57 protein-coding genes (2 of these 57 only partly in view) are annotated in these 55,679 nt (G+C 65.0%); 38 read left to right on the top strand and 19 right to left on the bottom strand.

Features of this window, described 5'->3' with window-relative positions; all coding sequences use genetic code 11:
* Positions 1-331, bottom strand: partial view of a PAS domain S-box protein gene (locus tag ACE103_RS41390; protein ID WP_375777637.1) — the start only. Its footprint begins 1,436 nt before the window's first position; 331 of the gene's 1,767 nt are visible here — the first part of the coding sequence; the start codon lies at positions 329-331; its stop codon lies beyond the left edge, outside the window.
* Positions 332-702: 371 nt separating this feature from the next.
* On the opposite strand from ACE103_RS41390, the gene ACE103_RS41385 reads away from it, so the two are divergent.
* The gene (locus ACE103_RS41385; RefSeq protein ID WP_375777636.1) at positions 703-969 is read left to right on the top strand and encodes a hypothetical protein; all 267 of its coding nucleotides are present in this window, start codon (positions 703-705) and stop codon (positions 967-969) included.
* 311 nt (positions 970-1,280) lie between these two features.
* Here the strand turns inward: ACE103_RS41385 and ACE103_RS41380 are convergent, their stop codons facing one another.
* Positions 1,281-4,073: a [protein-PII] uridylyltransferase gene (locus ACE103_RS41380; RefSeq protein ID WP_375777635.1), complete on the bottom strand. Its 2,793-nt coding sequence runs from the start codon at positions 4,071-4,073 to the stop codon at positions 1,281-1,283.
* 198 nt (positions 4,074-4,271) lie between these two features.
* Between ACE103_RS41380 and ACE103_RS41375 the strand changes: the two genes are divergently transcribed.
* The 5 genes from ACE103_RS41375 (at position 4,272) to ACE103_RS41355 (ending at position 8,583) form a co-directional block, all read left to right on the top strand.
* On the top strand, positions 4,272-5,246 hold the full coding sequence (locus ACE103_RS41375; RefSeq protein ID WP_375777634.1) for an aliphatic sulfonate ABC transporter substrate-binding protein: 975 nt from the start codon (positions 4,272-4,274) through the stop codon (positions 5,244-5,246).
* A gap of 219 nt (positions 5,247-5,465) precedes the next feature.
* The gene (locus ACE103_RS41370) at positions 5,466-6,302 is read left to right on the top strand and encodes an ABC transporter permease (RefSeq protein WP_375781291.1); all 837 of its coding nucleotides are present in this window, start codon (positions 5,466-5,468) and stop codon (positions 6,300-6,302) included.
* A complete protein-coding gene (locus ACE103_RS41365; protein WP_375777633.1) occupies positions 6,302-7,087 on the top strand; it encodes an ABC transporter ATP-binding protein in 786 nt (261 codons plus the stop codon). Before ACE103_RS41370 ends, ACE103_RS41365 begins: the two co-directional genes overlap by 1 nt.
* Before the next feature lie 56 nt (positions 7,088-7,143).
* Complete coding sequence (locus tag ACE103_RS41360) at positions 7,144-7,653, top strand: OsmC family protein (RefSeq protein ID WP_100951020.1); 510 nt, start codon at positions 7,144-7,146, stop codon at positions 7,651-7,653.
* Between the two features lie 129 nt (positions 7,654-7,782).
* On the top strand, positions 7,783-8,583 hold the full coding sequence (locus ACE103_RS41355) for a hypothetical protein (protein WP_375777632.1): 801 nt from the start codon (positions 7,783-7,785) through the stop codon (positions 8,581-8,583).
* A 190-nt stretch (positions 8,584-8,773) separates the two neighbouring features.
* Here the strand turns inward: ACE103_RS41355 and mutS are convergent, their stop codons facing one another.
* Complete coding sequence (mutS, locus tag ACE103_RS41350; RefSeq protein WP_375781290.1) at positions 8,774-11,503, bottom strand: DNA mismatch repair protein MutS; 2,730 nt, start codon at positions 11,501-11,503, stop codon at positions 8,774-8,776.
* Positions 11,504-11,715: 212 nt separating this feature from the next.
* On the opposite strand from mutS, the gene pcaF reads away from it, so the two are divergent.
* From pcaF to pcaG (ACE103_RS41335), 3 genes are all read left to right on the top strand, one after another.
* Positions 11,716-12,924, top strand: coding sequence for a 3-oxoadipyl-CoA thiolase (gene pcaF, locus ACE103_RS41345; RefSeq protein WP_375777631.1), 1,209 nt, complete (start codon positions 11,716-11,718; stop codon positions 12,922-12,924).
* A gap of 105 nt (positions 12,925-13,029) precedes the next feature.
* A complete protein-coding gene (gene pcaH / locus ACE103_RS41340) occupies positions 13,030-13,731 on the top strand; it encodes a protocatechuate 3,4-dioxygenase subunit beta (RefSeq protein ID WP_375777630.1) in 702 nt (233 codons plus the stop codon).
* A gap of 1 nt (position 13,732) precedes the next feature.
* Complete coding sequence (gene pcaG, locus ACE103_RS41335; protein ID WP_375777629.1) at positions 13,733-14,335, top strand: protocatechuate 3,4-dioxygenase subunit alpha; 603 nt, start codon at positions 13,733-13,735, stop codon at positions 14,333-14,335.
* A 10-nt stretch (positions 14,336-14,345) separates the two neighbouring features.
* Here pcaG (ACE103_RS41335) and ACE103_RS41330 read toward each other — a convergent pair whose 3' ends face one another.
* Positions 14,346-15,221, bottom strand: coding sequence for an SDR family NAD(P)-dependent oxidoreductase (locus ACE103_RS41330; protein WP_375777628.1), 876 nt, complete (start codon positions 15,219-15,221; stop codon positions 14,346-14,348).
* A 103-nt stretch (positions 15,222-15,324) separates the two neighbouring features.
* Between ACE103_RS41330 and ACE103_RS41325 the strand changes: the two genes are divergently transcribed.
* From ACE103_RS41325 to ACE103_RS41315, 3 genes are all read left to right on the top strand, one after another.
* Entirely contained in the window at positions 15,325-16,548 is a 1,224-nt protein-coding gene (locus tag ACE103_RS41325) for a Rieske 2Fe-2S domain-containing protein (protein ID WP_375777627.1), read from the top strand.
* Positions 16,549-16,613: 65 nt separating this feature from the next.
* Positions 16,614-16,985 carry a non-heme iron oxygenase ferredoxin subunit gene (locus ACE103_RS41320; protein WP_375777626.1) on the top strand — a complete coding sequence of 124 codons (372 nt, stop codon included), beginning with the start codon at positions 16,614-16,616 and terminating at the stop codon, positions 16,983-16,985.
* The gene (locus tag ACE103_RS41315; protein ID WP_375777625.1) at positions 16,982-18,220 is read left to right on the top strand and encodes an NAD(P)/FAD-dependent oxidoreductase; all 1,239 of its coding nucleotides are present in this window, start codon (positions 16,982-16,984) and stop codon (positions 18,218-18,220) included. The genes ACE103_RS41320 and ACE103_RS41315 overlap by 4 nt, the downstream gene beginning before the upstream one ends.
* Positions 18,221-18,238: 18 nt before the next feature.
* On the opposite strand, the gene ACE103_RS41310 is transcribed toward ACE103_RS41315, so the two are convergent.
* Positions 18,239-18,829, bottom strand: a complete 591-nt coding sequence (locus tag ACE103_RS41310) for a MarR family winged helix-turn-helix transcriptional regulator (RefSeq protein WP_375777624.1) — start codon at positions 18,827-18,829, stop codon at positions 18,239-18,241.
* A gap of 210 nt (positions 18,830-19,039) precedes the next feature.
* Here ACE103_RS41310 and ACE103_RS41305 point away from each other — a divergent pair, with 210 nt between their 5' ends.
* Positions 19,040-20,224: an ABC transporter substrate-binding protein gene (locus ACE103_RS41305; protein ID WP_375777623.1), complete on the top strand. Its 1,185-nt coding sequence runs from the start codon at positions 19,040-19,042 to the stop codon at positions 20,222-20,224.
* Between the two features lie 34 nt (positions 20,225-20,258).
* On the opposite strand, the gene ACE103_RS41300 is transcribed toward ACE103_RS41305, so the two are convergent.
* Complete coding sequence (locus tag ACE103_RS41300) at positions 20,259-21,236, bottom strand: LysR family transcriptional regulator (protein WP_375777622.1); 978 nt, start codon at positions 21,234-21,236, stop codon at positions 20,259-20,261.
* 231 nt (positions 21,237-21,467) lie between these two features.
* Here ACE103_RS41300 and ACE103_RS41295 point away from each other — a divergent pair, with 231 nt between their 5' ends.
* The 8 genes from ACE103_RS41295 (at position 21,468) to ACE103_RS41260 (ending at position 27,130) form a co-directional block, all read left to right on the top strand.
* The gene (locus ACE103_RS41295; protein ID WP_375777621.1) at positions 21,468-22,703 is read left to right on the top strand and encodes an ABC transporter substrate-binding protein; all 1,236 of its coding nucleotides are present in this window, start codon (positions 21,468-21,470) and stop codon (positions 22,701-22,703) included.
* Complete coding sequence (locus tag ACE103_RS41290; protein WP_375777620.1) at positions 22,679-23,407, top strand: nitroreductase; 729 nt, start codon at positions 22,679-22,681, stop codon at positions 23,405-23,407. Before ACE103_RS41295 ends, ACE103_RS41290 begins: the two co-directional genes overlap by 25 nt.
* A gap of 14 nt (positions 23,408-23,421) precedes the next feature.
* The gene (locus ACE103_RS41285; protein WP_223971965.1) at positions 23,422-23,961 is read left to right on the top strand and encodes a DUF4863 family protein; all 540 of its coding nucleotides are present in this window, start codon (positions 23,422-23,424) and stop codon (positions 23,959-23,961) included.
* Between the two features lie 43 nt (positions 23,962-24,004).
* Complete coding sequence (gene pcaH / locus ACE103_RS41280) at positions 24,005-24,706, top strand: protocatechuate 3,4-dioxygenase subunit beta (protein WP_375777619.1); 702 nt, start codon at positions 24,005-24,007, stop codon at positions 24,704-24,706.
* Between the two features lies 1 nt (position 24,707).
* Positions 24,708-25,310, top strand: a complete 603-nt coding sequence (pcaG, locus tag ACE103_RS41275; protein ID WP_375777618.1) for a protocatechuate 3,4-dioxygenase subunit alpha — start codon at positions 24,708-24,710, stop codon at positions 25,308-25,310.
* Positions 25,311-25,455: 145 nt separating this feature from the next.
* Positions 25,456-25,779: an ArsR/SmtB family transcription factor gene (locus tag ACE103_RS41270; protein ID WP_375777617.1), complete on the top strand. Its 324-nt coding sequence runs from the start codon at positions 25,456-25,458 to the stop codon at positions 25,777-25,779.
* Between the two features lie 10 nt (positions 25,780-25,789).
* Entirely contained in the window at positions 25,790-26,254 is a 465-nt protein-coding gene (locus ACE103_RS41265) for an SRPBCC domain-containing protein (protein ID WP_375777616.1), read from the top strand.
* Between the two features lie 21 nt (positions 26,255-26,275).
* Positions 26,276-27,130 (top strand): shikimate dehydrogenase, encoded by an 855-nt coding sequence (locus ACE103_RS41260; protein ID WP_375777615.1) that lies wholly within the window; start codon positions 26,276-26,278, stop codon positions 27,128-27,130.
* Here ACE103_RS41260 and ACE103_RS41255 read toward each other — a convergent pair.
* A complete protein-coding gene (locus ACE103_RS41255; RefSeq protein WP_375777614.1) occupies positions 27,109-28,017 on the bottom strand; it encodes a LysR family transcriptional regulator in 909 nt (302 codons plus the stop codon). The genes ACE103_RS41260 and ACE103_RS41255 overlap by 22 nt on opposite strands.
* A 99-nt stretch (positions 28,018-28,116) precedes the next feature.
* On the opposite strand from ACE103_RS41255, the gene ACE103_RS41250 reads away from it, so the two are divergent.
* From ACE103_RS41250 to ACE103_RS41235, 4 genes are all read left to right on the top strand, one after another.
* Positions 28,117-29,142: a polysaccharide deacetylase family protein gene (locus ACE103_RS41250; protein WP_375777613.1), complete on the top strand. Its 1,026-nt coding sequence runs from the start codon at positions 28,117-28,119 to the stop codon at positions 29,140-29,142.
* Between the two features lie 15 nt (positions 29,143-29,157).
* The gene (locus tag ACE103_RS41245; protein WP_375777612.1) at positions 29,158-29,547 is read left to right on the top strand and encodes a VOC family protein; all 390 of its coding nucleotides are present in this window, start codon (positions 29,158-29,160) and stop codon (positions 29,545-29,547) included.
* The gene (locus ACE103_RS41240) at positions 29,540-30,073 is read left to right on the top strand and encodes an ester cyclase (protein WP_375777611.1); all 534 of its coding nucleotides are present in this window, start codon (positions 29,540-29,542) and stop codon (positions 30,071-30,073) included. The genes ACE103_RS41245 and ACE103_RS41240 overlap by 8 nt, the downstream gene beginning before the upstream one ends.
* A 101-nt stretch (positions 30,074-30,174) precedes the next feature.
* Complete coding sequence (locus tag ACE103_RS41235; RefSeq protein WP_375777610.1) at positions 30,175-31,344, top strand: Gfo/Idh/MocA family protein; 1,170 nt, start codon at positions 30,175-30,177, stop codon at positions 31,342-31,344.
* 187 nt (positions 31,345-31,531) lie between these two features.
* On the opposite strand, the gene ACE103_RS41230 is transcribed toward ACE103_RS41235, so the two are convergent.
* The 4 genes from ACE103_RS41230 to ACE103_RS41215 all read right to left on the bottom strand — a co-directional run bounded on the left by ACE103_RS41230 (position 31,532) and on the right by ACE103_RS41215 (position 36,341).
* The gene (locus tag ACE103_RS41230; RefSeq protein WP_375777609.1) at positions 31,532-32,842 is read right to left on the bottom strand and encodes an ABC transporter substrate-binding protein; all 1,311 of its coding nucleotides are present in this window, start codon (positions 32,840-32,842) and stop codon (positions 31,532-31,534) included.
* 288 nt (positions 32,843-33,130) lie between these two features.
* Positions 33,131-34,687, bottom strand: coding sequence for a DHA2 family efflux MFS transporter permease subunit (locus ACE103_RS41225; protein ID WP_375777608.1), 1,557 nt, complete (start codon positions 34,685-34,687; stop codon positions 33,131-33,133).
* A gap of 6 nt (positions 34,688-34,693) precedes the next feature.
* A complete protein-coding gene (locus tag ACE103_RS41220; RefSeq protein ID WP_223971981.1) occupies positions 34,694-35,869 on the bottom strand; it encodes an HlyD family secretion protein in 1,176 nt (391 codons plus the stop codon).
* Complete coding sequence (locus tag ACE103_RS41215) at positions 35,862-36,341, bottom strand: MarR family winged helix-turn-helix transcriptional regulator (protein ID WP_223971983.1); 480 nt, start codon at positions 36,339-36,341, stop codon at positions 35,862-35,864. Before ACE103_RS41215 ends, ACE103_RS41220 begins: the two co-directional genes overlap by 8 nt.
* 190 nt (positions 36,342-36,531) lie before the next feature.
* On the opposite strand from ACE103_RS41215, the gene ACE103_RS41210 reads away from it, so the two are divergent.
* From ACE103_RS41210 to ACE103_RS41200, 3 genes are all read left to right on the top strand, one after another.
* Positions 36,532-37,017 (top strand): Fur family transcriptional regulator, encoded by a 486-nt coding sequence (locus ACE103_RS41210; RefSeq protein WP_028338147.1) that lies wholly within the window; start codon positions 36,532-36,534, stop codon positions 37,015-37,017.
* Positions 37,018-37,265: 248 nt separating this feature from the next.
* Positions 37,266-38,141 carry a DMT family transporter gene (locus ACE103_RS41205; protein ID WP_375781289.1) on the top strand — a complete coding sequence of 292 codons (876 nt, stop codon included), beginning with the start codon at positions 37,266-37,268 and terminating at the stop codon, positions 38,139-38,141.
* A gap of 139 nt (positions 38,142-38,280) precedes the next feature.
* Positions 38,281-38,469 carry a hypothetical protein gene (locus tag ACE103_RS41200; protein WP_194457301.1) on the top strand — a complete coding sequence of 63 codons (189 nt, stop codon included), beginning with the start codon at positions 38,281-38,283 and terminating at the stop codon, positions 38,467-38,469.
* 221 nt (positions 38,470-38,690) lie between these two features.
* On the opposite strand, the gene ACE103_RS41195 is transcribed toward ACE103_RS41200, so the two are convergent.
* Positions 38,691-39,566, bottom strand: a complete 876-nt coding sequence (locus ACE103_RS41195; protein WP_375777607.1) for a sulfurtransferase — start codon at positions 39,564-39,566, stop codon at positions 38,691-38,693.
* 258 nt (positions 39,567-39,824) lie between these two features.
* Between ACE103_RS41195 and ispG the strand changes: the two genes are divergently transcribed.
* The 3 genes from ispG to ACE103_RS41180 all read left to right on the top strand — a co-directional run bounded on the left by ispG (position 39,825) and on the right by ACE103_RS41180 (position 43,676).
* On the top strand, positions 39,825-41,114 hold the full coding sequence (ispG, locus tag ACE103_RS41190) for a flavodoxin-dependent (E)-4-hydroxy-3-methylbut-2-enyl-diphosphate synthase (RefSeq protein ID WP_375777606.1): 1,290 nt from the start codon (positions 39,825-39,827) through the stop codon (positions 41,112-41,114).
* A 254-nt stretch (positions 41,115-41,368) separates the two neighbouring features.
* On the top strand, positions 41,369-42,262 hold the full coding sequence (locus tag ACE103_RS41185) for a TauD/TfdA family dioxygenase (RefSeq protein WP_028343560.1): 894 nt from the start codon (positions 41,369-41,371) through the stop codon (positions 42,260-42,262).
* Positions 42,263-42,335: 73 nt separating this feature from the next.
* Positions 42,336-43,676, top strand: coding sequence for a Rieske 2Fe-2S domain-containing protein (locus ACE103_RS41180; protein ID WP_375777605.1), 1,341 nt, complete (start codon positions 42,336-42,338; stop codon positions 43,674-43,676).
* Between the two features lie 35 nt (positions 43,677-43,711).
* Here ACE103_RS41180 and ACE103_RS41175 read toward each other — a convergent pair whose 3' ends face one another.
* Both ACE103_RS41175 and ACE103_RS41170 read right to left on the bottom strand, forming a co-directional pair.
* Positions 43,712-45,319, bottom strand: a complete 1,608-nt coding sequence (locus ACE103_RS41175; protein ID WP_198964504.1) for a Na+/H+ antiporter — start codon at positions 45,317-45,319, stop codon at positions 43,712-43,714.
* Positions 45,320-45,426: 107 nt separating this feature from the next.
* Complete coding sequence (locus ACE103_RS41170) at positions 45,427-45,801, bottom strand: nuclear transport factor 2 family protein (protein ID WP_223971999.1); 375 nt, start codon at positions 45,799-45,801, stop codon at positions 45,427-45,429.
* 202 nt (positions 45,802-46,003) lie between these two features.
* Between ACE103_RS41170 and ACE103_RS41165 the strand changes: the two genes are divergently transcribed.
* Positions 46,004-46,438 carry a GFA family protein gene (locus ACE103_RS41165; protein ID WP_223972001.1) on the top strand — a complete coding sequence of 145 codons (435 nt, stop codon included), beginning with the start codon at positions 46,004-46,006 and terminating at the stop codon, positions 46,436-46,438.
* Between the two features lie 6 nt (positions 46,439-46,444).
* Here ACE103_RS41165 and ACE103_RS41160 read toward each other — a convergent pair whose 3' ends face one another.
* The 3 genes from ACE103_RS41160 to ACE103_RS41150 form a co-directional block, all read right to left on the bottom strand.
* Complete coding sequence (locus ACE103_RS41160) at positions 46,445-46,861, bottom strand: hypothetical protein (RefSeq protein WP_375777604.1); 417 nt, start codon at positions 46,859-46,861, stop codon at positions 46,445-46,447.
* Positions 46,862-47,087: 226 nt separating this feature from the next.
* Positions 47,088-47,768, bottom strand: a complete 681-nt coding sequence (locus tag ACE103_RS41155; RefSeq protein WP_375777603.1) for a DUF1345 domain-containing protein — start codon at positions 47,766-47,768, stop codon at positions 47,088-47,090.
* An 18-nt stretch (positions 47,769-47,786) separates the two neighbouring features.
* On the bottom strand, positions 47,787-48,707 hold the full coding sequence (locus ACE103_RS41150) for a polyprenyl synthetase family protein (protein ID WP_375777602.1): 921 nt from the start codon (positions 48,705-48,707) through the stop codon (positions 47,787-47,789).
* Between the two features lie 200 nt (positions 48,708-48,907).
* Between ACE103_RS41150 and mtgA the strand changes: the two genes are divergently transcribed.
* The 4 genes from mtgA to ACE103_RS41130 all read left to right on the top strand — a co-directional run bounded on the left by mtgA (position 48,908) and on the right by ACE103_RS41130 (position 51,244).
* Entirely contained in the window at positions 48,908-49,579 is a 672-nt protein-coding gene (gene mtgA / locus ACE103_RS41145; protein ID WP_375781288.1) for a monofunctional biosynthetic peptidoglycan transglycosylase, read from the top strand.
* Positions 49,580-49,736: 157 nt separating this feature from the next.
* Positions 49,737-49,922, top strand: coding sequence for a 50S ribosomal protein L32 (gene rpmF, locus ACE103_RS41140; RefSeq protein WP_021077536.1), 186 nt, complete (start codon positions 49,737-49,739; stop codon positions 49,920-49,922).
* A gap of 199 nt (positions 49,923-50,121) precedes the next feature.
* Positions 50,122-50,754: a hypothetical protein gene (locus ACE103_RS41135; RefSeq protein WP_375777601.1), complete on the top strand. Its 633-nt coding sequence runs from the start codon at positions 50,122-50,124 to the stop codon at positions 50,752-50,754.
* A gap of 19 nt (positions 50,755-50,773) precedes the next feature.
* Positions 50,774-51,244 (top strand): YybH family protein, encoded by a 471-nt coding sequence (locus tag ACE103_RS41130; RefSeq protein ID WP_375777600.1) that lies wholly within the window; start codon positions 50,774-50,776, stop codon positions 51,242-51,244.
* Positions 51,245-51,260: 16 nt separating this feature from the next.
* On the opposite strand, the gene ACE103_RS41125 is transcribed toward ACE103_RS41130, so the two are convergent.
* Complete coding sequence (locus ACE103_RS41125; protein WP_375777599.1) at positions 51,261-51,518, bottom strand: hypothetical protein; 258 nt, start codon at positions 51,516-51,518, stop codon at positions 51,261-51,263.
* Between the two features lie 259 nt (positions 51,519-51,777).
* Between ACE103_RS41125 and ACE103_RS41120 the strand changes: the two genes are divergently transcribed.
* Complete coding sequence (locus ACE103_RS41120) at positions 51,778-53,469, top strand: putative bifunctional diguanylate cyclase/phosphodiesterase (RefSeq protein WP_375777598.1); 1,692 nt, start codon at positions 51,778-51,780, stop codon at positions 53,467-53,469.
* A gap of 44 nt (positions 53,470-53,513) precedes the next feature.
* Here ACE103_RS41120 and ACE103_RS41115 read toward each other — a convergent pair whose 3' ends face one another.
* Complete coding sequence (locus ACE103_RS41115) at positions 53,514-54,968, bottom strand: acetamidase/formamidase family protein (protein WP_375777597.1); 1,455 nt, start codon at positions 54,966-54,968, stop codon at positions 53,514-53,516.
* Positions 54,969-55,363: 395 nt separating this feature from the next.
* On the opposite strand from ACE103_RS41115, the gene ACE103_RS41110 reads away from it, so the two are divergent.
* On the top strand, positions 55,364-55,679 hold the beginning of the coding sequence (locus ACE103_RS41110; RefSeq protein ID WP_375777596.1) for an acetamidase/formamidase family protein. 2,042 nt of this gene lie beyond the right edge of the window; the window shows 316 of its 2,358 coding nt (coding positions 1-316); its start codon is at positions 55,364-55,366; the stop codon falls past the right edge of the window.

The raw sequence follows: 55,679 nt of genomic DNA, 5'->3' as shown, positions 1-55,679 counted from the left end.
ACATGACCGGGTTGTGCTCGAACACCTCCTTCCATTGCGCTTCGCTGTTGCGCAGGGCCTCTATTGCGCGCTCTTCGCCGCTGACCCGGCCGCGCAACATGGCTTCCATCTGCCTGTGGGTGCGGCCCACCACCCCCATCATCAGCAATGCGGCGGCAAGCGAGGCGATCAGCAGCGCCAGCGCGATCAGATGGGCGGAAGCGGCAGGCTGCGGACCAAGCAGCAGCCCAATGCAGGTTGCGGCCAAAGCCAGCACCATGCCGCCGAGCAGCCATTGCTCGGCCGACCAGGACCTCGTGGTCGGGATGCGCATCATCGGCAGCACCAGCACTTGGCCGTCCAGCACTTGGCCATCATGGGCCGCGCTGCGTCGCTAGGTGACCGCTATCATCAGCGGCGACAACGTCGCCCTCCTTACAAACTGCACATTAGCAGCTTTCTCGACGTCCGAACCGGATCGTGGGGGCGATTTTTGGCGATCCACTCGCATCGCGTGAGATCGCGCGGAAAGCGCAATCGTCAGACCAACGCAGGCCCAGGTTGCGGCTAAACCAAAGTATGTCGTCCCCATCCGAATGTAACGGCTGGATCAACCTCCGTTCAATGGCCCGTTTCCTCCCGCTGGCTACGCTTATTGGGTAACTCGATGACAGTAGAGGCCTCCGGGGTTCAGCAATCGTCAATCCGAGACGGGAGATTGAAATGCCCAACACGCGCCTGCATCTGATCCTTTGTTCCGACGATGTCGGGCGCGAGACCACGCCTCAGAGGCGTAACCGCAGTTTCCAGCCCTTCGTGATCGATGGCGGCAAGCAAGCCGCCAGCGGGCCGGCCGGCAACCCCTGGATCGATCTGCTCGACGTCTTCGATTTGGGCGCTGTGCTCTGTCAGGCGAGCTACCTGGCCTTGCTGGGGGCGAGCCTCGCGACGCTGCAGTCGCAATTGAACGTGCCGGATCCAGGATCGTAGCCCACTCTGGATCCAAGTCCGGCAGGCTGCCGGGACCGACGCGCTGGCTGCTCACGCCTGGGTCGCGCAAAACGGGTCCGACAACAGCCTCCGTGAGAGCCCGGAATCCACTCCCCGTCTAGCCCCGGCCCTGATGGATTCCGGGCTCAGTTTCTCCGTCGTCATTCCCTGATGCGCAATTGCGCATCTGAGGGCTCGCGAAGCGAGAGCCCGGAATCCATTTCACCGCAAACGGGAGGTCCGATGGATTCCGGGTTCAGCCCTGCGGGCTGCCCCTGAATGACGGATAGAGGATAGAGGGGAGTCGGCCGCTACGCCGCCGGCTTCGCCGCCTGGTCCTCGCTCGACAACAGATGCAGCAGCGCGCTCTTGATCGCGGCCTGCCGGGTCGGCGCGGTGATCTGGGCGCCGAGCAGGTCGGTGACATAGAACACGTCGCGGGCGCGCTCGCCGAAGGTCGCGACATGCGCCGAGGCGATGTTGAGATTGAGTTTCGAGATCGCGGTGGTCAGCTGGTAGAGCAGGCCGGGGCGGTCGAGACCGGAGACCTCGATCACGGTGTAGCGGTCGGACCATTGGTTGTTGATGGTCACTTCGGGCTCGACGATGAACGGCCGTGCCTTGCTGCGCACCGCGCGCTTGGCCACCGCCTCGGGTAGCCTGAGCTTGCCTTCCAGCACCTGCTCGATCATCTCGCCGATCCGCGTCGCGCGGCGGCCCTCGTCATCGTCGCGGTCGTACTCGCGCGAGATCGAGATGGTGTCGAGCGCGCGGCCGTCGGTCGTGGTGTAGATCTGCGCGTCGACGATGTTGGCGCCGGCCGAGGCGCAGGCGCCCGCGATGATCGACAGCAGCCAGGGATGGTCGGTCGCGAGAATCGTGAGCTCGGTGACGGCACGGACCTCGTCGAATCCGACATTGATCGCGAGCTTGTGGCCGGCCTGCTCGCTGGCACGGATGAAGCGCGCCTGGCGGATCTTGCGTTGCAGCTCAACCTTGAGCCAGTAGGCCGGATAGTGCCGGCCGATATAGGCGTTGAGCTCGACCTCCGGCCATTCGGTGAAGGCGCGACGGAACTCGGCCTGCGCCACCGCGATGCGCTGGGCGCGGTTGACCTCGGAGAAGCCGCCAGTCAGCACCGGCTCTGTTTCATAGTACAGCGTGCGCAGGAGCTGCGCCTTCCAGCCGTTCCAGACGCCCGGGCCGACGCCGCGAATGTCGGCGGTGGTCAGGATCGTGAGCAGCTTCATCTGCTCGACCGACTGCACCACAGCGGCGAAATTCTCGATGGTCTTGCGGTCCGACAAATCGCGCGATTGTGCCACCGTCGACATCGTCAGGTGCTCCTCGATCAGCCACGCCACCAGCTCGGTGTCGGCGGCCGAGAACCCGAGCCGCGGGCACAGCCGCCGCGCCACCTTGGCGCCGGCGATCGAGTGATCTTCCGGCCGGCCCTTGGCGATGTCGTGCAGCAGGGTTGCGATGTAAATCACCGGGCGATGTTCGGGACGGATCTTGCGGAACAGGTCGCTGGCGACCGTGAACTCCTCATTACCGCCGCGCTCGATGTCCTGCAGGTAGCCGATGCAGCGGAGCAGATGCTCGTCCACCGTATAATGGTGGTACATGTTGAACTGCATCATCGAGACGATCTTGCCGAAGGCGCGGATGAAATGGCCGAGCACGCCGGTCTCGTTCATCCGCCGCAGCACGGTCTCGGCATCGTTCGAGGTTAGGATCTCCATGAACAGGCGGTTGGCTTCCTCGTTGTCGCGGAGCTGGGTGTTGATCAGCTTCAGCGAGCGGGTCACCGTGCGCATCGCATCGGGATGGAAGGCGAGGTTGTTCTGCTGCGCGAGGCGGAAGATCCGGATCAGATTGACCGGATCGTGCTTGAACACATCAGGGGCGGCGAGGTTGATGCGGTTGTTGTCGACGATGAAGTCGTCGCTGCCGGCCACCCGCCGCCGCTTGGCGCCGGGCCGCAGCCGCGCCACCATCCGGCTCAGCACCGGCGCCGGCTTGTTGTGCTCCTCCTCGAGCTTGGCGCACAGGATCGCGGTGAGATCGCCGACGTCCTTGGCGATCAGGAAGTAGTGCTTCATGAAGCGCTCGACGTCCTGCATGCCGGGATGCGAGGTGTAGCCGAGGCGGACCGCGATCTCGCGCTGCATGTCGAACGACAGACGCTCCTCGGCGCGCCCTGCAAAGAAGTGCAGATTGCATCGGACCGACCACAGGAAGTCGGCGCAGCGGCGGAAGGTGCGGTACTCCTGCGAGTCGAACACGCCGCGTTCCAGCAGCTCGTCGGTCTCGCGCACGCGGTAGACGTATTTGGCGATCCAGAACAGCGTGTGCAGGTCGCGCAAACCGCCCTTGCCGTCCTTGACGTTGGGCTCGACCAGATAGCGCGACTGGCCGGCGCGGCGATGCCGCTCCTCGCGCTCGGCAAGCTTGGCGGTGACGAATTCCGCCGCGGTGCCCTGCACCACTTCCTTGTCGAAGCGTTCAACCAGCTCGTCGTAGAGTGGCTGGTCGCCAGTCAGAAAGCGCGTCTCCAGGATCGCGGTGCGGATCGTCATGTCGCCGCGCGCCTGGCGGATCGATTCATCGACCGAGCGCGTGGCGTGGCCGACCTTCAGCCCCATGTCCCAGAGGCAATAGAGGATGGCTTCGGCGACCTGCTCGCCCCAGGCGGTCTGCTTGTAGGGCAGGATGAACAACAGATCGATGTCGGATTCCGGCGCCATCAGCCCGCGGCCATAGCCGCCGGTCGCGACCACGGCCATGCGCTCGGCGCCCGAGGGGATCGGCGAGTGATAGAGATGCCGGGTCGCCGCCGCGTAGAGGATGCGGATGATCTCGTCCTGCACGAAGCACAGTCGTTCCGCGCAGCGGCGGCCGTGGCGGTCCTTCAGCAGCAGCGTCTGCGCCGTGGCGCGCGCGGCGATCAGCTCGGCCTTGAGCAGTTGCGCCATCGCGGCGCGGAACTGGTCCTCGCGGCCGGCGTGCTGTTCGGCGAGTGCATTGACCGCCGCGGTGATCCGCTCGGTCTCGAAACGATCATCCGCTTCAGGGCGGACTTCGGCTACGACGCTGTCCATACGTTCTTCCGATATCGGACGGAGCTGTTGCTGTCACTGACCAAAGTATTACGACAGCAGCTCCATGCTCTCCTGACGACGCCGTGAGCAAGATCGTTCTCGCGCCGTCGCCTAAAGGGTAGAGATTTTCTCGTTGACCGCAAGGCTAACTCATTGAATTAGAAGACTGTTTATTAATCAACCCGAGGGGATCGACCAATGCAGAAATTTTCCCGGCGCGCTTTCGCGACGCTGTTCGCGATCTCCGCGTTGCTGCCCGGCGCGGCGCTCGCCGCCGATACGCTGAAGGAGATCCGGATCGACTGGGCGACCTACAATCCGGTGTCGATGGTCCTGAAGCAGAAGGGGCTGCTGGAGAAGGAATTCGCCAAGGACGGCATCAGCATCGTCTGGGTGCAGTCGGCCGGCTCCAACAAGGCGCTCGAATTCCTCAACGCCGGTTCGATCGATCTCGGCTCGACCGCGGGCTCGGCCGCTTTGGTTGCCCGGATCAACGGCAACCCGATCAAGTCGATCTATGTCTATTCGCGTCCCGAATGGACTGCACTGGTCACCACCAAGGACTCCAAGATCGCGTCGGTCGCCGACCTCAAGGGCAAGCGCGTCGCGGTAACGCGGGGCACCGACCCGCACATCTTCCTGGTCCGCGCGCTGCTCGGCGCCGGTCTGACCGAAAAGGACATCACGCCGGTGCTGTTGCAGCACGCCGACGGCAAGACCGCGCTGATCCGCGGCGATGTCGACGCCTGGGCCGGCCTCGACCCGATGATGGCGCAGGCGGAGGTCGAGGACGGCGCCAAACTGTTCTACCGCAAGGCCGACGCCAACACCTGGGGTATCCTCAATGTGCGCGAGGAGTTCTTGAAAGCGCATCCGGATATCGTCCGTCGCGTGCTCGCCACCTATGAGGAGGCGCGGAAATATTCGCTGGCGAACTATGACGAGCTGAAGAAGACCTTCATCGCGGTCACCAAGCTGCCCGACGCCGTGGTCGACAAGCAGCTCAAGGAGCGCACCGAGCTGACCCACAGCCGCATCGGCGCTCCCCAGCGCGAGTCGATCCTCGCCGCCGGCCTCGCGTTGCAGCAGGCCGGCGTGATCGATGCCAAGACCGACGTGAAGGCCGCGCTCGACAGCCTGATCGACGATCAGGTCCCGTTGCCCACCAACTAGCCACCGTCGCCAAACTAACTCCGTCGTCCCGGACAAGCGAAGCGCGATCCGGGACCCATAACCACAGGGCGTTGTTGTTGAACAAGGCCTTGGCTCCAGCTTTCTCTCTCGCCACGGCCTGTGGTTATGGGTCCCGGCCTTCGCCGGGACGACGTGGATAGAGCGGAGTCCGTTCCCCCATCTTGCAATCCCGCCGGAAGAATAGTTCTTGCTATGGCCATGACCGTCGACCTGCCTGCGCTGGAACAGACGGCCGCGCCGCGTGCGGCGGCGGCGCGATGGTCGCGTTATGCGCGCCCGGTGCTCGGGCTCGTGCTGCCGGTCGCGCTCGCGCTGGGCTGGGAACTCATCGTTGCTCTCGGCTACTCCAACGGCCGCCTGGTGCCGCCGCCGTCGAAGGTGTTCGAGACCATCGTGGCGCTCGCCAAAAGCGGCGAGCTGTCGCGCCATGTCCTGGCGACGCTCTGGCGTGTCGCCGCGGGCTTTGCGCTCGGCGTCGCCGCCGGCACCGTCATGGGCGCGATCTCCGGCTACTGGGGCCTGGCGCGGAGGCTGCTCGATCCGACCGTGCAAGCCTTGCGCGCGATCCCTTCGATCGCCTGGGTGCCGCTGTTCATCCTGTGGCTCGGCATCTTCGAGACCTCGAAGGTCGCGTTGATTGCGGTCGGCGTGTTCTTCCCGATCTATCTCGGCGTGATGGGCGCGATCCTGTCGGTCGATCGCAAGGTGGTCGAGGTCGGTCGCGTGTTCCGGCTGTCCGGCTTTGCGATGATCCGCCGCATTCTGCTGCCTGCGGTGTTGCCGGCCTATGTGGTGTCGCTGCGGGTCGGGCTCGGCTTGGGGTGGATGTTCGTGGTCGCCGCCGAATTCATGGGCGCCTCCGAAGGACTCGGCTATCTCTTGATCGACGGCCAGCAACTCGGCAAGCCGGCGCAGATCCTCGCCGCGATCGTGATCTTCGCGATCTTCGGCAAGCTCACCGACTGGCTGATCGAGGTCGCGACGGCGCCGCTGCTGCGCTGGCAGGATGCGTTCGGCGCGCGGGGAGGGCAGTGATGCTGGCGCTGAAGGATGTCGGCAAGACCTATCCGAACGGGGTCCACGCGCTGGAGCGCTTCTCGGCCGAAATCCAGCCCGGCGAGATTGTCGCGATCATCGGCGGCTCCGGTTGCGGCAAGTCGACCTTGCTGCGCGCCATCGCCGGCCTCGATCGCGCCAGCACTGGCAGCGTGACGCTCGACAACGCGGTGATCACGTCGCCGCACGCCGAGATCGGCATCATCTTCCAGGAGCCGCGGCTGCTGCCCTGGCTCACCGTCGCCGACAATATCGGCTTCGGTCTCGCCGACCTTCCGGCTGATGTGAGGCGCGAGCGGGTCGCGGCGGCGCTGGCCCGCGTCGGCCTTGCCGACAAGGCCGCCGCCTGGCCGCGTGAGCTCTCCGGCGGGCAGGCGCAGCGGGTCGCGATCGCCCGCGCGCTGGTGCCGCAGCCTGAAGTGCTGCTGCTCGACGAGCCGTTCTCGGCGCTCGATGCCTTCACGCGGCGCGACCTGCAGGACCATCTGCTCGATCTCTGGGCCGACACGCGGCCGACCCTGATCCTGGTCACCCATGACGTCGATGAGGCCGTGGTGCTCGCCGATCGCGTGCTGGTGATGCGGCCGCGCCCGGGCCGGCTGTTCGAGCAGATCACCATCAATCTGGCGCGGCCCCGCGACCGCAAATCGGAGCTGTTCGACACCTTCAAGCGCCGCGTGCTGACCGCGCTCGACCGCTCGCTGGACCGTTCGGTGCGTGACGTCACGGACAAATCCAGCGCCGGCGAGGCGATGTGGTGGTGACATCGGCGCTATAAGGCCTTACATCGGAATAAAGAAGAACAGCCGGGAGCAGAACCATGGACTCCGCCGAACTCCGCGCAATGCAGGCTCCGATCAAGGAGCGTTACAAGACCGATCCCCAGGCCGCCGTGATCACGTTGAAGGCCAAGGGCACGATCGACAACGAAAGCCTGTCCTGCAAGGTCGAAACCGGCCGCGCGCTCGCGGTCGCCGGCCTGCACCCGGCGACCGGCGGCTCCGGGCTCGAGCTCTGCTCCGGCGACATGCTGCTTGAGGCATTGGTCGCCTGCGCCGGCGTCACGCTGAAATCGGTCGCGACTGCCGTCGAGGTGCCGCTGAAGGTCGGCAACGTGTTCGCCGAGGGCGATCTCGATTTCCGCGGCACGCTCGGCGTCGACAAGGAGGCCCCGGTCGGCTTCCGCGAGATCCGCCTGCGCTTCGACGTCGGTACCGACGCGCCGCAGGACAAGCTCGACCTGCTGCTGAAACTCACCGAGCGCTATTGCGTGGTCTATCAGACCATCAAGAACGGCCCGAAGGTGTCGGTCACGATGCAGCGGGTCTAACGCGTCGTCCCGGCGAAAGCCGGGACCCATACGCCGTGTCCTCTCGGTTCAAGCCGCGCTGTCCGACGGCTTTCGCTCCTCACGCCCATTCGTGGTTATGGGTCCCGGCCTTCGCCGGGACGACGCTCGATGTCCCCCGAACTCCACTTCGTCCTGCTCCTCGTGCTGCGCATGGCGGTTGCGGCCGCCTTCGTGGTCAGCGCGTCCATCATCACGGAACGTTCGGGGCCGGTGATCGGCGCACTGATCGCCACCCTGCCGATCTCGGCCGGGCCGTCCTACACCTTCCTTGCGCTCGACCATGACGCCGCCTTCATCGCTGAGGGCGCGCTGTCGAGCCTGCCGGTCAATGCGGCCACGATCTTCATGGGCCTCACCTATGCGGTGCTGGCGCGGCGCCGCGGCATGTGGATCAGCGCGGGCTCGGCGATCGCGTTGTGGCTCGTACTGGGCACCATCATCCGTCAGTTCGCGTGGACGCTTGCCGGCGGCTTGATCCTCAACGCCATTGCGTTTGCGATCTGCATTCCGCTGCTCAAGCCCTATCGACACGTAGCGAAAATGCCGCTGATCGCGCGGCGCTGGTACGACATTCCGCTGCGCGCAGCGCTGGTCGCGAGCCTGGTCGGCACGGTCGTCACTGCGTCGACCTGGGTCGGCCCGCGCGTCACCGGCGTGATCGCGCTGTTTCCGATCGTGTTCTCCTCGATGATGCTGATCTTGCATCCGCGGATCGGCGGTCCAGCCACCGCCGCCGTGCTCGCCAACAGCGCCTGGGGCCTGCTCGGCTTCGGTCTCGGCATCGCTGTGCTGCATGTCGCGGTCGCGCAATTCGGCTCACCCATCGGCCTCAGTTGCGCGCTCGCCACTTGCATCGCCTGGAATCTGGCGCTGTGGCAGCTCGGGCGAAGGAAGAAGGCGCGAGCCTAGCCGTCATTGCGAGGAGCGCAGCGACGAAGCAATCCATCTGTCCGCGTATGTGGATCGATGGATTGCTTCGCTTCGCTCGCAATGACGAGTGAGACATCCGTAGCCCGGATGAAGCGCAGCGCAATCCGGGGCGGTTGTGCAACGGAGAGAGCGGCCCCGGATTTCGCTTCGCTGCATCCGGGCTCCGCGGCTACTGCTTCGGCAGTTTCGCCCGCAACGCATACAGCGCATCGAGCGCTTCGCGCGGCGACATCTCGTCGGGGTGTAGCGCCTTCAGCGCCTCGACCAGTAAATCCACCTCGCTCGGCGGCGGCTTGTCCTCACTTGCAGCGCGGGAGGGGACGGCGAACAGCGGCAGGTCGTCCGCCAAGGCGCGCGCGGTCTGGCCGCGGTCCTGGGCTTCGAGTTTCGCCAGCACCGATTTGGCGCGGGTGATCACCGCGGGCGGCAGGCCGGCGAGCTTGGCGACCTGGATGCCATAGGAGCGGTCGGCGGAGCCCGGCAGCACTTCGTGCAGAAACACGACGTCGCCCTGCCATTCCTTGACCCGCACCGTGGCGTTGAACATCCGTGGCAGCTTGGCCGAGAGCGCCGTCAGCTCATGATAGTGGGTGGCAAAGAGCGTGCGGCAGCGGTTGCTCTCATGCAGATGCTCGATCGCGGCCCAGGCGATCGACAAGCCGTCGAAGGTCGCAGTGCCACGGCCGATCTCGTCGAGGATGACGAGCGACCGCTCGCTGGCCTGGTTCAGGATCACGGCGGTCTCGACCATCTCGACCATGAAGGTCGAGCGTCCGCGCGCCAGGTCGTCGGCGGCGCCGACGCGCGAGAACAGCCGATCGACGATCCCGAGCCGCGCCCGCGATGCCGGCACGTAGGAGCCGATCTGCGCCAAGAGCGCGATCAGCGCATTCTGGCGCAGGAAGGTCGATTTACCGGCCATGTTCGGACCGGTGATCAGCCAGAGCTGGCCGGACTTCTGTCCCGGCGCCGGCGACAGGTCGCAGGCATTGGCGATGAACGGTTGCCCGTCGCGCTTCAGCGCCTGCTCGACCACCGGGTGGCGGCCACCCTCGATCGCAAAGCCGAGCGAGCCGTCGACGTCGGGCCGCACGTAATTGTCGTCGATCGCCAGTTTCGCCAGCGAGGTCGCGACGTCGAGCATCGCAAAGGCATGCGCGGCGTTGCGCAGATCGTCGCTGGCGGCGAGCGCCAGCGCGCTGAGCCGTTCGAAGATCTCGAGCTCGAGATTGAGCGCGCGCTCGCCGGCATTGGCGATCTTGGCCTCGGTCTCGCCGAGCTCCGAGGTGGTGAAACGGACCTGCCCGGCGAGCGTCTGGCGATGGATGAAGGTCGCATTCAGCGGCGGCGCGAACAGCTTGTCGCCGTGCTGCGCGGTGACTTCGACGAAATAGCCAAGCACGTTGTTGTGCCGGATCTTCAGCGTCTTGATGCCGCTGTCCTCGGCATAGCGCGCCTGCATCGCGGCGACGACGAGGCGCGAGGCATCGCGCAAATTCCGGCTCTCGTCGAGCGCGGCGTCATAGCCTTCGCGCACGAAGCCGCCGTCGCGCTTGATCAGCGGCAATTGCTCGGAGAGTGCCCGGGTGAATTCCCGTGCCAGATCGCGCGAGGGACGTTGCAGCGCCGCCATCACGGTCGACACTTCGGCCGGCGGATTGCTGAGCTGCGCGAGCAGCTCCAGCGCCTGGTCGGCGGCAAGGATGCCATCGCGCAGGCTGGCGAGATCGCGCGGGCCGCCGCGGCCGACCGAGAGCCGCGCCAGCGCGCGCGACATGTCGGGCGCCGCGCGCAGCACGGTTCTGACGTCCTCGCGCGCCGCGGAATCCGCGACGAAGGCGGAGACCGCATCGAGCCGCCGCGCGATCACGGCAACATCGGTGAGCGGCGCGGCAAGGCGCTGCGCCAGCAGGCGCGAGCCTGCTGCGGTGACGGTGCAGTCGATCGCATCGAGCAGCGAGCCGCGGCGCTCGCCGGCGAGCGTCCGCGTCAGTTCGAGGTTGGCGCGGGTCGCCGGGTCGATCGCCATCGTGGTGCCGGCAGCCTCGCGCGCCGGCGGCGACAGCGGCGGACGTTTGCCGACCTGGGTGCGGTCGATATAGGTGACGGCCGCGGCAGCAGCCGTCGCTTCCAGCCGCGACATTGCGGACAGGCCATCCATGGTCGCGACCGCGAAATAGTCGCACAGCCGCCGCTCGGCGGTGGCGCTGTCGAACACGTCGCGGGTCAGCGGCGTGACCGACGGCAGCTCGCGCAAGGTCGGTGCGAGCTCGTTGTCGCTATAGAGCGCGTCGGTGACGATGGCCTCGTTCGGATTGATCCGCGCCAGCGTCGCCGCAAGCTCCGCGGTCGCGCACTCCGTCACCATGAATTCGGAGGTCGAGATGTCGATCCAGGCAAGGCCGAGACGATCCGCGCCGGCCGAGCCGCGGGCGCGCGCGATCGCGATCAGGTAATTGTTGGTGCGGGCGTCGAGCAGCGTGTCTTCGGTCAGCGTGCCCGGCGTCACCAGCCGCACCACGCCGCGGCGGACCACGCTCTTGTTGCCGCGGGCCTTTGCCTCGGCCGGATTTTCGGTCTGCTCGCACACCGCGACGCGGTGGCCGGCGCCGATCAGGCGATGCAGATAGTCCTCGGAACGTTCGACCGGAACGCCGCACATCGGGATGTCCATGCCCTGATGCTTGCCGCGCTTGGTCAGCACGATGCCGAGCGTCTTCGAGGCGATCTCGGCATCCTCGAAGAACAGCTCGTAGAAATCGCCCATCCGGTAGAACAGCAGCAGGCCGGGGTGGGCGGCCTTGATCTCCAAGTACTGTTCCATCATCGGCGTGACGCGCGACGGCGCCTCGGCGGCAGTGGCTTCGGGCGGAACGGGGATGGGCTGCTGAATGGTCATGAGGTGGCGGAAACTACAGAATTTCGCCATGCGGTCCTATCCGCGAAGGCGGAGTTTTCCACCCTGTCCACGGTGCCATTATGACAGCCCTCACGGTAATGCGTGCAGGGCGGGCAGCCACGTCAATTGACCTGCCGCGGGCACGCTCCTAAAACTCCCCTCAAGTTCCAGCCGACCCAGCGCCTAAGTCGCGGCATTCAGGGAGAGATTCAATGCGTGATGTGTTCATTTGCGATGCCGTCCGGACACCGATCGGCCGTTTCGGCGGCTCGCTCGCCAAGGTGCGCGCCGACGATCTCGCGGCGGCCCCGATCAAGGCGCTGATGGCCAAGCACCCGACGCTCGACTGGAATCAGGTCGATGAGGTCTATTTCGGTTGCGCCAACCAGGCCGGCGAGGACAACCGCAACGTCGCGCGCATGGCGCTCCTGCTCGCCGGCATGCCGGAATCGGTTCCCGGCCAGACCCTGAACCGGCTCTGCGCCTCCGGTCTCGACGCGGTCGGTGCGGCGGCCCGCGCCATCCGCGCCGGCGAGATCGATTTCGCAATCGCGGGCGGCGTCGAATCCATGACGCGCGCACCGTTCGTGATGGGCAAGGCCGCGGAGGCCTTCTCGCGCTCGTCCGACGTCTACGACACCACGATCGGCTGGCGCTTCATCAATCCGTTGATGAAGGCGCAGTACGGCGTCGATGCGATGCCGGAGACCGGCGAGAACGTCGCCGAGGAATTCCAGGTCTCGCGCGCCGATCAGGATGCGATGGCGATCCGCTCGCAGCAGCGCGCGGGTACCGCGATCGCGTCGGGCTATTTCGCCGAGGAGATCGTGCCGGTCCAGGTTCCCGGCGGCAAGGCGGGCCCGATCACTGTCGACAAGGACGAGCATCCGCGCCCGGAGACCACGCTCGAAGCTCTCGCCAAGCTGAAGCCGATCGTGCGCAATCCGGGCACGGTGACCGCTGGCAACGCGTCGGGCGTCAATGACGGCGCCGCCGCGATGATCCTTGCGTCGGAAGCCGCTGTGAAGAAGCACGGCCTGACTCCGCGCGCAAAAATCCTCGGCCTCGCCTCGGCCGCGGTGCCGCCGCGCATCATGGGCATCGGCCCGGTGCCGGCGACGAAGAAGCTGGTCGAGCGGCTCGGCATCAAGGTGTCGGACTTCGATCTGATCGAGCTCAACGAGGCCTTCGCTTCGCAAGGCATCGCCTGCCTGCGCCAGCTCGGCGTCAAGGAAGACGCCGATTTCGTCAATCCGCATGGCGGCGCGATCGCGCTCGGCCATCCGCTCGGCATGAGCGGCGCGCGGCTGGTTTTGACCGCCGTGCACGGCATGGAGAAGCGAGGCGGGAAGCTTGCCTTGGCAACTATGTGCGTCGGGGTCGGCCAGGGCGTTGCGGTCGCGATCGAAAAACTGAACTAATCCAATAGCTTGGCGGGGCTGAAAACAGCCCTTCCCCAATTTGGTTATGCATTATAATGATCTGAAGTGGGCTCGCGGGGCGCGCGGGCCGCGGAGGAATTCGCCATGACCCTGTTGTATCCGCTGCAATCGCTTGCGGCCCATCCGGCGCGGCTGTCGCCGGACTATCGCTCCACCGTGAAGCGCTCGCCCTCGAGGCCGCTGATCCCGATGCGGCACACGCTCTCCGAGCTGACCGGTCCGGTCTATGGTCACGAGACGGTGCGCGCGCACGACAATGATCTCACCATCCAGGCCAAGGGTGAGCCGCTCGGCGAGCGCATCATCGTGCATGGACACGTGCGCGACGAGGACGGCCGCGGCGTGCCCAACACGCTGGTCGAGCTGTGGCAGGCCAATGCCTGCGGCCGCTACATCCACGTCGTTGACCAGCATCCGGCGCCGCTCGATCCGAATTTCACCGGCGCTGGCCGGACCCAATCCGATGCATCCGGCTACTACAAGTTCATCACCATCAAGCCGGGCGCCTATCCGTGGGGCAATCACCACAACGCCTGGCGGCCCGCGCATATCCACTTCTCGGTGTTCGGCCACGCCTTCGTCTCGCGTCTCGTCACGCAGATGTACTTCCCCGGCGATCCGCTGTTTCCGTTCGACCCGATCTTCAACTCGGTGACCGACGAGAAGGCGCGGGCGCGGATGATCTCGTCGTTCGATCTCGAGAACACCAAGCCGGAATGGGCGCTGTGCTATCGCTTCGATATCGTGCTGCGCGGCCGCAACGCCACGCCGATGGAGACCAAGTAACGTGTCGAACCAGCGTCCTGATGGAATCACGCCCTCGCAGACCGTCGGCCCCTATTTCAAATACGGCCTGACGCCGAACGGCGAGTATGAATGGAACGATGCCTTCACCAGCAATCTCCTGACGCCTGACGCCTCGGGCGAGCGCATCCGGGTCGAGGGCATCGTCTATGACGGCGACGGCGCCGTGATCCCGGACTGCATGCTGGAGATCTGGCAGGCCGATAGCCAGGGCCGCTTCTCCGATCCGCAGGATGCGCGCGCGCTGCCGAATTCCTCCTTCAAGGGTTTTGGCCGCTGCGGCACCGACAAGAGCGGTTACTATTCGTTCGACACCATCAAGCCCGGCGTGGTGCCTGACGCCGATGGCAAGCCGCAGGCGCCGCACATCGTGCTCGCAGTGTTCGCGCGCGGCATGCTGCTGCACCTCTACACCCGGATCTACTTCGATGACGAAGCCGGCAACGCCGGCGATACCGTGCTCGCGCTGGTGCCGGCCGATCGCCGCGCCACCTTGATCGCCAGGCGCAAGGCAGGCTCCGGCAACACCTACACGTTCGACGTTCGCCTGCAGGGCGACAACGAGACCGTGTTCTTCGACGTCTGATCGGCCGCTCTCAGGTCGCGACGGCCGGCTTGAACACGGCAAGCGGTGCGGGATCGCGGCTCGGCGGCGGCGGGACCTTGCCGTCGATGTCGGTAAAGCCGTATTCGGCCGCGAGCTCCGAGGCGAGCAGGATCTGCCCGCTCTTGGCCATCATCTCGGGATCGCCGGCGAGTGCGGCGACGGCGCGTCCGGCGAACAGCGGTGTCTCGCCGCGCTCGGCAATCAGCTTGGCGAGCGCCGGCGGCACCCGGTCGGGCTGCGCCGCAAGCTTCTCGCTCTTGATGTAGCCGGGCCAGATCGAGACCGCGGCAATGCCGAACGGCTTCAGCTCATGCGCCATGTCGCGCGCCATCCGGTCGACGCCTGATTTCTGCACGCCGAACGGAACGTTGAACGTGTACCTGACGCCGCCACCCGACGAGGTGTTGACGATCAGGCCGCGCGCTTGCGGCAGCATCAGCGGCACGGCGAATTGGCTGGCGACGAAATGCGAGCGCAGGCCGACGCGATGCATGGTGTCCCACAGCGAGGCCGGGACCTGCCAGAACGGCACATTGACCGGCATCACGTTCGGCGCCGCGAACACGTTGTTGACCAGCACGTCGAGCCGGCCGTGGTCGCGCCGGATCAGGTCGAACACCTCCTGCACCGAACCGTCGTCGGAATGATCGCACAGCAGGCCGATGCCTCGGCCGCCGGCCTCGTCGATCGCGGCGATGGTCTCATCCAGCGAGCCGGGCCATTCCGATCCGCCGCTGTTGCGCGTGCGCGCCGTGACGATCACGGTCGCGCCGTCCTCGGCGAGGCCGATCGCCACGCCCTTTCCAACTCCGCGGCTTCCTCCCGTCACCAGCGCGATGCGGTCCTTGAGGCGTCCCTTGGTCATGCGATCTCCCGATATGGCTTCTTTGGAAGATATCTTGACAAGAATCTTCCTAGGAAGATATTAAGCGCAGAACGTCGAAGGCGTCAACCAGGGAGGTTTCGCGATGGTCACCAGGGAAGAGAACGAACTGCTGTGCCGCGTCACGGGTGACGCGCCGATGGGACGGATGCTGCGGCAGCATTATTGGCTGCCTGCCGTGCTTTCGGTGCGCGTGCGCAAGGGCGAGGCGCCGGTCCGCGTCAAGCTGTTCGGCCGCAACTTCGTGGCGTTCAGGGGCAAGGACGGCACCGTCGGCTTCCTCGACGAGGCCTGTCCGCACCGCGGCGCCTCGCTGGCGCTGGCGCGGGTCGACGACTGCTCGCTGACCTGCCTGTTTCACGGCTGGAAGATCAATGCGCACGGCGAGGTGCTTGATGTTCCCAACGAGCCGAACAACCCCAGGGAGTTCGCCAAGACCGTCAGGGCGAAAGCCTATCCGGTGCGGGAAGGCGCCGGGCTGATCTGGGTCTGGCTCGGCGAGGGCACGGCGCCGCCCGCGCCCGACTTCGAGTGGATGGATCTGCTGCCGGACCAGGTTTACGCGGCCGGCATCGAGCTCAATGCCAACTGGCTGCAGGGCGTCGAGGCCACCATCGATTCCTCGCATGTCGCGCTGCTGCACCAGAGCTGGACCGCGACATCGTCGACCGATTTCGGCGCCACCCGCGTCAACACCGAAGTCGGCTACGAGTTCGAGAAGAAGTCCTATGGCTTCCGTGCCGCGGCGCTGCGCACGGCGCCGGATGGATCGTGCCTCGCGCGCGTCACCGAGTTCGTGATGCCCTATTACGGCCTGATCGCGCCGATCTTCTCCGGACCGCAGCAGGATCGCACCGCGATCATCGCGGTGCCGATCGACGACGAGAACCTGATCCAGTGGTACATCTTCTATAATCCGGAAAAGCCGGTGGATTCGTGGCGCAAGGTGCAGCGCGCCAACCAGTGGCCGATGGCCGGCGGCCTGCCGGGCGATCAAAGCACCAATTGGGGCCAGAACCGCCAGATCATGGATGCCGGCAACAGCACCGGTTTCCACGAAATCGTCATCGAGGATTTCGTGGTCATGGTCAGCATGGGGCCGATCGTCGACCGTTCGCAGGAATATCTCTGCTCGGCCGACCAGGCGATCGTCAGGGTGCGCCGGCAATTGCTCGACGAGGTGCGCGGCTTCATGGCCGGCAAGGCGCCGAAGAGCGGCCAGAGCGAGACCATGTCCTACAAAGACATCCGCGCGGTTGGTGGCCGGCTCGCCTCCGCCTCCGAGGATTGGCGGCAGATTCCCCGCTGATCGGAAGCCCGGGCGCGGCCGTGTCCGCGCCCATCTCCCTCCATTGGCCCCGGAGAGGTCATCCCATGACTTTGCAAGAATCGACCTGGCACCATCTCTGCGCCGCCGCGAAATTGTCGGAAGGCGAGCCGCTGGGCTTCAAGGTGGGCGACCGCCGCGTCGCGCTCTACAAGGTCGACGACGACATCTTCGCAACCGACGACGTCTGCTCGCACGCGTTTGCGCTGCTGTCATCGGGATTTCTCGAAGGGCACGTGATCGAATGCCCGCTGCATGGTGCGATGTTCGATGTCCGTGACGGCAAATGCCGGTCGACTGCCTACAAGGACATCGCGGCATTCAAGGTCGAGATCCGCGACGGCGAGATCTATGTGCAGCTTGACGGCGGCACCGTGCTGGAAGCCGCAGGCGTCGGCGGTGCGGACGTCAAACCATGAGCGGCCTCGTCGTCGTCGGTGCCTCCTATGCCGGCCTTCAGGCGGCCCTCACCGCGCGCGACGCGGGCTATGTCGAACCGGTGACCGTGATCGCCGACGAGCCCGCGCTGCCCTATCAGCGCCCACCGCTGTCAAAGGATTTTCTGCTCGACGAGATCGGCGGGCAGGGTCTCTTGATGCACGACGAGGCTATTTTCGCCGACAACAAGATCGAACTGCGTCTAGGCCACCGCGTCGTCGAGATCGATCGCAATGCAGGCCGGGTCGCGTTGGCCGGCGCCGCGACGTTCGACTTCGACAGCCTCGTCATCGCCACCGGCTCGCGTGCGCGGAAGATCGCAGTCCGCGGCGCCGACCTCGACGGGGTCTGCTATCTCAGGTCGATCGCCGATGCCGTCGACCTCAAGGTGCGGCTCGGCCAGGCCTCCGAGATCGTGATCGTCGGCGGCGGCTTCATTGGTCTCGAGGTCGCGTCCTCGGCAGCGAGGCTCGGCAAGCGGGTGACGGTGATCGAGGCGGCATCGCGTTTGCTCGAACGGGCAGTGTCTCCGGCGGTGTCGCGCTTTTTGCTCGATGTTCACGCCCGGGCGGGCGTCGCGGTGAAGTTCGGCACGGCCGTTTCGGCAATGATCGGAGATGGCGGACGGGTTGCGGCGGTCGAGCTGAACGGCGGCATCCGTCTTGGCGCGGATCTCGTCGTCGTTGGCATCGGCGGCATCGCCAATGATGAGCTCGCCGCCGCAGCAGGGCTCGAATGCGCCAACGGAATTGTAGTCGATGAGAATGGACGGACGGCATACCCCGGCATCTATGCCGCCGGCGACTGCGCCAATCACTACAGCCGGTTTGCCGAGGGCTGGATCAGGCTGGAGTCGGTTCAGCACGCGCAGGACCAGGGAAGGACGGTCGGGCTTGCGATCGCTGATAGCCACGAGCCCTACGACAGCGTGCCGAGGTTCTGGTCGGATCAGCACGATCTCAAGCTCCAGACCGTTGGCCTCGCCGCGCGCAGCGACCGCACTGTGATCCGCGGTGCGATCGAAGCCGGCCGGTTCTCCGTGTTCAACTACCGGCAGGGAAGACTGGTCGCGGTCGACAGCATCAACAATCCCGGCGACCAGATGGTGGCGCGGCGCCTGATCGCAGCCGGCATTTCGCCGACACCGGAGCAGGCCGAAGACGGCTCATGCGATCTCAAGTCGCTCCTGAAACGCGGTGACAAGGCAGTCGCCTAGTGTTGCAGGCAGCGGCAGCTAGTCCGCTGCCGCAAGCCGGCCGGGCTTCTTCGGCGCCTTCACGGTTCTGACGGCGAGCAGCTTGCGCAGGCAGCGGTCGAGCATGGCGAGCTCCGCCTTGGTGAGCCCGCTCGCCTCGGTCACGCCTTCAACTACTCTCGCGACCTCGGCAATGCCGCGGTCTGCGGTCGCAAGGCCCTTGGCGGTGAGGCGGACCAGCTCCGAACGGCCATCATCGCTGGCCGAGACGCGCAGGACGAAGCCGCCTTCCTGGAGCCGCGCCACGCGCTTGGTCATGGCACCCGATGTGACGAGGAGCGCGCGGAACAGGTCGGTCGGGCGCAACTCGTACGGCTTCCCCGAGCGCCTGAGCGCCAGCAATACGTAAAGCTCGCCGGTTTGCAGGCCGACGGCTTTCGCGATCTGCTGCAGGCGCAATTCGTGCAGCTGGTTGACGCGCTCCAGCCGCAGCAAGGTGCAGGCCGCGGCGAGGTCGAGGTCCGGGCGCTGCGCCAACCAGGCGGCTTCGATGTCGTCGTAGAGGGTGCTGTCGGGCGTGGGCTGCTTGATCGCAGGTTCGGCGCGGCGTGACACGCTGCTCTTCTTCATTCCTTCCAATCCTCTTCCCACGCCAACGGCGCCGGCATCATGCGTCCCGGCAATTTAACACCGTCGAACTGACGTGTCGCCCCGCAAGTACCTCGTCTCGCTGCAAGCCCCACACCTCGCGCCGCGGAACGGCCAATTGCCGCCTTCGTTCCGGTTGACATTTATCTTCCTAGGAAGAATATTCCGAGTAAGAAAACAGGGAGGAGCCTCATGCGCGGACTTCGCGCGATTGTCTTGTTCGCAGCTTTCGTGGCCGCCTGTGGCCCGGCCAAGGCGGCCGAGACCGAACTGATCCTCGGCCAGACCATGCCCTATAGCGGGCCGGCGTCGGCGCTGAGCGCGGTCGGCAAGGTGCAGACCCGCTATTTCCGGATGATCAACGATCGCGGCGGCATCAACGGCCACAAGGTCAAGCTGATCTCGCTCGATGACGGCTACAGCCCGCCGAAGGCCGTGGAGCAGACGCGCCGGCTGATCGAGAACGACGAGGCGGTCGCGATCTTCGGCAGCATGGGGACGGCGCAGAATGCGGCGGTCCAGAAATATCTCAACGCCAAGAAGATCCCCCAGTTGTTCGTGTTTGCGGCCAGCGAGCGCTTTGCCGATCCGAAAACCAGCCCCTACACTATTTCGGGGATGACGTTGTTCAGCACCGAGGCTGCGATCTACGCGCGGCTGGTGGCCGAGCACACGCCGGCCTCGCGCGTCGCCGTGCTGTACCAGAACGACGACTATGGTCGCGAGTATCTGCGCAGCTTCAAGGCCGAGCTGGCCCGGCTCGATCCCAAGGCCGAGATTGTCGCGGCCTCGCCCTACGAGGTCACGTCGCCGACGGTCGATTCGCAGGTCGTTGCGCTCGCCAGCACCAATGCCAACGTCTTTCTCAATGCGTCGACAGGCAAGTTCACCTCGCAGGCGATCCGCAAGGCCGGTGAGCTTGGCTGGCATGCGCAGCAGTTCCTGCCGATCGGCAGCAACTTCGTGCCGACCATCCTCAAGCCGGCCGGGCTCGAAAACGCCAAGGGCGCCATCTCGGCGACACCGACCAAGTCGGTCGGTGATCCCGAATGGGCCAACGATCCCGCTTATCTGGAGTGGCTGGCCTTCATGAAAAGATACTATCCCGAGGGCGATATCGAGGATCAGCTCAACTTCACCGGATGGAATGTCGCGGTCCTCATGACCAGGGTCATCGAGGCCTGCGGCGATGATCTGTCCCGGCAAAACATCATGAAGCAGGCGACCGCGCTGAAGAACGTTGCGCTTCCGGGCCTGATCCCGGGCATCACCGTCAACAGCAGCCCGGACGATTATCGCCTGATCACCTCGCTGCGGCCGCAGCGTTTCGACGGCGAGCGCTGGGTGCCGATATCAGGCGTCATGGCCGCGCAATGAGTGTCGGCCGATGATCGTGGATCGAGCGCGGCCGCTAGCGGCCGCGCCTGAGCTCCTCGGTGGCGCGCCGGAGCACCTCGTGAAGCCATTCGTGCGACGGTTCGCCCTCGACGCGTTCGTGCCAGAGCAGCCGAACCTCCACGGGGGTCGTGGTGTAGGGCAGTTCATGGGTCGTGATCGCGTGCGCCTGCTCGAGCGCGCGCGCCAGCGGGCGCGGGACGATCGCAGCCAGTTCGGAATCGATAAGCAACGCGGGCAAGGCAAGGAAATGCGGCAGCGAGACCGCGATCCGTGGCGGCCGGTCGCTGTCGGCCAGCGCCCGTTCCAGCGCGGGGCGGTCGTACATCTCGGAACGTCTGGCGAGCCCACGCTCGGAGATGAAGCCGCCGATCGCGCCTTCCTGCTCGCCGCCGAAGGAGACGACGACCAGCGGCAAGCTCGCGAGCTTTGCCTTGTCGAGCCGGCCGAGTTTGCGCTTTTTGCCGACGATCAGCACGTCGTCATATTCGAACAGCAGCGCCGTGCGGAAGCGGCTCGGCGGCGACGAGAACACGCCGATGGCGACATCGATGCGGCCGAGGTCGATCTGCTCGGCAAGATCGATCCGCGTCACCGGCTTGATGGTGAGGTCGATCGCCGGCGCTTCCCGGCCCAGGATCTTCAGGAGCGGCGGCGCCAGCACCATCGTGGTGAAGTCGTTGGCGGCGAGCGTGAACGGCTTGGTCGAGACCGCGGGCGCGAAGGTCGGCAACTCGACCGCGGCTTCCAGCGATCGCAGCGCCTGGCGCACCTGCGGCGCCATCGTCAGCGCCCGCGCCGTCGGCTGCATGCCGGTCGCGGTGCGGACGAACAGCTCGTCATCCAGCATCTCGCGCAGCCGCGCCAGCGAGTGGCTCACGGCGGATTGGCTCAGCGCGACCTTCTGGCTGGCGCGCAGCACGCTGCGCTCCTCCATGACGGCGTCGAACACCTTGAGTAGGTTCAGGTCCAGGGTCTTGAAGGAAACGGACACGCCGAGAGTCCCGTCTGTTGCGGATCGCGCGCCTCGATCAAATTTTGCGATCGCGCGCAGTTAAGGCCAGCCGCCCGGCCGATGCAACCGATCGGATTGTCGGAGAGAGCGTCGCCGCATCGCCACTGTCGGCGTTCTGAAGGCGGTTCAGGATCACCCTGCAAGACTTTCACTTCCGCAATCCAGCGTTCTGGCCAAGATTGCCGGCGCCGGGTTGGGAGGAAGTAACAGATGAATGCCTCAGTGCAATCGGACCATGGTGGCGCGTGCAAGTCGCTCGGGTTGGCGCTGGCGCTGGCGCTCATGATGCTCGCAGCGCCGGCGATGGCGCAGAACGGGCCGGTCAGGCTCGGCGTGCTGACCGACATGTCGTCGCTCTATGCTGACAATGGCGGCCAGGGCTCGGTCGTCGCGGCGCGGATGGCGGCGGACGATTTCAAGGGCAAGGTGCTGGGCCGCCCGATCGAGATCGTCGCGGGAGATCATCAGAACAAGGCGGATATTGGTGCTGCGATCACCCGCCGGTGGCTGGAGAACGAGAACGTCGAGGTGATCCTCGACGTGCCGAATTCTGCCGTGGCGTTGGCCGTGCAGGGCATCACCCGTGACAAGAAGAAGTTGTTTCTTGCCACCGGCGCCGCCACCTCTCGCCTGACCGGCGACGAGTGCTCGCCGACCGGCATCCACTGGACCTACGACACCTATGCGCTGTCGCAGGGGACGACGAAAGCGATTTCGCGGCTCGGCGCCAAATCCTGGTTTTTCGTTTCAGCCGATTATTCGCTCGGAGTGCAGCTCGAGGCCGACAGCCGCAAGGTGATCGATGCCACCGGCGGCAAGGTGGTCGGCGCCGTCAAACACCCGATCAATACGCCCGATTTCTCGTCCTTCCTGTTGCAGGCGCAGGCCTCCAAGGCGGACGTGATCGCGCTCGCCGACGCCGGCGGCGACTTCGTCAACGCCGTGAAGCAGGCGGGGGAGTTCGGCGTGACGCGCGAGCAAAAGCTCGTCGGCCTGCTTGTCTTCATCAACGACATTCACAGTCTCGGGCTGTCGAGCGCGCAAGGCCTGATGCTCAGCTCGGCCTTCTACTGGGATCTCAACGACGAGACGCGGGCCTGGTCGAAGCGTTTCATCGAGAAGACGAAGAAGGTGCCGTCGATGATCCATGCCGGCACCTATGGCGCAGTCATGCACTACCTCAAGGCGGTCGAGGCCGCCGGCACGCTCGATGGACCGACCGTTGCCGCCAAGATGCGCGAGCTGCCCGTCAACGATTTCATGACCCGCAACGGCAAGATCCGGCAGGACGGCCGGCTGGTCCGCGACATGTATCTGTTCCGCGTCAAGTCGCCGGAGCAGTCGAAGTACCAGTTCGACTACTACCAGCTCCTGGCCACCATCCCCGGGGAAGAGGCCTTCAGACCGATGGAGGACGGCGGATGTCCGCTTCTGAAGAAATCGTGATCGAGCCGAACGCTGCGTGCGAGCTTGCGCGCAATCCGATCGACGAGGTGATCGCCGGCCGGCTCTCTTGCCGTGAGTTCTCCGGCAGTCCTGTCTCGCGATCGACCGTCGAGCAGATCCTGCGCGTGGCGCGGTTCGCGCCGAGCGGCGCCAACATCCAGCCCTGGCACGTTTATGTGCTGGCAGGCGCAGCGAAGGCCGAAGTGTCGGCTGCGCTTCTGCACGCGTATGAGACGGAGCCGAACGAGCACGTCTCCGAATATCAATACTACGCTAGCGCGTTTCCGGAGCCGTATCTTGGTCGCCGCCAGGAGTTCGGGCGATTGTTCTATGACTCGCTCGGTATCGCACAGAGCGACATGGCGGCGCGGAGCAGGCAGACCGCGAAAAACTTTGCGTTCTTCGGCGCGCCGGTCGGCTTGATCGTCACCATCGATCGTCGCCTCGCGATGGGCAGCTGGCTCGATCTCGGCATGTTCGTCCAGAACGTGATGCTGGCGGCGGTCGGCCGCGGGCTGCAATCCTGTCCGCAGGAGACCTTCGCCAAGTATCACCGGATATTGCGCCCGGCCCTGTCGATCCCCGCGGAGCAGATGGTGGCCTGCGGGATCTCGATGGGACATCCCAAGCATCAGGCGAGAGCGCGGCTGATGCCGCGTGCGGATCTGGAGGCGTTCGCCTCCTTCAAGGGTTTTGAGAACTAGAACAGGAGAGAGCCATGGGAAGCCGTGAGCAGCTTATCGAACGCAGCATTCCGTTTCTGCGCGAAGTCAAGGACATGACGCCGAGCGCGGCGATGGAGCGATGGCTCAACGAGACCTATGGAGAGGGCAGCGCGCTCTACCAGGATCTCGCGCGTCTCATCAAAATGGGAGTCGAGGAGGGCTGGGCGGCGAACCAGGAAGTCGAAGGCCCGAACTATCGGCGCAGCCGCATCCTCGAGCCGGTCCCGGAAACCTTCCAGTTCAGCATCACCGCGGTCTACATGAACAGCACCGATCCGCGTCGCTTCAAGGACGAGGACGATCACGACGTGCTGCGCGGGCAGTATCACGGCCATCCCTATGGCGAACTCAACCTCGTCGTTCCCCTCGACAAGGGCGCCGAGTTGAAGGGGTTGCAGGGCTGGCAAGGACCGGGCTGGACCGCGCCGGATCCCGGCAGCCGGCACTATCCGGAAGTGAGGGGCGGCGCTGTCATCGCGCTGTTCTATCTGCCGGCCGGCCGCATCTCGTATGACTTCAAGGCGCCGGCCTGACGTCGGGCTGGTGGCTGGCGGCGAACCCGTCTGGAGAAGACACATGACGTTGATCTATCCGGTCACTTCGAACAGCGTTCATCCTGCGCGGCTGTCTCCGGCCTACCGGAGCGCGCTCAAGCGCTCGCCCTCGAGGCCGCTGATCCCGATGCGGCACACGCTCTCCGAGCTGACCGGTCCGGTCTATGGTCACGAGACGGTGCGCGCGCACGACAATGATCTCACCATCCAGGCCAAGGGTGAGCCGCTCGGCGAGCGCATCATCGTGCATGGACACGTGCGCGACGAGGACGGCCGCGGCGTGCCCAACACGCTGGTCGAGCTGTGGCAGGCCAATGCCTGCGGCCGCTACATCCACGTCGTTGACCAGCATCCGGCGCCGCTCGATCCGAATTTCACCGGCGCTGGCCGGACCCAATCCGATGCATCCGGCTACTACAAGTTCATCACCATCAAGCCGGGCGCCTATCCGTGGGGCAATCACCACAACGCCTGGCGGCCCGCGCATATCCACTTCTCGGTGTTCGGCCACGCCTTCGTCTCGCGTCTCGTCACGCAGATGTACTTCCCCGGCGATCCGCTGTTTCCGTTCGACCCGATCTTCAACTCGGTGACCGACGAGAAGGCGCGGGCGCGGATGATCTCGTCGTTCGATCTCGAGAACACCCAGCCGGAATGGGCGCTGTGCTATCGCTTCGATATCGTGCTGCGCGGCCGCAATGCCACGCCGATGGAGACCAAGTAACGTGTCGAACCCGCGTCCTGATGGAATCACGCCCTCGCAGACCGTCGGCCCCTATTTCAAATACGGCCTGACGCCGAACGGCGAGTACGAATGGAACGACGCCTTCACCAGCAATCTCTTGACGCCTGACGTCTCGGGCGAGCGCATCCGCATCGAGGGCATCGTCTATGACGGCGACGGCGCCGTGATCCCGGACTGCATGCTGGAGATCTGGCAGGCCGATAGCCAGGGCCGCTTCTCCGATCCGCAGGACGCACGCGCGCTGCCGAATTCCTCATTCAAGGGCTTTGGCCGCTGCGGCACCGACAACAGCGGCTTCTATGCGTTCGACACCATCAAGCCAGGCTCAGTGCCTGACGCCGATGGCAAGCCGCAGGCGCCGCACATCGTGCTCGCGGTGTTCGCGCGCGGCATGCTGCTGCACCTCTACACCCGGATCTACTTTGATGACGAAGCCGGCAACGCCGGCGATACCGTGCTCGCGCTGGTGCCGGCCGATCGCCGCGCCACCTTGATCGCCAGGCGCAAGGCGGGCTCCGGCAACACCTACACGTTCGACGTCCACCTGCAGGGCGACAACGAGACCGTGTTCTTCGACGTCTAGCCGTTGACCGCGCCTGGCGGCACGCAAATCCAGCATTGAAGGAACGATCCAAATCCGCTGCGCGCCTTCGCCGCAGCGGATTTTGCTTGACCATGCGAGATCAGTTATATAGCAAATTAGTTATATAACCGATACGAGATCAATTATGCCCAACCTCGACGCCGCCTTTTCCGCGCTCGCCGACCCGACCCGCCGGGCGATCCTGGCGCGTCTCGCTTTGGGTGAGGCGACGGTCATGGAGCTGGTCGAGCCGTTCGAGATGACCCAGCCCGCGATCTCCCGCCACCTCAAGGTGCTCGAGGGCGCGGGCCTGATCGTGCGGCGCGTTGAGGGCACCAAGCGGCCGTGCCGGCTGGCGCCGACGGCGGTCACCGAGATCGATCAATGGCTCGGCATGCTGCGGCGGGCGCTGGAAACCAATTACGACCGGCTGGACGGAGTGCTGGCCGCCATGAAGCCAGAGAAGTGAAGGGTATCCCATGAGTAAGTTGACGCTGAAGACCGAAGGCGACCGCCATATCGTTGTCACCAGGCGCTTCGTCGCGCCGCCCGAGGCGGTGTATCGCGCGCATACCGAGCCGGAGCTGTTGCAAAAGTGGCTGCTCGGTCCGGAAGGCTGGACCATGCCGGTCTGCATCAGCGAGCTCAGGCCCGGCGGCAAGATCCGCTACGAATGGACCGACGGCAAGGGCGGCGGCTTTCATCTGACCGGCGAATATGTCGAACTCGAACCGTTCAGCCGCATCGTGCATGTCGAGCGCATGCATCTGCCGGATCCGACGCCCGACAATCGTGTCGAGACGCGGTTTGCGCCCGACGGCAGCGGCACCGTGATGACGATGCGGATGACATTGCCGGACGCCGAGACGCGCGCGGCGATGCTCGCGACCGGCATGGAGCACGGCATGGAAGACAGCTATGCTCGGCTCGACCGCATGAGCTGAGCACTTCCGATGTGAGGGATAATGCGCGATCGCTTCCTGACTGGTCTGATCGGGTATCCGATCGCGCATTCGGCGGCGCCGGCGATGCACGAGCAGGCCGCAGCAGCGCTGGGTGTTCGTTGTCACTACCAGCTCATCGAGGTGAAGGATGCCGGGCGCGATGAGCTGCGCGCCATGCTCGAGGGCATCCGGCGGCTCGGCTTTGCCGGCGTCAACGTGACCTTTCCCTACAAGGAAGCGCTCGTCGATCTGCTCGATGACCTCGCACCCGATGCGCGCGCGATCGGTGCGGTCAACACCATCGTCGTCGATGGCGCTCGGCTGGTCGGGCACAACACCGATGCGACAGGCTTTTCGCGTGCAATCGAACCGCTCCTTGCGTCAGCGCCACGCGGCCCGATCGCGCTGATCGGTGCCGGCGGTGTCGGCAAGGCGATTGCGTTTGTGCTCGCCGCCCTCGGCGTTGCCGGGATCAGGGTCTTCGACGCCGATGCCGCCAAGGCCGCGCAGCTTGCCGCCCAATTGGCGGATCGCCATGCGGTTCACGCCACGAGCGTCGCGACCGCAGTGGACGGCGCCGCCGGCCTCGTCAATGCAACGCCGGTCGGCATGCTGCCGAGCCGCGACACGCCGGTGCCGGACGCGCTGCTGCATCCGGCGATGTGGGTCGCCGACGCGGTCTACACGCCGCTCTGGACACCGCTGCTGACCGCAGCAAAAGCCAAAGGCGCCAGCGTCCTGACCGGACGTGAGCTGGCGATCAACGCCTCGGCCGATGCGTTCAAGCTGTTCACGGGATTAACCCCGCCGCATGCCGCGATGGCAAATGCGTTCGATGCCGTGATGGCGCAACGCTACGCGCCGCCGGTTGCCTGAAACGCGGTCATTCGCTTCGAGATGGCGTCGAGGAACAGCCGCACGCGCGTCGGCATCTGGCGTCCCTGCGCGTACAGTGCACAGACCGGCGCGGGATCGCTGCGCCACGCCGGCAGCACCTGCACCAGGCGTCCGGATGCGAGGTCGGGCGCGACGTCGACCCAGCTCTTCATGATCAGGCCGGCGCCGTCGAGCGCCCAGTCATGCGCGACTTCGCCGTTGTCGCAGCGCAGCCGCGACGACACCTCGATCTCGGCGGCGCGGCCGTCGCTATGCACCAGCCGCCACCGTGCCTGCGCGCCTCTGTTGTAGAGCAGGCAGTTATGCAGCGTGAGATCCTCGGGCGAGGCCGGCGCGCCGTGTTGCGCGAGATAGCCCGGTGACGCTGCAATGATGCGGTGATTGTCGATCAGCTTGCGCATGATCAGGTCGGAGTCGCGCGGCATGCCGATGCGGATCACGACGTCGATGCGCTCGTCGATCAGTTCGACGAGGCGGTCCGTGAGCATCAGTTCGACCGACATCTTCGGATAGGTCAGCGCGAGATCCCGGCAGACCGGACTGACATGAGCGCGACCGAGCGCGACCGTCGCGCTGACCCGCAGCACGCCCTGCGGCTCGACGCGGCCATGCGCCAGCGCGGCTTCCGCTTCGTCGACCTCGGCAAGGATGCGCTGTGCTCGGTCGAACAGCCTTTGTCCCTCCTCGGTGAGCGCGAGGTGGCGCGTGCTGCGCACGATAAGGCTGGTGTCGGTCCGCCTTTCCAGGGTCGCGAGCCGCTTGCTGACGACGCTGAGCGCGATGCCCATCTCGCGACCGGCGGCGGACAGGCTGCCGGTGGCGACGATCCTCACGAAGGTCCGAAGCTCGGTGATGTCGTCCAACACAGTTTATTTCCAAAAAGTGGAGGGTATATCGATTTTGCGAAGGATAATACTGATAATGGAAATAGAATAGGCTGATTTCCATCAACAAGGAGATCAGCCATGACCCAATCTTCCCCCACCAATCTCAGCCGCCGCAAAACCCTCCAGGCGGTTGGTGCCGCCGGCGCCCTTGCCGTCGCCGGGCTCAACGCCGCGGCCCAGCCGGCCAACGCCGCCTCGGACACGCAGACCTCGTCCAATGGCGGCTTCTGGCCGAACGGCGCGCGCCTCGCGGTCAGCCTGTCCTTGATGCTCGAGGGCGGCGGTCAGCCGATCTCCGGCGCCGGCGGCGTCATTCCCGATCCGATCGAGAAGGGCGTGCCTGATCTGCCGACCAATGCGTTCTTCGCCTACGGCCATTACGAAGGCATCCCGCGCCTGCTCGATCTGATGGACAAGCACGGTATCAAGCTGTCGTCTTTCATGATCGGCAAGGCGGTCGAGACCTCGCCCGACATCGCCAGGGAAATCGTGCGCCGTGGTCATGAGGCGGCCGCGCATGGCCGGATCTGGAGCAACTCGTATCAGTTGCCGAAGGATCAGGAGAAGCGCTTCATCGCCGACAGCGTCGAGACGATCCAGAAGATCACGGGACAAACGCCGATCGGCTGGAACGCGTACTGGATGCGCAACTCGGTCCACATCCTGGAGACGCTGCAGGATCTCGGCTTCCTCTATCACATCGACGAGCCGAGCCATGACGAACCCTTCATCGTGCCGGTGCGCAGCAAGGATTTCGTCACCGTGCCCTACACGATGCACATGAACGACATCGTCTCCTTCCCGTTCCAGGGCTGGAATCCGGCCGCCTACGAGCAGGCGCTGAAGGACGAGTTCGACCAGCTCTATGAGGAAGGCGCGAAGCGGCGGCGGATGATGGTGATCAGCCTGCACGACCGCATCTCCGGTCATGCCGGCCGGGCGCGGGTGCTCGATCGCTTCCTGTCCTATGCCAGGAGCAAGGGTGACGTCTGGTTCGCGCGCAAGGACGAGATCGCCCGCTATGCGCTTGCCAACCGCGCCAATACGCCGGTGATCCAGCGCGGCGCGCCCAGCGTGACCGGCCTGCCCGGACCGACGGCCTGATCGCGGGAGGCATCGATGCTCGACCATGTCACCCTGCGCACCAGCGATCTGGAAGGCACCCGTGCCTTCCTCGAGAATCTCCTCGACGTGAAGCCGGGCTATCGCCCCGGCTTCGCCTTCCCCGGTTACTGGCTCTATGCCGACGGCGAGCCGGTGGTGCATCTGATCCCTGGCGAGGGCGCGCGCAACGATCCGCGCGGCGAAACCATCGACCATGTCGGCTTCCGGCTGGAAGGCTATGACGCCTATCGCCACAAGATCGAGACGCTCTCCGTCCCCTATTCGACGATGGACCTGCCGGAGCTCGGCGAGCGCCGGTTGTTTGTCCGCACGCCGACAGGCATCCTGCTCGAACTGGTGTTTCGCGAACGCGAGGCGGCAACGAGGAGCAACGACAATGCGTAGTGTTCTGGCCGCCACGGTCTTGGCCATCGGCGTGCTGCTCGCAGCGCCCGCACGCGCCGACGCGGTGAAGATCGACGATCTCGTCGTCGCGACCACCGTCCCTGCAGCGGATCGTGATGCCACGGTCGCCGCGGCAAAAGCGTTCTACCAGTTCTGGAACAGCGGCGACGAGGCAGCGCTCAAGGCCGCGATCGCGGATAGTTTCGTCGACCACACCTTGCCGGCCGGCCGTCCGCAGGGACCGCAAGGCCCGGCCTTCGCGTCGAAAAATTTCCGTGCCGCGGTGCCGGACCTCTCGGTCGAAGTTGTCAAGATGATCGTGGCCGGCGACTACGTCACCGTGCACATGCAGTTCCGCGGCCATTTCACCGGCAGCTTCGGCACGACCAAGGGCAGCGGCGAGGCGATCGATTTCATCGCCACCGATCTGCTCAAGGTCACCGGCGGCCGAGTCACCGATAACTGGCATATCGAGGACAATCTGACCCTGCTCTCCAAGATGGGTGTTGCCAAGCTTGCGCAGTGATGGAAGCGGCGGCAGACGCTTTTCTGCCGCCGGATGCATCGACCGGCCGTGCCGCTCCGCTATGATGGGTGCCTGTCCCCGCGACTTCAGAGGCATCCTCCATGACAAAAATCAGGATCGGTCTGGCCGGGTGCGGCTTCGTGTCGGAGCTGCATATGGTTGCCTATCGACGCGTCTACGGCGTCGATGTCGAGGTGAGGGCGGTCGCGGCGCGCGGCAACCATGTCAATGACTTCGCGCGCAAGCACGGAATCCCGAATGCCTATCGCAGCTTTGCCGAGCTGGTCGCCGACCGTGAGCTCGACGTCATCGATATCTGCACGCCGCCCAACCTGCACGCCGCGATGATTGTGGAGGCGATGCAGGCCGGCAAGCACGTGATCTGCGAGAAGCCGTTCAGCGGCTATTTCGGGCGCGAGGGCGACAAGGTGCCGATCGGCAAGAATGTCCCGAAGGCGCAGATGTACCAGCGCGTGATGGAGGAGATGGAGCAGACCCGCGCCGCGATCGAGCGCAGCGGAAAACTCTTCATGTATGCCGAGGACTGGATCTATGCGCCTGCCGTGACCAAGACCGCGGAGATCATCCGCGCCACAGGCGACAAGATCCTGTTCATGAAGGGCGAAGAGAGCCATTCCGGCTCGCATGCTGCGCACGCCGCAGAGTGGGCGATGACCGGCGGCGGCTCACTGATCCGGATGGGCTGCCATCCCTTATCGGCCGTGCTCTATCTCAAGCAGGTCGAGGCGAAGGCCCGCGGCGAGACGATCAATGTCGCGAGTGTCACCTGCGATGTCGGCAACGTTACGGCCGGTCTGAAGCCCGAGGAGCGCGCCTACATCAAGGCCAATCCGGTCGACGTCGAGGATTGGGGCACGCTGACCGCGACTTTCTCCGACGGCACCAAGGCGACGGTGTTTTCCGGCGACATGATCATGGGCGGCGTGCGCAACCTGATCGAGACCTACACCTCGGGCGGTTCGCTGTTCGCCAACATCACGCCGAACACGCACCTTGTGAGCTACCAGACATCAGAAGAAAAGCTCGCCTCGGTCTACATCACCGAGAAGGTCGATCGCAAAACCGGCTGGCAGTATGTCTGCCTCGAAGAGGAATGGACCCGCGGCTACCTGCAGGAGATCCAGGATTTTATGGAATGCGTGGCGACCGGCCGGCAGCCGCTCGCGGGCCTTGCGCTGGCATATGAGACGACGAAGGTGAACTACGCCGGCTATTGGGCGGCGGACGAGGGGCGGCGGGTGGTGTTGTAGGGTGGCGGGAACAACGAGATTACCCGCGTATACTCACGCCAGACCCGTCATCCTGAGGAGCGCGTAGCGCGTCTCGAAGGATGCACGGCCCGGCCGGTGGCCGTCGATCCTTCGAGACGCCCGCAAGTGCGGGCTCCTCAGGATGACGGGGATAGCTTTCCAGCGAGCCGCAACAAACGCGCCAACCCTACGCCCCGTACACCGATCCCTTCGGCAGCGGGAACACCGGGTCCTGCGTCCTGATATTCGTCGGCCACACCACGGTGATGCGCTCGCCGGCGTTCTGCATCACGACTGGTGTCGAGCGTTCGTTCTGGCCGGACATCGGCGTGCCCGGCGGATAGAATTTCACGCCATAGCCCTGGATCGTGCCGCCCGGCGGGATGTCGACATCGAGCGCGGCCTTGCGGATCGCCTCGGGATCGAAGCCGCCGTATTTCTCCTTGGCGACCGGCAGCACATTGTTGAGCAGGACCCAGGTCTGGTTGAAGCCCATCGAGCAGTGCGGCGGCACTTCGGTGGCGCTGGTCTTTTCTCGATAGCGCGCCACCATCACCTTGGTGAGATCGCCGACCCCCGGCGCCAGCTTGGCGGGATCGAGCAGCTGCGCCGGAACAGGGTCGATGTTGCAGAAATTGTCGATGTCGGCGCCGAACGTCGTGCGCAGCTTGTCGAGCTGGCTGTAGCCGGCGCCGGCGCCGAACAGCATCTTGAACTTCAGCCCGCTCTCGCGCGCCTGGCGCAGGAACAGCGTGATGTCGGGGTTGTAGCCGGCATGTGAGATGATGTCGGCCTTGGCGCGCTTCAATTTGGTCACCAACACCGAGAGATCAGGCGCGGAGGCCGAATAGCCTTCCTTGAGCACGACCTGCAGCCCGGCTTCCTTCGCGAACATCTCGTCGGCGGCGGCAACGCCGACGCCGTACGGACCGTCCTCATGGATCAGCGCGACCTTGACGTCCTTCGGCTCCATGCCGAGCCTGGCCTTGGCGTGCTCGCCGAGGAAGCCGCCGAAGGCCTGGCCGTACTGGTCAGAATGGATCTGCGCGCGGAACACGTATTGCAGGTTCTTGTCCTTGAATACGGCGGTCGAGACCGCGGTCGTGATCCAGAGGATCCGCTTCTGCTGCTCGACCTTGGCGGCGAGCGGCACCGCGTGCGAGCTTGCGAACACGCCGTTGAGGATGTCGACCTTCTCCTGGTCGATCAGCCGATTGGCCTCGTTGATCGCGACATCGGGTTTGCTTTGGGAATCGACGTTGACCGGCGAGATCTTGTACTTGCCGCCAATGCCGCCCTTCTCATTGACGAGATCGATCGCGATCTGGGTGCCGATCGAGGAGGCGACCGAGCCGCCGGCGGCAAACGGGCCGGTCAGGTCGTAGATTACGCCGATCCGGACCGTTTCGGCCTGCGCCTGCGCGCGTGTCCAATCGAAGCTGAAAGCAGCGGCGGCAGCCGCTGAAGTCTTCAGCAGCGTCCTGCGTGAAGTCGGCATCGCGTCCTCCCCTGAAGCCGTCATTTTGCGACGGGTACTTGTTTTTTGCGAAGTATTGGGAGGCGAGGTCGGAAAGTCAACGCGATTGCGGCGGTGGTGTCTTGCGCTTTCGGAGGGGGCGGCCGCATTGAAAACTGTCGTCGCCCGGCTTGACCGGGCGACCCAGTATTCCAGAGGCTGCAGTGCTTGAGCCGATAAGCCGCGGCGTACTGGACCGCCCGGTCAAGCCGGGCGATGACATCAACATTGGGGTTAGCGAGTGCGATCGAAGCGCAGGGACGCGAAAACCTACTCCATCACCGCGGCGTGGTCCGACGGCGCCGACTGCGCGCGCAGTGTGGCCTTAGTCGAGCCGATCATCAGCGCGAGCGGGATCGAGACCAGGATGAACAGCATCACCAGCTGGTAGTCGTGCGAGAATGCGATGATCTGCGATTGCGCCGCCACCATCCTGTCGGCCATCGCGCGGCCGGCATCGGTGTTGAGGTTGATCATGCCCGCGACGTCGGGCATCTGCAGCGCGTGGTTGAACGGATTGATCTGTTCGGACAGTTTGGCGTAGATCCGCCGCCCGCCCTCGGTGAGCTGCGCGATCACGATCGAGATGCCGACCGAGCTTGCGACGTTGCGGAACAGCGTCAGCATCGAGGTGCCGTCGGTGCGCAGCTGGTTGGGCAGCGTCAGGAACGCCACCGTCGACAGCGGCACGAACACGAGGCCGAAGCCGAAACCCTGGATCACGCTGACGATGATGATCTCTCTGGCCTGGGTCATGTCGGTCCAGCCGGTCATCTGGAACAGCGATGCCGCGGTCAGCGCGAGGCCGGAGACGATCAGCGTGCGCGCCTCGATATAGCGCATCAGGCGGCCGACCAGCATCATCGCGACGAAGGTGCCGGCGCCGCGGGTCGCCAGCAACAGGCCGGCGGTGATGATCGGATAGCCGACCACGTTCTGCAGATAGGGCGAGGACAGCGCCATGGTCGAATACAGCACGAGGCCCATCACCGTCATGAACACGACACCGCCGAGGAAATTGCGGTCCTTGAAGATCGCGAACTGGATGAACGGCTTGTCGGTGGTCAGCGAATGGGCGAAGAAGAAGTAGGCGCCGACCGCCGCCACGATGAATTCGATCATGATCTCGTTGGATTCCAGCCAGCCGAGCTGCTCGCCGCGGTCGAGCGCGAGCTGCAGCGCGCCGATCGCGACTGCGAGCGCGCCGAAGCCGAACCAGTCGAAGCGCAGCGCGTGGTCCTTTCTGGTCTCGTCCATGAAGATGATCAGGCCGAGCACCGTGAACAAGCCGAACGGCAGGTTGACGAAGAACACCCAGTGCCAGGAATAGGTCTCGGTCAGCCACGCCCCCAATGATGGTCCCATAATCGGACCCATCATCACGCCCATGCCCCAGATCGACATCGCCTTGGCGCGCTCATGCAGCGCGTAGGAATCGAGCATCACCGCCTGCGACAGCGGCACCAGCGCCGCGCCGAACACGCCCTGCAACAGGCGGAACAGCACCATCTGGTTGATGTCCTGCGCCAGGCCGCAAAACACCGAGGCGACGGTGAAGCCGGCCGAGCAGATGATGAAGATGCGCTTGCGGCCGAAGCGGTTGGCGATCCAGCCCACCGGCGCGGTCATGATCGCGGCCGCGACGATGTAGGAGGTCAGCACCCAGTTGATCTGGTCCTGCGAGGCCGACAGCGAGCCCTGCATATAGGGCAGCGCGACGTTGGCGATCGTGGTGTCGAGCGCCTGCATGATCGTCGCGGTCATCGCGCAGATCGTCACCATGTTCCGGCGCATGCCGGGCACGGCGGATGGTGACGGTGCATTCATCGCGTCTTAGTCCTGGTGGTCCGGATGGGCGGAGGCTGAGCCCAGCCCGAGCAGGCCGGCCAGCGTGCGGCGGTGGTTGGTGTCGATCGTCGCGTAGACGCTCATGCCGGCCTTCAGCTTCTTCACGAACGGATCGTTCTCGTCGAAGTAGATCCGCACCGGCACCCGCTGCACCACCTTGACGAAATTGCCGGTGGCGTTCTGCGGCGGCAGGATCGCGAACTGCGCGCCGGTGCCGGGCGACAGCGAGCCGATCTTGCCTTTGAACTCATGGTTCGGGAACGCGTCGACGTCGAGCGTGACGGGCTGGCCGACCGCGACATAGGTGAAGTCGCTTTCCTTCGGATTGGCATCGACCCAGGGATGGTCGACGTCGATCACCGAGAACACCGGCGCGCCTGCCGCGACGAAGCGGCCGAGCTGGATCTGGTCGACCTGCGTCGCCACGCCGTCCATCGGCGCGCGCAGCACGGTGTGATCGAGATTGCGCTGGGCGTCGTCGAGCTTGGCCTTGGCCTGGGCGTAGGGCGGGAAGCGCTCGATCGGCAAATCGACATCGCCGAGCAGCTGGGTCTTGGCGTTGGAGATCTGCTGCCTGATGTATTGCGCCAGGCTCTCCGCGGTGACCTGCGCATTCGCCGCGTTGTCGAGGTCGAGCTGCGAGCCGAAATTCTGCTTGGCGAGCGTCGATTTGCGATCGACGTCCTTTTTCTTCAGCTCGATGCTCTGCTGGGCGAATTCGAGCATCCTGGTGTTGATCTTGATGTTGTCGACCAGATTGTCATAGCTGGTCCTGGTCTGGTCGAGCGCCGCCTTGGCCTGGTCGACCGCGAGGCGGAACGGCACCGGGTCGATCTCGAACAGCTCGTCGCCCTTCCTGACGTGCTGGCCTTCCTTGACGACGATCTTGTCGATCTTGCCGGAGATCTCCGGCGTGATCAGCACCTTCTGCGCGCCGACATAGGCGTCGTCGGTGCCGACATAGCGGCCGCCATTGAGATAGAACGCGCCGCCGCCGATCACCGCCACGATCGGCAGCACGACGAGCAGCAGCACCCGGCGATAGCGCCGCAGGGCCGCCATCAGGCGGCGGCGCGGCGCGCGGCTGGCCTTGCCTGCCGGCGTGGGCTCACCGGGATTGCTCTTCTGCTCAGGGGCCAGCTTGAGAACGGGTTCAGCCATAGCGTTGTTCCTTTCGGGAGGGCTCGCCGGCTGGGCTTTGGATGGCATTGCGAACGTTTTCCTTGATCGATTCCAATTGGGTGAGCAGGCGATGCGCATCAGTGGGGCTGATGCCCTCGAGCGCGGTCGCGGTGAGTTCGGAGCGCAGGCCGGCAAGCTTCCCGAGCAGCGGGCGCGCGGCCTTCTTCAGATAGAGGCGGTTGACGCGGCGATCGTTGTCGTCGCTGCGGCGCTCGATCCAGCCATTGTCGCAGAGCTTGTCGATCAGCCGCGTCAGCGTGATCGGCTGCATCTCGAGCAGCTCGGCGAGCTCGGTCTGCTTCATGCCTTCCTGGCGTTCCACCTTGGACAGCACGGCCCATTGCGCGCGGGTGATGCCGTAGCGCGCGGCCTCCTTGTCGGCGTAGACGCGGATCAGCCGGAACAACTCGCCAAGCGTAAACAAGAAGTCCGTATCCACGGAACCACGCATAGACCCATCTCCATAAGCTTGGGATATAATAAGCTTGCTTATGAATTCTGCATGCCGGGTTAACGGGAGGCTGCCCCGCATCGCGCACATGGCTGCAGGGCAACGAGGGATGCGCTTCGCGTATTGGGCGGCGGTATTGAGGTTGGGCCGGGCTATGGGAACCGGCGCGGAAATGCTACATATCGGGGCAATGAGCCTCGCCAAGCCGACATTTCCTGCCCCCGACCACGATCACGGCCGTTGCGCCGCGGACGCGATGGCGCATGCCGAACAGGTGTGCGCGCGCCGCGGCCAGAAATTCACCCCGATCCGGCGTCAGGTGCTGCAGGCGCTGCTGTCGAGCCATCGACCGCTCGGCGCCTATGAGGTGATCGACGAACTGGCCAAGACGATGCCGCGCCCGGCACCGATTACCGTGTATCGCGCGCTCGACTTCCTGATGGAGAACGGCCTCGTTCATCGCATCGAGAGCCGCAACGCCTTCCTTGCCTGCGCGCATGATCATGACGAGACCTCGATGGTGGCGTTCCTGATCTGCGACCATTGCGGCTCGGTCGGCGAAATCCCCGCCGCGCCCGTCGCGCAAAGCCTGACCGCCGCGGCGCGGGCCTCGGGCTTCATCCCAAAGCTCTCCGTGGTCGAGATCGCCGGCACCTGCGCGCATTGCCAGAAATGATTGTTCTTGTCCGAGATCCTTCTCCGTCATTGCGAGGAGCGAAGCGACGAAGCAATCCACGCCTCGGCAAGTGGCGAAATGGATTGCCTCGCTCCGCTCGCAATGACGATCCAAGCGACACGCGAAGACTAGCAACAACAGGCCGATAGGCCGGCCCGCGAGGAAACATGTCGACCCAAGCGATCACAGCCCACGTCACGAGGCCCGTCAGCGTCGGCCACGGGCTGCCGCCCGGCGCCATCGCATTGATGCTGATGCTGTGCGTGAGCTGGGGCTTCAACCAGCTCGCGGTCAAGCTCGCGCTGCCCGACGTGCCGCCGATGCTGCAGGCGCTGATCCGCTCCTCGGGTGCGCTGCCGGTCATGCTGATCGTCGGCCGGCTGCGCGGCGTCAAATTCTTCGAGCGCGACGGCTCGCTGCTGCCCGGTGTGATCGCCGGGCTGATGTTCGGCTGCGAGTTCGTGCTGATCTTCACCGGCCTCACCTTCACCTCGGCCTCGCGCGCCTCGGTCTTCCTTTACACCGCGCCGTTCTTCGTCGCACTCGGTTCGCACCAGTTCCTCGGCGAGCGTCTTTCGACCGTGCAGTGGAGCGGGCTGGCGCTGAGCTTTGCCGGCGTCGCGCTCGCGATCGGCGTGCCGCAGCCGAATGTCGATGCCAAGGTGCTGCTCGGCGATCTTATGGTGGTCGGCGGCGGCGCGCTGTGGGCGGCGACCACGCTGGTCGCCAAGGGCACGCAGCTGCGCAAGGCGGCGCCGGAAAAGGCGCTCGGCTACCAGGTCGCGATCTCGATTCCGATTCTCGGGTTCGCAGCCTGGATCGCCGGCGAGCGCATCGAGCACATGCCGAGCGCGCTGTCGATCTCGCTGCTCGCCTATCAGGCGGTCTGGGTGGTGGGCTGCACTTTTGTCATCTGGTTTGCGATGGTGAAGACCTATTCGGCGAGCAAGCTGTCGGCCTTCACTTTCGTCACGCCGCTGTTCGGCGTGGTCGCGGCCTATTTCGTCATGCACGACACGCTGACGGCGGTGTTCGGCGTCGCTGCGCTATTGGTGATTGCCGGGCTTTATCTCGTCAACAAGCCCGACCCGAAGGTGACGCCGGATCCGAACGTTCCGGCGTGACAGCGCTGCAACGCGATACACATCGTCCGTGTCGGCCGGCGCAAGGAGTGGCCCCTTGCTCCCGTATTGATCTACGTCAACACTGCTGCCCACATTCCGTGAACCCTCCCATGCGAGGGGATGCCGTGGAGGCACGCTGATGCCAATCGATGCCACCGATGCAATTGAAGCCGGAATCCGGTCCGCGTTCACCGCATACTCCAAAGAGGATGATCCGGACTGGCGCAGTGCGTGCTGGATCAAGCCGGATGAGTGCTCGCATTTGGCAAAGAGCATCTTGAAGGAATTGGCGGCCCGAGGCTTTGAGATCGTCAAGAAGCCGGCTTGATCATCTAAAGACCCGGACAATTCATGTCGCGGGAATGCGGATGTCTGACTCACGGGTGGCGCAATAAATTCGGTGTCGTCCCGGCGCAGGCCGGGACCCATAACCACCGTAGGTGATTGTTGCGCGACGCCGGGGCCACAGCTTTTCTCACCAACCCAATCCTGGGGTTATGGGTCCCGGCCTTCGCCGGGACGACGTGAGGGAGGGCTATGCGCTTCCGACTACCCCACCTCGATCGGCAGCGACTCATCCTTCGCCCATTCGCCCATCGAGCCGTCATAGAGCGTGAGATTGTCGTAGCCGAGCCGATGCAGCTGGAACAGGTCGATGGTCGCGGAGATGCCGCCGCCGCAATAGGCGACGACGCGCTTGTCCCTGCTGATGCCTTGCGCGGCGAAGGTTGCTTCCGCCTCTTCGAGCGGCACGAACGTCTTGCCCTTGGGATCGATCAAGGTTGCCGCCGGCACGCTGACGCTGCCGGGGATGCGGCCGGGCCTGCCGTAACGGCTCGGCTCCAGTCCCTTGTAGAATTGCGGGCCGAGCGCATTGACGATCACGGTGTCACGCTCCGTGGTTGCGGCGAACACGTCACGCTTGTCGACGAACATGCCGTCCTTCGGCCGCGCCGAGAACGTCGCCTGCGGATAGCCGCCGGCAAGCCCGGTCTCGATGTCGCGTCCCTCGGCGGTCCATTTGTCGATGCCGCCGTCGAGCACCGCGGCGCCGTCGAAGCCCAGCGAATGCAGCGTCCACCAGAACCGCGTCGCCCACATCGCGGTGCCGATCGAATAGAGCACCACGCGGCTATTGGCCGAGATGCCGTGGCGGCCGAACGCGGCCTCGAGCTGGGCCGTCGGCGGCATCATGAAGCGCAGCTCGGTGCGGGGGTCGGAGAATTCGGCCTGCAAATCGAGGAAATTCGCGCCCGGGATATGGCCGGCCTCGAACGTCTGGCGGCCCGAGACGACGACATAGGGAATGTTGCTGCCGGCCGGGGCCGGCTCCAGATAGGTCGTGCAGTCGAACAGGCGCAACTCGGGCCGGGTCAGGATGTCGGCGAGTTCCGCCGTGGTGATCAGCTCGCTATGGCCGGCCATGTCGCGCCTCCCGGTGTGTGTTTAACGGGATGCTAAGATGCTCCGGATCACATGAAAAGCTGTCACTTTGCCCTTTGATTCACCCCAATTCGGCCCAATATAGCTGTCCATGCAGGACGCCGCTGCATGGCTTGCGTTTAGCCTCAATCGGCGTCATAAGCTGTTGAATTCACTCCGAAACATCACCGTTTGGCCCGTCTTGCGCGAGGCCCATCGTCCCCTTGGTGAATGTCACCAAAACCTGATATCCGAGACGCCATGAACAAGCCCGAGATTTTGCCGCAAGACGACGTCGCCGGTCCCGCGCCGCGGCACCGAACCACGCAGGTCATGGTCGGCAACGTTGCCGTCGGCGGCGGTGCGCCGATCGTCGTGCAGTCGATGACCAACACCGACACTGCCGATATCGACGGCACCATCGCCCAGGTCGCCGCGCTGTCCCGCGCCGGCTCCGAGATGGTGCGCATCACCGTCGACCGCGAGGAAGCCGCGGCCGCCGTGCCGCACATCCGTGACGGCCTGCGCAAGCGCGGCATTACCACGCCCTTGATCGGCGACTTCCACTATATCGGCCACAAGCTGCTCGCCGAGTATCCGGCCTGCGCCGAGGCGCTCGACAAGTACCGCATCAATCCGGGCAATGTCGGCTTCAAGAACAAGCGCGACACCCAGTTCGCCGACATCATCGAGATCGCCAACAAGAACGGCAAGCCGGTGCGCATCGGCGCCAATTGGGGCTCGCTCGACCAGGAGCTACTCACCAAGCTGATGGACGAGAACACGGCGTCCGCCAATCCGCGCGATGCCCGCGCAGTGACCCGTGAGGCGATGGTGCAGTCGGCGCTGCTGTCGGCGGCCCGCGCCCAAGAGCTCGGCATGCCCAAGAACAAGATCATCCTGTCGGCCAAGGTCTCGGCCGTGCAGGACCTGATCGCGGTCTATCAGGAAGTCGTGCGCCGCTCGGACTATGCAATCCATCTCGGCCTCACCGAGGCCGGCATGGGCTCGAAGGGCATCGTGGCCTCCTCGGCCGCACTCGGCATTCTCTTGCAGCAGGGCATCGGCGACACCATCCGCATCTCGCTGACGCCGGAGCCCGGCGGCGACCGCACGCTGGAAGTGCAGGTCGCGCAGGAATTGCTGCAGACCATGGGCTTCCGCACCTTCGTGCCGCTGGTTGCGGCCTGCCCGGGTTGCGGCCGCACCACCTCGACCACGTTCCAGGAGCTGGCGCGCTCGATCCAGGATTTCATCCGCGACGAGATGCCGGCCTGGAAGACCAGATATCCGGGCGTCGAAGAGCTCAACGTCGCGGTCATGGGCTGCATCGTCAACGGCCCCGGCGAATCCAAGCATGCCAATATCGGCATCTCGCTGCCCGGCACCGGCGAAGCGCCGGCCGCGCCCGTGTTCGTCGACGGCAAGAAGTTCCGCACCCTGCGCGGTCCGGGCATCGCCGCCGACTTCAAGGCGCTGGTGATCGACTATATCGATCAGAAGTACGGCGCCGGCGCCAAGGTGCCGGAGACGGCGGGCGCCGCGGAGTAATTTCACTCCGCGCGCAGTCCACACTCAATCGTCGTCCCGGCGAAGGCCGGGACCCATAACCACAAGACGTGGTTATGGCGTGAGATGCGGATTACCAGCCTTCGCAAAAACCCAATCCTGTGGTTATGGGTCCCGGATCTGCGCGCCGCTTCGCTGCGCTTGTCGGGGACGACAGATATGTTTGCGGCGCAGATTGCGCTTCCGTTGATGCGCGCTACCATGTCTCCCAATCAAGAACCATCGGGAGAACGCCCATGAGCTCGCTGTCCGGCAAGCAGGGTCCGCGCTACCGCCACCTCGCCGACCAATCCGAGCCCTATGAGACCATCGGCGTTGAGAAGCTGACCCCGATCATCGGCGCGGAAATCTCCGGCGTCGATATCGGCAAGCTGGTCGGCGACGACGCGCGCTCCAACCGCCAGATGGACGAGATCCATCGCGCGCTCGCCGAAAACCTCGTCATCTTCTTCCGCGATCAGCACATCAGCCCCGACCAGCACCTCGCCTTCGGCCGCAAGTTCGGTGAGCTGCACGTCCACCCCGCCGCGCCGAACGAGGGCGATCCGGCGCTGATGAAGATCTATGCCGACAAGGATTCACCACGCGCCAATGGCGAAGGTTGGCACACCGATGTGTCCTGCGATCTCGAGCCGCCGATGGGTTCGATCCTCTACATCAAGCAGTGCCCGCCGCGCGGCGGCGATACGCTGTTCGCCAACATGTACGCGGCCTATGAGGCGCTGTCGGACCGCATGAAGGCCTATCTCGATGGGCTGACCGCGCTGCATGACGGCGAGCAGACCTATCGTGGCCTGTACGCCAATTACGGCGTCGCCGACAAACGGGAATATCCGCGCGCCGAGCATCCGGTGGTCCGCACCCATCCGGTGACCGGCAAGAAATCGCTCTACGTCAATCGCGGCTTCACCCGCTTCATCGTCGGCATTCCGCGCGACGAGAGCGACGCCATGCTGGCCTATCTCTACCAGCATGCGGAGAACCCGCTGTTCCAGTGCCGCTTCCGCTGGACCGAGAACGCGATCGCGTTCTGGGACAATCGCTGCGCCCAGCACCGCGCAATGTGGGATTACTGGCCGCACACCCGCTCCGGCACCCGCGTCACCGTGAAGGGCGAGCGGCCGGTGTGACGGGAATGCGTAGGATGGGTTTCGCTTCGCTCTACCCATCCTACGAAAACAAAAATAATTCGGGAGGTCGTCGATGCTTCGCGCCGAAGACAACAAATTCCTCACCGAGTCAGGCGAGGGGACCGGAATGGGCGAATTGCTGCGCCGGTTCTGGATTCCGGTGCTGCTGTCGGAAGAGCTGCCGGAGCCGGACAGCGACCCGAAGAAGATCGTTGTCATGGGCGAGGAGCTGCTGGCGTTCCGCGACTCGCGGGGCGTGGTCGGAATCATCGATCAATATTGCCCGCACCGCGGCGCCAATCTCTGGCTCGGCCGCAACGAGGAATGCGGCATCCGCTGCGTCTATCACGGCTGGAAGTTCGACACCGACGGCCGCTGCGTCGACATGCCGACGTCCTATCCGGACCTCAACGCCAAGGACCTGATCCGCATCAAGTCCTACCCGGTGCGCGAATGGGGCGAGATGATCTGGGCTTATATGGGCCCCGCCGATCAGATGCCCGAATTGCCGGCGCTGGAGATGGCGCTGCTGCCGGCCTCGCACCGCTTCGTCACCAAGAAGTGGCAGGACTGCAATTGGGTGCAGGCGGTGGAAGGCTCGATCGACACCGCGCATTTCACCTTCGCGCATCTCTCCTTCGAGAAGGAGGAGAACGAAATCCTCGACATCAAGAAGCATTTCGTCAACCCGCTGACGAGGGTCGCGACCGACCACATGCGCTGGATCGCCGAGGATCCGCGCCCCGTCATCAAGATCAATCCGCATGACGCCGGCCTGACGGTCGCGGGCGGACGGCTCACCGGCAGCGACAACATCTACTGGCGCATCGCCCAGTTCCTGATGCCGTTCCACAGCTATGCGCCGAGCTCGATGCCGGGCGAGAACATGTTCGGCCAGACCTTCGTGCCGGTGACCGACACCAATTGCTGGATCTACACCTATGCGTGGAATCCCGAGCGGCCGCTGACCGACGCTGAGCGCGACGGCTATGCCAATGGCAACGGCGTGATGGCAGTCGTCGACGAGAACTACGTGCCGCTGCGCAACAAGGCGAACGACTACCTGATCGATCGCAAATTGCAGCGGACCAAGAGCTACACCGGGATCAAGGGCGTCTCCGAGCAGGACGCCGCGGTGCAGGACAGCCAGGGCCCGATCGCCGACCGCACCCGCGAGCATCTCGGCCCGACCGATCTCGGCATCATGCATTTCCGCAAGCTGGTGCTGGAGGCGGCCCGCGCCCTGCAAAAGGGCGAGGCACCGCCGCACGCCAGGCATAAGGATCGCTACACCGTTCGCTCCGGCGCCTGCGTCACCAGCAAGACCAAGGATCTCACGGCCGTGATGGTCGAACGGTTCGGCGATCCCACGGGCTTCGTCGGCGGTCCCGGGCAGAACGCCGCGGCGGAATGATCTGTCGTCCCGGCCTTCGCCGGGACGACGTAAACTTACAACGGAATCCTGCGATACTCCCGGTTGGAGAGGCTCGCCTCCTCGAGATCCAGATCGCGCTCGATGCGCCGCCTGGTCTCGTCGGTGATCTTGCCGTCGCGCAGCAGCATGTGGATGAACTTGCGCTCGGACGAGATCAGCTCCCGCGTCAGCGCGGTGCCGGCGGCGGAGACGTCGTGCTTGTCGGGATCGAGCGTATCAGGCAGCTGGTTGATGCGGATCTCATGGCGCGAGCGCAGCAGCTTGATCACCTCGTCGGAGAGCTCGCGGTCGTCGGTGATGGCGTCGAGCGATTTCAGCGCGGCGTTCAGCGCCTCGCGCCGCGCCTCGATTTCCTGCTCGTGCTCGGCGATGTGCTCGCTGCGTCCGTCCTTGGCGAGGCCGAGCAGGCGCACCACCGGCGGCAATCCGAGGCCGAGCCCGACCAGGGTCACGAAGATCACGCCGAAGGCGACGAACAGGATCAGGTCGCGATACGGGAAGGCCTCGCCACCAGGCAATGTCAGGGGCAGCGCAAGTGCCGCGGCGAGCGACACCGCGCCGCGCACGCCGGTGAAGGCGACCACGAACACCGCCCGCCACGACGGCAGCGGATCGCGCTCGCGCACGCGGGCGCTGATCAAGCGCGGCAGATAGGTGCCGGGGAACACCCAGAGGAAGCGCGCGACGATCACGATGACGGCGACCAGCGCGGTAGCGGTCAGGATGTCGTACAGCGGAAACGCCTTCGACTTCTCGTACAGCGAGCGCATCTGGAAGCCGGTCAGGAGGAACAGCAGACCCTCGATCAGATAGATGATCAAGTCCCAGAAGAAGATGCCCTGCAGGCGCGTCGCGGCCGAGATCAGCAGCGGTCCGTTCCAGCTCATATAGAGGCCGCAGGCGACCGTTGCGATCACGCCGCTGCCGCCGAAATGCTCGGGGATCCAGTAGGCGAGATAGGGCGTGATCAGCGACAGCGTGATCTCGACCTGCGGATCCCTGGCGCGGCGGCGGGCGCGCAGGCTGAGCCAGCCCACCGCGGTGCCGAACGCGATCTCGCCGGCGACGATGACGAAGAACGTGCCGGTCGCTTTCGGCAGCGAGAACAGCCCGGTGGTGATGGCGGCGAGCGCGAAGCGGTAGAGGATCAGCGCGGTCGCGTCGTTGGCGAGCCCTTCGCCCTCGAGCACGACAAGGATGCGGCGGGGCATGCCGAGCTTGCGCGCGATCGCGAGCGGCGCGACCACGTCGGGCGGCGCGACGATCGCCCCGAGCAGGAAGCCGATGCTCCAGGGCAGCCCGATCAGATAGTGGGTCGCGGCCGCGACCATGAAGGCGGTGAAGATCACGCAGCCGACCGACAGCAGGATGATCGGCCGCAGATTGGCCTTGAACTCGCGCCAGCTCATCGCGACGCTCGCCGAATAGATCAGCGGCGGCAGCACCACCAGAAGCACGAGCTCGGGCGGCAGTTCCAGCGACGGCATGCCCGGCACGAAGGCGAGCACGATGCCGACCAGCAGGAGCAGGATCGCCGGCGCGATGTCGGTCCGCCGTGCAACCAGCGCGGTTCCCGCCAGCACGCCGAGCAGCGTGAGAAAGATCTGAAATTTGGCTTCCATAATGGGCTCAATTCGCCCGGAAACCAGCGCCAGTCAATGCGGTCCGGCCGGAGCCGAACCGCTGGGGCGTGTCATAAAGCCGTCGTAGGGATGAGTGGGCCGCCCGGTCAGTCCCGCTGATCGTAGCGGTAGGACTTCGAGACGATCTGCCAGCCGTCGGCGAGCTTCATTGCGACCAGATAGTCGGTGAAATAGCGCGGCGGCAGCTGGCAGCGCACCTTGATGAAGGCGGTGTTGTCGTCGGAGCGGTCGATGGTGACGATGAAGTCCTCGCGCGGCTTGCCTTCGGCCTTCGCCGACGGCCGCTTGCGCACCAGAGCGAGCCAGTCCGGCACGCTGAGGACCTTCAGCTCGCCCCTGTCCACCCAGCGCAGGTCGGCACTGGGATGAAAGGCCGTCGCGAGCTTGTCGGCATTGCTCTCGTAGAGGCCGTCGAAATAGGTCTGCACGACGCTTTCGACGCTGGATCGTTCTTGACTCATTGGTTAGTCCTCCCGGCAGGATTTGAACTACTAGAGCGTTTTCGAGCGAAGTGGGTACCGGTTCGCGTGAAGAAAACGCGTCAAAACGAGAATCTAGAGCCCCAGTTCCGATTCAATCGAAACGGAAAGGGCTCTAGGATTTAGCCATGAACCGCCGGATTGCGCCATGGCCGGCGATAAAATTCCGCGTGAGGAGCGAGTCGTGACCGCATCTGCAAATTCGAACGAAACTATCCTGATCGGCGAATGCTTCTGCCGCGACGTGCGCTACGAGGTGGCCGACGCGTTTGGCTATGCGCTGAATTGTCACTGCTCGAATTGCCGGCGCACCACGGGTTCGGCGTTCAAGCCGTTCGCAGGCATCGTGCGCGAGAAATTCACCGTCACCAGTGGTGCCGACGGTCTTCTGATCTACGGCGATGAGCTCACCCACGACGCGCATTGCGGCCGCTGCGGGTCGCTGCTCTATTCGCAGGTCCGTAACGGCGCCTATATCCATGTCACGATGGGTACGCTGCGCGATGCGCCGACGATCCGACCGACCGCGCATATCTTCGTCGGCTCCAAGGCGCCCTGGTACGAGATACTGGACGACCTGCCGCAATATCAGGAGCACGTCACGCAAGGCGGGGAATAAATCCGCTCAAGGCAGGTTCTTGCCCTGAGTTGGGTCCACTTGTGCCGCCGATGTCTCGGACGGCCCCAGCGAGAAGGCGAGCACGACGTCGTCGGCGCGCTGCTTGAACTCCTTGCCGACCGCAGCGCGCGCGGCGTCGGCGAGTTCATGCAACGGCTTGTCCTGCAGCAGGCTGGGGAAGGTGACGGTGACCGACGTGAGCCGGCCATTGTGCCAGTTGAACGCGACCGCCGGTTTGACCCCGACCATCGCAACCAGATCGTTCTCCACGGCCTTGGCGTGCTTGAAGCCGTCGAACACGGCGTCGACCAGGCCGCAGCCCGCGGCGCAGCCGGCCAACAGCGCGAGTGCGAGGAGGGGTTTTGCCATGCTGCGGACCTTGCCGGCCCTGGCGGGTGGAACCGCCGCGCTTGTGCCCTGCATCATGTCCTCCGTGCTTCTGTTCTTGTTGGCTCGATCGTGCACGAAATCTCCCGATCAGCCAAATCCGAACCGGCGGTCTGTTTCGTCGACTAACAGTCAGGACGGCATGGTCCACGCCATCGCGGATCGTGAGGCGGCTCACAAAGCACCGCGCACGCTTCTGGTAAACGGACCTGCATGGGCGGCAACGTCGGCAATGTCGAGGTCTGCAACTAGCTCTCAGCAGCTAGATCGCGCTCGCGGCGATATTCACCATCAGGGCCAGCAGCGCCGTGTTGAACACGAACGAGATGATGCCGTGCACGGTCGCGGTGCGGCGGATGATCTTGTCGGTGATGCCGACGTCGGAGACCTGCGCGGTCATGCCGATCACGAAGGAGAAATAGACGAAGTCCCAGTAATCGGCATCGACATGCGCATCGCCGCTCGGAAACTGCAATCCGCCGGGCGTCTTGCCGCGATAGAACTCGTGGGCGTAGTGCAGCGCGAACGCAGTGTGGACCGCCGTCCATGACAGCGTGATGGTGACGATTGCCACCCCCAGTCCCGCCGCGCTGCCCTTGGATGCGCCGAGTTCGAATACGATGGCCAAGAGGCTCGCCAGCGCGCCGAACGCGGTCAGCAGCAGGATCAGGAAACGGCCATCGTCCTGCAAGATGGCGCTGCGCTTGATGTGGGCGACGCCACAGCGCAGCATCATCACATAGGCGAGCACGAGATAGAGCGCGGCGAAAGCGTCCCAGCCGGCGAGCATGCGCGTCACGAGGCGCATCGAGCCCGGGATCAGCAGCGCGACGGCGATGCCGACCGTGATCGAAACGAAGGTGCGCGGCCGGCCCACCACCACGCGGACCGGCATCGGCAGCTTGTGGAAACGAACAAGGCGATCGTCGAACTCCTTGTTCATTTCGCGTTTTACTTTCCGCTAATTCTTGCGCTCGGCGACGAAGCGGGCGGCCGCGCGCAGCACGTCGCCCCGATCGCCGAATACCGACAGCGCGGCGTCGGCGCGCGCCAGGAGGTCGCGCACGCGCTGCTTGGCGCCGTCGATGCCGAGCTGGGTGACGAAGGTGGTCTTGCCGAGCACGGCGTCGGCGCCTGCCGGCTTGCCGAGTGCGGCGGCGTCGCCCTCGACGTCGAGCAGGTCGTCGGCGATCTGGAAGGCTTCGCCGAGCGCTTTGCCGTAATCGTCGAGCGCCTGGTATTCCTTCTGCGAGGACTGGCCGAGGATCGCGCCGGCGATGCAGCCGAAGCGGAGCAATGCGCCGGTCTTCATCTGCTGCACGCGCGCGACGTCGACCGGCTCGCGGTCGCCGAAGCGACCTTCGCCGGCGAGGTCGAGGATCTGGCCGCCGGCCATGCCGCCGACGCCGGAGGCGCGCGCCAGCGCGCGGGTCAACAGCAGGCGGACTTGGGCGTCCTTGTGGATCGCATCGCGGGTGATGATGTCGAAGGCAATCGTCAGCAGCGCGTCGCCGGCGAGGATCGCGGTGGCGTCGTCATAGGCCTTGTGCAGGGTCGGGCGGCCGCGGCGCAGATCGGAATTGTCCATCGCCGGCAGATCGTCATGAATCAGCGAGTAGCAGTGGATGCATTCAAGCGCGGCGCCCACTAGCAGGGCGGATTCGCGCGGGATGCCGAACACCGCGGCGCTCTCGACCGCAAGGAACGGCCGCAGCCGCTTGCCGCCGCCGAGGCTCGAATAGCGCATGGCCTCGATCAGCCGCTTCGGGCGCACGATCTCGTCGCTTTCGGCCGCATCGGACAGCAGTTTGGCGAGCAGGGCTTCGGTATCCTCCGCGGTCTGGTCCAGCCGCTTGGAAAACTCTGCAGTACCGGTCGTCATTAAGAATTGCTCCAGATCGATTTTCGGCCGGACAATCGTTGATGGGATCGGCTTCGTCAATTCCCGGCCTGCGACGGATTGCGCCTTAAAAGTGCTGGAAAAACCGTGAATTATCCCATTGACGTCTGATGACGCCGGCCGTGTTCTGGCTGAAGGCTCCCAAATCCTCCCTGGAAAGGTCCTCCCCGGAAACCCCAGCTTTGCGCATTGTCCGGATTTTATTGCTGCTTTTGCTGGCCCTGCTGTTGCTGCCCTATCTGGTGACGCCGTTCTACCGCACCGGTCAGCCAGTTTCGGCCCTGATGGCGTGGCGGACCCTGCGAGGGGCCCCGGTCACACGGCATTGGATCGATTTCGGCGCCATGTCGCCTTACCTGCCGCGGTCCGTGGTCGGCTCGGAGGACGCCCATTTCTGCAAGCACCGGGGCATCGATTGGGGGGCGCTGCGCGAGGTCATCGACGATGCCGGGGACGGCGAGGCGGCGCGCGGCGGCTCGACCATCACCCAGCAGGTGGCCAAGAACCTGTTCCTGTGGCCCGGCCGCAGCATGATCCGCAAGGGATTGGAGCTGCCGCTGGCGCTCTGGATCGATTTCGTGCTGCCGAAGCAGCGAATTCTGGAAATCTACCTCAACATCGCGGAAATGGGGCCATCCGGGCAGTTTGGCGCCGAGGCCGGTGCCCAATATGCCTTTGGCCGGCCGGCCGCAGAGCTGTCACCCCGGGAGGCGGCGCTTTTGGCGGCGATTCTGCCGAATCCGGTCAAAAGGAGCGCCCGGAACCCGGGTCCGGGGGTCCGCAGGCTGTCCGGCACCTACATGGTCCGGGCCAACTCGGTGACCCGCTGCTGGCGCGAAAATCGCGGCTTCTGAGCGCGATTTCGGGCGGATTTTGCTGTCTCCGGGCCTAGATTTACGCAGTCCCTTCCTCTATAAGCGCGGCCTTACCGGCATCGCAGCTTGCGCTTCGAAGCGCTGAGCCCGTCCGCATTTCGGACGATGCCTCCGCAACACCCTAGAGGACACCGTCATGGCCGTTCCCAGAAGAAAAACCTCGCCGTCGCGCCGTGGCATGCGCCGCTCGGCCGATGCGATCAAGACCCCGACCTATGTCGAGGACAAGGACTCCGGCGAGCTGCGCCGTCCGCACCACCTCGACCTGAAGACCGGCATGTACAAGGGCCGCCAGGTCCTGAAGGCCAAGAAAGAGTCCTGATCGGACTTTCGGCTGTCGCGCCGCTGGCGGGAGCATGATCCGGAAAAGTGCTTAGCGGTTTTCCGGAAATATCATCCTCCAATCAAGATCGCGCTGCGCCTGAATTCGGCCAACGAGTGCGGTCAACACGGGCGCGTCGGCGGCGAGGCCACTGAGCATCGCCGCATTGCTGGTTCTCCCTGAATAAGGCGCAAGCCCGATGGTCGGTTTTCCGCTGCTGCTCGTTCCGCTCGCGGTCTACAACATCATCGCCTTCCTGATGCCCGGCGTGTCCTTCACGGATCCGCTGATCAGGCTGACATTGCTGTCGGGCGAGCAATGGCAGATCACGCTCAGTGACATGCTGCTCGCCGCCGGCGTGCTGCTGTTGCTGCTCGAGGTCATCAAGGGCGCGCGCCCCGGCGCGAAATATCTCACCGACCATCTGCTGTCGCTGATTGTGTTCGGCGCGGCCGCCGCCGAATTCGTGCTCTGGCCGAAATTCGGCAACTCGACCTATTGCCTGCTCACGCTGCTGGCGCTGGTCGATTTCATTTCCGGAATTGCGCTGCGCACCCGCCGCCGCGCGGTGGTCGCTGCACCGGCGCCTGCGCCGGTCGGCAAGTCACAGCCCGCGGCGGTCGAGACGCCGCGGCCCGCGCCTGCGGTGGAGCCTGCGCCGCCGCGGCCCGAGCCTGCACCCGTCGTCACACCGGCCCCCGCCGCGCCGGTTCCGCCAGCGACTTCAGTTGCGGAATCCGTGCTGCTCGATCAGTCCGCGCCCAAGCCCACCGTCACCTCGCCGGATTTGCAGCCCGGCGGCCAGCCATCGCCAGGCACGCCGCAACGCTAGAACGTTATCGAGGACGATCATGAGCGGAGAAACGGCCCTTCCGATCGCCGATTCGACGACCACTCGATCGATCTTTGATTGGCTCGAACGGTTCGCCGCCTGCGTCAGGGCGGTCGATTATGCGGCCGCCCGTCCGTTCTGGCATTCGGACATCATCTCGTTCGGCACCTATCAGGAGCTGATCCACGGCCGCGAGCGCTGGACCGAGATGCAATGGGACAATGTCTGGCCCCGCACCGCGGATTTCGCCTTTGATCTCGCGCATACCGAGGTGCTGATCAGCGCCGACGGCGGCATGGCGACGGTGATCACGCCATGGACGAGCACCGGCTTCCATGCGGACGGCAGCCGCTTCGATCGGCCAGGGCGGGCGACGATCATTCTCGCGCGTCAGGCCGACGGCCGCTGGCTCGGCATCCATTCCCACATGTCGTTGCGCCGCGGCGTGCCGCAGGACAGCCACGGCAACCGGCCCGCCAAGGCCCGCTGATCCCCAAGATGATGGGCTAGATGATTTGCCTTGTCCGCCGCGCGACGCTGCGGCGTTCGTCGACATGCGGGCCGTAGGCGCTCTGCGCGTCGGCCAATGACCCACGCCGCAGCACGCAGGTTTGCGGCTCATGGGCGGCGGTGGCGATCAGATGGGCCACAAACGACGGATCGGCATGCGCCAGCGGGATCTTGGGCGCCCAATGCGTGGTCGCGGCCAGCGGCACCAGAGCCGTGCCGGTCGCCTCGGGAGTATCGGTGAACTCGCCGTCCAAGATCTCTGATTGGACCTCTGATTGATCGATATCGAGCATCGCCTGTGACCCGTTGGAACGTCATAGTTTGGGACGTTGCGTCCCTCTGCAATACCCTCATGGCAAGGGTCATGCCCGCCATCCCCAGTTCGTTCCGCGGCAGTCGAAAACGTGGTTTCCAGATTATTTATCAAGTTCTCCTAGCGTTGGATTCGCCGGAACCACTATCTTGAGAGTGTAATAGAATCACCGGGTGCCGTCCCAAATCGAGACATGTTCGATGCTCCCTGTCCCGCCAGCTGCCAGCATCCTCGCCTCGCTCGGCCAAGCGACTTTCGCCTGGGACCTGGCGAGCGATGCGATTGCCTGGAGCGACAATGTGGCGACGGTCTTCCCGGACATCCCGATCGCGGCGCTCGCAAGCGGTACCGAGCTCGCAAAGCTGATCGAGCCCATGCGCTCGGTCCGATCAGATGCGCTCGGCCAGACCGGATCGGCGCGGGGCGGCGAGGGCGTGCCCTACCGGATCGAATATGGCGTGCGGGCCGTCACCTCGGCGCCGGTGATCTGGATCGAGGAGACCGGCTGCTGGTTTGCCGACGCTGACGGCAGGCCGGCGCGCGTGCAGGGCGTCGTCCGCGTCAACAATGAGCGGCATGCCCGCGACGAGCAACTCGTGAAGCTGTCGCGGCACGACCCGCTGACCAACGAGCTCAACCGCACCCATCTGATCGCCTCGCTCGCCGAGACCATCGAGGAGTGCGCGCGGTTCCGTACCTCATGTGCTTTCATGCTGATCGGCATCGATCATCTGGCGCGGGTCAACGATGCCTTCGGCTTCGATGTCGCGGATGCCGTCATCGCCGAGGTGGCGAAACGGATTCGCGCGCGGCTGCGCGGCGGCGACATGCTGGGCCGCTTCTCCGGCAACAAGTTCGGGCTGATCCTGCGCAACTGCACCGTCGACGACACCAACGTCGCCGCCGAGCGATTCCTCGCCGCGGTGCGCGACGAGGTGGTGCCGACCAGGTCCGGCCCGGTGTCGGTAACGGTCTCGATCGGCGCCGTCACCATCCCGCGCCATGCGAAGTCGTCGGAGGAGGCGGTCAATCGTGCCCAGGAGACGCTGGACGCCGCCAAGAGCCGTCGCGCCGGATCGTTCGCGCTGTGGAAGCCGAATGTCGAGCGCGACGCCCAGCGCCGCGTCAACATCCGCGTCACCGACGAGATTGTCACCGCACTGAACGAGCGCCGCATCGTGATCGGTTTCGAGCCGGTGGTCGATGCGCGCTCGCGGCAGCCTTCGTTCTACGAGTGCCTGGTCCGTATGGAGCAGGATGACGGCCGCGCGCTGCTCGCGCCCGACATCGTGCCGGTTGCCGAGCGGCTCGGCCTGATCCGGATGGTCGATCATCGCGTGCTCGAGCTTGCGATCGCCGAGCTCGCTGCCGCGCCGAGCGTGCAGCTCAGCCTCAACATCTCGCCGGACACCACGATGGATCCGGACTGGTGGGCCACCATCGAATCGCTGATGCGTGCGCATCCCGGCGTCGGCGAACGGCTGATCGTCGAGATCACCGAGACGGTTGCGATCCAGGATATCGACGACGTCCGCGGCTTCGTCACGCGGCTGAAGAATTTCGGCAGCCGGATCGCGATCGACGATTTCGGCGCCGGCTACACCTCGTTCCGCAATCTGCGCAAGCTCGGCGTCGATATTGTCAAAATCGACGGCGCCTTCGTGCAGAACATCGTGCGTTCGGCGGACGACCGCGCCTTCGTGCAGACGCTGATCGATCTTGCGCGCCGCCTTGAAATCAAGACCGTCGCCGAATGGGTGCAGGACGAGGAAGCCGCTGTGATGCTGCGCGAATGGGGCTGCGACTTCATCCAGGGCCGCCTGATCGGCCTCGCCTCGCCGGACCGGCCGTGGAACGCTCCGGTGGAGAAGGCCGTGCCGGCCGCGGGCTGAAGCGCGATGATCGGCTGATCACCGCGCTCCAGAATTTCACTTCGTCAGCTGTCGCCACCGGCGAAGATGTCCTTGCGGATCACCGCATGGACGCCCCAATTGCCGTCGACCACCTGGGTGACGCCGAAATCGACGCCGAGCGAGATCAGCGAGATCGCTTCGTCCTCGGTCAGCTTCTTCGTCGTCATCAGGAACTTGCGCATCTTGCGGAACGCGTCGCGCAGCGCGAGGTCGACCGACGATTTCTTGTAGATCTCGGTCTGCGCACTGGTGCCGAGCTCGCTGAGATAATTGGCGAAGCTGAAGCCGTGCACCAGCCATTCGTCCTGGGTCTCCAGCATCGGGTAGTCGAGTGCTTCCAGCGCGGTGCCGGCGAGGTCCGCCTTCTTGTGCAGGATGATCTGGAAGGTGCCGTTGAGCGAGCATTCGATCGCCGTGCCGCACAGTTCGGAATCGCCCTGCGAGGCGTGAGAATCGCCGACCGACAGCAGCCCGCCCTCGACCGCGACCGGATAGTACATCGTGGCGCCCTTGCCGATCCGCCAATTGTCGATGTTGCCGCCGGTGTAGCTCGGCGGGATCGAATCGACGAACTCGGCCTCCTTGGGCGCGAGCCCGATCACGCCGAAATGCGGACGCACCGGGATGCGCACGTTCTTCAGGATGCCGTGGTTCTCCTTGACCGTCGAATGATCGACCGGCACGCCGGGATAATCGATGGTCTTGTGCACCACGCCGGACGGATCGGTCTGCGGCGTCCAGGTGAAGTTGTAGACGGCGCGCGCCCAGTTGCGTTCGCCTGTGGCATCGACCTCGTAGATGGTGACGACCTCGCGCGGCTTCGGCTCGGTGAGCAGATCCTTGTAGTGGAAGCCCCACGACGCCGCGGCGTTGCTGCCGAACGCCTTGCCGGAATATTTCGGGTTGGCACAGGGCCGCGGCGCCACGTCGATGATGCGCAGCTCGAGCACGTCGCCTTCCTCGGCGCCGCGCACGAACACCGGCCCGGTGCAGATGTGCACGCCGAGGCCTTCGCCCGCACCGCGTCCGAACAGCGAAGCATCCATCGGGCCGGCGCCGCGCCGGTTCACGCCCTTCTTCTCCTTGGTCCAGAGATACACGCTCTCGACGCCGGGATCGCCCTTCACCATGCGCTCGGCATCGTCATTGGCGTGGTGCGTCAGCGCCTCGATCGTGATGAAGTCGCCGGAATTGATCTCGACCCGCGGCTTCAGCGTCTTGCTGAAATAGCCCCAATGCACGGTGTCGGCATTCGCCGGCAAATGGTGATAGGCGCGCTGTGCCGGCTGATGCTTCTCGGCAGCGGCCGCCATCTTCGGCGTCACCAGCGAGATGCCGCCGGCGGTCATTGCCGCGGCGCCGCCCGCCGCCGCGAAGCTCGAGCGCAGGAACGAGCGGCGTTCCCGGTCGAGCGTCTCCTTGAATTGGCGATGATGCAATTCGAAGTCCGGGCAGTTCTTGTCGTCACCTGCGCACATCCTGAGCTCTCCCTCTGCTTTCCCTTGGATCGAAGTGCGGGTGAGAGTGCATGGCGCCGCGCCACTCCGACATGACCGGGCGCGCCCAATAATTTGTAGCCGCGCTTGTCATCCGCGCGGCGCGAAAGCATGTGCAAAGGCGTGCAGAGCGTCCGCTGCGGCCGCCTTCGCATCGCGGCATGGCCGGCACAGTCAAGAATTTGGGCGCATTCGATCAAGTTGCACTGCGTTCGCGGGCGACCGCATTGCCGCGCGAGAGTGGCCGCGACCGTTCATTGCATGAAGGCTGGGCAATCCGTGCCGCTGCAACATGCTTGCCGCCTCCCTGCAATCGGTGCACGCTGCCTTCACGGCTCTGTGACTTGAAGGCTGCGGAGCGCCGGCCTGGAGGGGTGATGGTCGCGACGACCTATCGGGTTTCGGTCGATGCGATCCCGCGGCAAAACCGGCGGGAGGCTTGGCGCGAGGCGCTGGCCGGATTGCAGCTCGATTGCGAATTGCCGGAGGCGGGCCAGTTCCAGTTCGGCGAGTTGACCGCGAAGCACTCGACGAGCGGCGGGCAGCTTGCGCTGCTGCGTTCCACCGAGCAGCAGATCATCTGCAATGGTCATGCGGCATCGCCTGCACTTCCGGCGCGGGTCGCCATGATCTTCCACGCTTACGGCCGCGGCAGCATTACGTCCGGCCAACGCAGTTGCGAGTTCGCCGACA

The sequence above is a fragment of the Bradyrhizobium sp. ma5 genome (assembly GCF_042258955.1).
In the GTDB taxonomy this organism is placed as follows: Bacteria; Pseudomonadota; Alphaproteobacteria; order Rhizobiales; family Xanthobacteraceae; genus Bradyrhizobium.
Note: the sequence above shows the minus strand (reverse complement) of the source record. Positions and strands in the feature narration are given on the sequence as shown.

Coding starts and splice junctions, on each gene's coding strand:
- ACE103_RS41385 (WP_375777636.1), top strand. CDS start 703: ATGCCCAACACGCGCCTGCATCTGATCCTTTGTTCCGACGATGTCGGG.
- ACE103_RS41380 (WP_375777635.1), bottom strand. CDS start 4,073: ATGGACAGCGTCGTAGCCGAAGTCCGCCCTGAAGCGGATGATCGTTTC.
- ACE103_RS41375 (WP_375777634.1), top strand. CDS start 4,272: ATGCAGAAATTTTCCCGGCGCGCTTTCGCGACGCTGTTCGCGATCTCC.
- ACE103_RS41370 (WP_375781291.1), top strand. CDS start 5,466: ATGACCGTCGACCTGCCTGCGCTGGAACAGACGGCCGCGCCGCGTGCG.
- ACE103_RS41365 (WP_375777633.1), top strand. CDS start 6,302: ATGCTGGCGCTGAAGGATGTCGGCAAGACCTATCCGAACGGGGTCCAC.
- ACE103_RS41360 (WP_100951020.1), top strand. CDS start 7,144: ATGGACTCCGCCGAACTCCGCGCAATGCAGGCTCCGATCAAGGAGCGT.
- ACE103_RS41355 (WP_375777632.1), top strand. CDS start 7,783: ATGTCCCCCGAACTCCACTTCGTCCTGCTCCTCGTGCTGCGCATGGCG.
- mutS (WP_375781290.1), bottom strand. CDS start 11,503: ATGACCATTCAGCAGCCCATCCCCGTTCCGCCCGAAGCCACTGCCGCC.
- pcaF (WP_375777631.1), top strand. CDS start 11,716: ATGCGTGATGTGTTCATTTGCGATGCCGTCCGGACACCGATCGGCCGT.
- pcaH (WP_375777630.1), top strand. CDS start 13,030: ATGACCCTGTTGTATCCGCTGCAATCGCTTGCGGCCCATCCGGCGCGG.
- ACE103_RS41330 (WP_375777628.1), bottom strand. CDS start 15,221: ATGACCAAGGGACGCCTCAAGGACCGCATCGCGCTGGTGACGGGAGGA.
- ACE103_RS41325 (WP_375777627.1), top strand. CDS start 15,325: ATGGTCACCAGGGAAGAGAACGAACTGCTGTGCCGCGTCACGGGTGAC.
- ACE103_RS41320 (WP_375777626.1), top strand. CDS start 16,614: ATGACTTTGCAAGAATCGACCTGGCACCATCTCTGCGCCGCCGCGAAA.
- ACE103_RS41315 (WP_375777625.1), top strand. CDS start 16,982: ATGAGCGGCCTCGTCGTCGTCGGTGCCTCCTATGCCGGCCTTCAGGCG.
- ACE103_RS41310 (WP_375777624.1), bottom strand. CDS start 18,829: ATGAAGAAGAGCAGCGTGTCACGCCGCGCCGAACCTGCGATCAAGCAG.
- ACE103_RS41305 (WP_375777623.1), top strand. CDS start 19,040: ATGCGCGGACTTCGCGCGATTGTCTTGTTCGCAGCTTTCGTGGCCGCC.
- ACE103_RS41295 (WP_375777621.1), top strand. CDS start 21,468: ATGAATGCCTCAGTGCAATCGGACCATGGTGGCGCGTGCAAGTCGCTC.
- ACE103_RS41290 (WP_375777620.1), top strand. CDS start 22,679: ATGTCCGCTTCTGAAGAAATCGTGATCGAGCCGAACGCTGCGTGCGAG.
- ACE103_RS41285 (WP_223971965.1), top strand. CDS start 23,422: ATGGGAAGCCGTGAGCAGCTTATCGAACGCAGCATTCCGTTTCTGCGC.
- pcaH (WP_375777619.1), top strand. CDS start 24,005: ATGACGTTGATCTATCCGGTCACTTCGAACAGCGTTCATCCTGCGCGG.
- ACE103_RS41270 (WP_375777617.1), top strand. CDS start 25,456: ATGCCCAACCTCGACGCCGCCTTTTCCGCGCTCGCCGACCCGACCCGC.
- ACE103_RS41265 (WP_375777616.1), top strand. CDS start 25,790: ATGAGTAAGTTGACGCTGAAGACCGAAGGCGACCGCCATATCGTTGTC.
- ACE103_RS41260 (WP_375777615.1), top strand. CDS start 26,276: ATGCGCGATCGCTTCCTGACTGGTCTGATCGGGTATCCGATCGCGCAT.
- ACE103_RS41250 (WP_375777613.1), top strand. CDS start 28,117: ATGACCCAATCTTCCCCCACCAATCTCAGCCGCCGCAAAACCCTCCAG.
- ACE103_RS41245 (WP_375777612.1), top strand. CDS start 29,158: ATGCTCGACCATGTCACCCTGCGCACCAGCGATCTGGAAGGCACCCGT.
- ACE103_RS41240 (WP_375777611.1), top strand. CDS start 29,540: ATGCGTAGTGTTCTGGCCGCCACGGTCTTGGCCATCGGCGTGCTGCTC.
- ACE103_RS41235 (WP_375777610.1), top strand. CDS start 30,175: ATGACAAAAATCAGGATCGGTCTGGCCGGGTGCGGCTTCGTGTCGGAG.
- ACE103_RS41230 (WP_375777609.1), bottom strand. CDS start 32,842: ATGCCGACTTCACGCAGGACGCTGCTGAAGACTTCAGCGGCTGCCGCC.
- ACE103_RS41225 (WP_375777608.1), bottom strand. CDS start 34,687: ATGAATGCACCGTCACCATCCGCCGTGCCCGGCATGCGCCGGAACATG.
- ACE103_RS41220 (WP_223971981.1), bottom strand. CDS start 35,869: ATGGCTGAACCCGTTCTCAAGCTGGCCCCTGAGCAGAAGAGCAATCCC.
- ACE103_RS41215 (WP_223971983.1), bottom strand. CDS start 36,341: ATGCGTGGTTCCGTGGATACGGACTTCTTGTTTACGCTTGGCGAGTTG.
- ACE103_RS41210 (WP_028338147.1), top strand. CDS start 36,532: ATGAGCCTCGCCAAGCCGACATTTCCTGCCCCCGACCACGATCACGGC.
- ACE103_RS41205 (WP_375781289.1), top strand. CDS start 37,266: ATGCTGATGCTGTGCGTGAGCTGGGGCTTCAACCAGCTCGCGGTCAAG.
- ACE103_RS41200 (WP_194457301.1), top strand. CDS start 38,281: ATGCCAATCGATGCCACCGATGCAATTGAAGCCGGAATCCGGTCCGCG.
- ACE103_RS41195 (WP_375777607.1), bottom strand. CDS start 39,566: ATGGCCGGCCATAGCGAGCTGATCACCACGGCGGAACTCGCCGACATC.
- ispG (WP_375777606.1), top strand. CDS start 39,825: ATGAACAAGCCCGAGATTTTGCCGCAAGACGACGTCGCCGGTCCCGCG.
- ACE103_RS41185 (WP_028343560.1), top strand. CDS start 41,369: ATGAGCTCGCTGTCCGGCAAGCAGGGTCCGCGCTACCGCCACCTCGCC.
- ACE103_RS41180 (WP_375777605.1), top strand. CDS start 42,336: ATGCTTCGCGCCGAAGACAACAAATTCCTCACCGAGTCAGGCGAGGGG.
- ACE103_RS41175 (WP_198964504.1), bottom strand. CDS start 45,319: ATGGAAGCCAAATTTCAGATCTTTCTCACGCTGCTCGGCGTGCTGGCG.
- ACE103_RS41170 (WP_223971999.1), bottom strand. CDS start 45,801: ATGAGTCAAGAACGATCCAGCGTCGAAAGCGTCGTGCAGACCTATTTC.
- ACE103_RS41160 (WP_375777604.1), bottom strand. CDS start 46,861: ATGCAGGGCACAAGCGCGGCGGTTCCACCCGCCAGGGCCGGCAAGGTC.
- ACE103_RS41155 (WP_375777603.1), bottom strand. CDS start 47,768: ATGAACAAGGAGTTCGACGATCGCCTTGTTCGTTTCCACAAGCTGCCG.
- ACE103_RS41150 (WP_375777602.1), bottom strand. CDS start 48,707: ATGACGACCGGTACTGCAGAGTTTTCCAAGCGGCTGGACCAGACCGCG.
- rpmF (WP_021077536.1), top strand. CDS start 49,737: ATGGCCGTTCCCAGAAGAAAAACCTCGCCGTCGCGCCGTGGCATGCGC.
- ACE103_RS41135 (WP_375777601.1), top strand. CDS start 50,122: ATGGTCGGTTTTCCGCTGCTGCTCGTTCCGCTCGCGGTCTACAACATC.
- ACE103_RS41130 (WP_375777600.1), top strand. CDS start 50,774: ATGAGCGGAGAAACGGCCCTTCCGATCGCCGATTCGACGACCACTCGA.
- ACE103_RS41120 (WP_375777598.1), top strand. CDS start 51,778: ATGCTCCCTGTCCCGCCAGCTGCCAGCATCCTCGCCTCGCTCGGCCAA.
- ACE103_RS41115 (WP_375777597.1), bottom strand. CDS start 54,968: ATGTGCGCAGGTGACGACAAGAACTGCCCGGACTTCGAATTGCATCAT.